The 56,404-nt window shown below is 55.9% G+C and carries 54 protein-coding genes and 2 pseudogenes; 44 read left to right on the forward strand and 12 right to left on the reverse strand.

Annotated elements, in window-relative coordinates; translation table 11 throughout:
- Positions 1-396 precede the first annotated feature (396 nt).
- From JNB88_RS14310 to JNB88_RS14325, 4 genes are all read left to right on the forward strand, one after another.
- Positions 397-576, forward strand: a complete 180-nt coding sequence (locus JNB88_RS14310) for a hypothetical protein (protein ID WP_220356022.1) — start codon at positions 397-399, stop codon at positions 574-576.
- A gap of 130 nt (positions 577-706) precedes the next feature.
- Positions 707-1,246: a DUF1269 domain-containing protein gene (locus JNB88_RS14315; protein ID WP_220356023.1), complete on the forward strand. Its 540-nt coding sequence runs from the start codon at positions 707-709 to the stop codon at positions 1,244-1,246.
- A 279-nt stretch (positions 1,247-1,525) separates the two neighbouring features.
- On the forward strand, positions 1,526-1,915 hold the full coding sequence (locus JNB88_RS14320) for a DoxX family protein (protein ID WP_220356024.1): 390 nt from the start codon (positions 1,526-1,528) through the stop codon (positions 1,913-1,915).
- 858 nt (positions 1,916-2,773) lie between these two features.
- Entirely contained in the window at positions 2,774-3,079 is a 306-nt protein-coding gene (locus JNB88_RS14325; RefSeq protein ID WP_220356025.1) for a helix-turn-helix domain-containing protein, read from the forward strand.
- A gap of 28 nt (positions 3,080-3,107) precedes the next feature.
- On the opposite strand, the gene JNB88_RS14330 is transcribed toward JNB88_RS14325, so the two are convergent.
- Positions 3,108-5,744: an autotransporter family protein gene (locus JNB88_RS14330; protein ID WP_220356026.1), complete on the reverse strand. Its 2,637-nt coding sequence runs from the start codon at positions 5,742-5,744 to the stop codon at positions 3,108-3,110.
- Between the two features lie 433 nt (positions 5,745-6,177).
- Here JNB88_RS14330 and JNB88_RS14335 point away from each other — a divergent pair, with 433 nt between their 5' ends.
- The 8 genes from JNB88_RS14335 (at position 6,178) to JNB88_RS14370 (ending at position 15,988) form a co-directional block, all read left to right on the forward strand.
- The gene (locus JNB88_RS14335) at positions 6,178-9,612 is read left to right on the forward strand and encodes a response regulator (protein WP_220356027.1); all 3,435 of its coding nucleotides are present in this window, start codon (positions 6,178-6,180) and stop codon (positions 9,610-9,612) included.
- 8 nt (positions 9,613-9,620) lie between these two features.
- Positions 9,621-10,448, forward strand: a complete 828-nt coding sequence (locus JNB88_RS14340; RefSeq protein WP_220356029.1) for a CheR family methyltransferase — start codon at positions 9,621-9,623, stop codon at positions 10,446-10,448.
- Positions 10,445-11,011, forward strand: a complete 567-nt coding sequence (locus JNB88_RS14345; RefSeq protein ID WP_220356030.1) for a chemotaxis protein CheB — start codon at positions 10,445-10,447, stop codon at positions 11,009-11,011. Before JNB88_RS14340 ends, JNB88_RS14345 begins: the two co-directional genes overlap by 4 nt.
- A gap of 5 nt (positions 11,012-11,016) precedes the next feature.
- Positions 11,017-12,579: a response regulator gene (locus JNB88_RS14350; protein ID WP_220356031.1), complete on the forward strand. Its 1,563-nt coding sequence runs from the start codon at positions 11,017-11,019 to the stop codon at positions 12,577-12,579.
- Between the two features lie 239 nt (positions 12,580-12,818).
- Complete coding sequence (locus JNB88_RS14355; RefSeq protein ID WP_220356032.1) at positions 12,819-13,208, forward strand: hypothetical protein; 390 nt, start codon at positions 12,819-12,821, stop codon at positions 13,206-13,208.
- Between the two features lie 66 nt (positions 13,209-13,274).
- Positions 13,275-13,778, forward strand: coding sequence for a DUF3833 family protein (locus tag JNB88_RS14360; RefSeq protein WP_220356033.1), 504 nt, complete (start codon positions 13,275-13,277; stop codon positions 13,776-13,778).
- 3 nt (positions 13,779-13,781) lie between these two features.
- A complete protein-coding gene (locus tag JNB88_RS14365; RefSeq protein ID WP_220356034.1) occupies positions 13,782-15,110 on the forward strand; it encodes an MFS transporter in 1,329 nt (442 codons plus the stop codon).
- A gap of 71 nt (positions 15,111-15,181) precedes the next feature.
- Positions 15,182-15,988 (forward strand): SDR family NAD(P)-dependent oxidoreductase, encoded by an 807-nt coding sequence (locus JNB88_RS14370; protein WP_220356035.1) that lies wholly within the window; start codon positions 15,182-15,184, stop codon positions 15,986-15,988.
- A 6-nt stretch (positions 15,989-15,994) separates the two neighbouring features.
- On the opposite strand, the gene JNB88_RS14375 is transcribed toward JNB88_RS14370, so the two are convergent.
- Genes JNB88_RS14375 through JNB88_RS14385 form a run of 3 tightly spaced genes read right to left on the reverse strand, consistent with a single transcriptional unit; the run spans position 15,995 to position 19,360 of the window.
- A complete protein-coding gene (locus JNB88_RS14375) occupies positions 15,995-17,209 on the reverse strand; it encodes an SAM-dependent methyltransferase (RefSeq protein WP_220356036.1) in 1,215 nt (404 codons plus the stop codon).
- Entirely contained in the window at positions 17,196-18,065 is an 870-nt protein-coding gene (locus JNB88_RS14380) for a DUF1365 domain-containing protein (RefSeq protein WP_338110995.1), read from the reverse strand. Before JNB88_RS14380 ends, JNB88_RS14375 begins: the two co-directional genes overlap by 14 nt.
- On the reverse strand, positions 18,002-19,360 hold the full coding sequence (locus JNB88_RS14385) for an NAD(P)/FAD-dependent oxidoreductase (protein WP_220356038.1): 1,359 nt from the start codon (positions 19,358-19,360) through the stop codon (positions 18,002-18,004). Before JNB88_RS14385 ends, JNB88_RS14380 begins: the two co-directional genes overlap by 64 nt.
- Positions 19,361-19,593: 233 nt before the next feature.
- Between JNB88_RS14385 and JNB88_RS14390 the strand changes: the two genes are divergently transcribed.
- From JNB88_RS14390 to JNB88_RS14400, 3 genes are read left to right on the forward strand one after another with little or no spacing between them, the layout of a single operon-like run.
- On the forward strand, positions 19,594-20,163 hold the full coding sequence (locus JNB88_RS14390) for a sigma-70 family RNA polymerase sigma factor (RefSeq protein WP_220356039.1): 570 nt from the start codon (positions 19,594-19,596) through the stop codon (positions 20,161-20,163).
- Positions 20,160-20,831 (forward strand): ChrR family anti-sigma-E factor, encoded by a 672-nt coding sequence (locus tag JNB88_RS14395; protein WP_220356040.1) that lies wholly within the window; start codon positions 20,160-20,162, stop codon positions 20,829-20,831. The genes JNB88_RS14390 and JNB88_RS14395 overlap by 4 nt, the downstream gene beginning before the upstream one ends.
- Before the next feature lie 13 nt (positions 20,832-20,844).
- Positions 20,845-21,249 (forward strand): DUF2177 family protein, encoded by a 405-nt coding sequence (locus tag JNB88_RS14400; RefSeq protein ID WP_220356041.1) that lies wholly within the window; start codon positions 20,845-20,847, stop codon positions 21,247-21,249.
- A gap of 246 nt (positions 21,250-21,495) precedes the next feature.
- Here the strand turns inward: JNB88_RS14400 and JNB88_RS14405 are convergent, their stop codons facing one another.
- Positions 21,496-21,792, reverse strand: coding sequence for a hypothetical protein (locus JNB88_RS14405; protein ID WP_220356042.1), 297 nt, complete (start codon positions 21,790-21,792; stop codon positions 21,496-21,498).
- Between the two features lie 349 nt (positions 21,793-22,141).
- Here JNB88_RS14405 and JNB88_RS14410 point away from each other — a divergent pair, with 349 nt between their 5' ends.
- From JNB88_RS14410 to JNB88_RS14420, 3 genes are all read left to right on the forward strand, one after another.
- Positions 22,142-22,330 carry a hypothetical protein gene (locus JNB88_RS14410; protein WP_220356043.1) on the forward strand — a complete coding sequence of 63 codons (189 nt, stop codon included), beginning with the start codon at positions 22,142-22,144 and terminating at the stop codon, positions 22,328-22,330.
- Positions 22,331-22,490: 160 nt separating this feature from the next.
- On the forward strand, positions 22,491-22,733 hold the full coding sequence (locus JNB88_RS14415; RefSeq protein WP_220356044.1) for a DUF982 domain-containing protein: 243 nt from the start codon (positions 22,491-22,493) through the stop codon (positions 22,731-22,733).
- Between the two features lie 185 nt (positions 22,734-22,918).
- Positions 22,919-23,131 carry a hypothetical protein gene (locus JNB88_RS14420; protein WP_220356095.1) on the forward strand — a complete coding sequence of 71 codons (213 nt, stop codon included), beginning with the start codon at positions 22,919-22,921 and terminating at the stop codon, positions 23,129-23,131.
- A 59-nt stretch (positions 23,132-23,190) separates the two neighbouring features.
- Here JNB88_RS14420 and JNB88_RS14425 read toward each other — a convergent pair whose 3' ends face one another.
- Together JNB88_RS14425 and JNB88_RS14430 are read right to left on the reverse strand one after the other, a co-directional pair.
- Positions 23,191-23,511 carry a hypothetical protein gene (locus JNB88_RS14425; RefSeq protein ID WP_220356045.1) on the reverse strand — a complete coding sequence of 107 codons (321 nt, stop codon included), beginning with the start codon at positions 23,509-23,511 and terminating at the stop codon, positions 23,191-23,193.
- Entirely contained in the window at positions 23,508-23,753 is a 246-nt protein-coding gene (locus tag JNB88_RS14430; protein WP_220356093.1) for a PilZ domain-containing protein, read from the reverse strand. Before JNB88_RS14430 ends, JNB88_RS14425 begins: the two co-directional genes overlap by 4 nt.
- A gap of 902 nt (positions 23,754-24,655) precedes the next feature.
- Between JNB88_RS14430 and groES the strand changes: the two genes are divergently transcribed.
- From groES to JNB88_RS14470, 8 genes are all read left to right on the forward strand, one after another.
- Positions 24,656-24,970, forward strand: coding sequence for a co-chaperone GroES (gene groES / locus JNB88_RS14435; RefSeq protein WP_220356046.1), 315 nt, complete (start codon positions 24,656-24,658; stop codon positions 24,968-24,970).
- A gap of 46 nt (positions 24,971-25,016) precedes the next feature.
- The gene (groL, locus tag JNB88_RS14440; protein ID WP_220356047.1) at positions 25,017-26,645 is read left to right on the forward strand and encodes a chaperonin GroEL; all 1,629 of its coding nucleotides are present in this window, start codon (positions 25,017-25,019) and stop codon (positions 26,643-26,645) included.
- Between the two features lie 28 nt (positions 26,646-26,673).
- Entirely contained in the window at positions 26,674-26,868 is a 195-nt protein-coding gene (locus JNB88_RS14445) for a hypothetical protein (RefSeq protein WP_220356048.1), read from the forward strand.
- Between the two features lie 80 nt (positions 26,869-26,948).
- Positions 26,949-27,179: a hypothetical protein gene (locus tag JNB88_RS14450; protein ID WP_220356049.1), complete on the forward strand. Its 231-nt coding sequence runs from the start codon at positions 26,949-26,951 to the stop codon at positions 27,177-27,179.
- Between the two features lie 834 nt (positions 27,180-28,013).
- Positions 28,014-28,241: a hypothetical protein gene (locus JNB88_RS14455; RefSeq protein WP_220356050.1), complete on the forward strand. Its 228-nt coding sequence runs from the start codon at positions 28,014-28,016 to the stop codon at positions 28,239-28,241.
- 456 nt (positions 28,242-28,697) lie between these two features.
- The gene (locus JNB88_RS14460; protein ID WP_220356051.1) at positions 28,698-29,138 is read left to right on the forward strand and encodes a PRC-barrel domain-containing protein; all 441 of its coding nucleotides are present in this window, start codon (positions 28,698-28,700) and stop codon (positions 29,136-29,138) included.
- Between the two features lie 90 nt (positions 29,139-29,228).
- Positions 29,229-29,387 (forward strand): hypothetical protein, encoded by a 159-nt coding sequence (locus tag JNB88_RS14465; protein WP_220356053.1) that lies wholly within the window; start codon positions 29,229-29,231, stop codon positions 29,385-29,387.
- 591 nt (positions 29,388-29,978) lie between these two features.
- Entirely contained in the window at positions 29,979-30,434 is a 456-nt protein-coding gene (locus JNB88_RS14470; RefSeq protein WP_220356055.1) for a hypothetical protein, read from the forward strand.
- Between the two features lie 329 nt (positions 30,435-30,763).
- Here JNB88_RS14470 and JNB88_RS14480 read toward each other — a convergent pair whose 3' ends face one another.
- The gene (locus JNB88_RS14480; RefSeq protein WP_220356057.1) at positions 30,764-31,006 is read right to left on the reverse strand and encodes a DUF982 domain-containing protein; all 243 of its coding nucleotides are present in this window, start codon (positions 31,004-31,006) and stop codon (positions 30,764-30,766) included.
- 362 nt (positions 31,007-31,368) lie between these two features.
- On the opposite strand from JNB88_RS14480, the gene JNB88_RS14485 reads away from it, so the two are divergent.
- The 4 genes and pseudogenes from JNB88_RS14485 to JNB88_RS14500 all read left to right on the forward strand — a co-directional run.
- Positions 31,369-31,686 (forward strand): PepSY domain-containing protein, encoded by a 318-nt coding sequence (locus tag JNB88_RS14485; RefSeq protein ID WP_220356058.1) that lies wholly within the window; start codon positions 31,369-31,371, stop codon positions 31,684-31,686.
- A gap of 15 nt (positions 31,687-31,701) precedes the next feature.
- Positions 31,702-32,301: a general stress protein gene (locus JNB88_RS14490; RefSeq protein WP_220356059.1), complete on the forward strand. Its 600-nt coding sequence runs from the start codon at positions 31,702-31,704 to the stop codon at positions 32,299-32,301.
- A gap of 198 nt (positions 32,302-32,499) precedes the next feature.
- Positions 32,500-33,483, forward strand: coding sequence for an HWE histidine kinase domain-containing protein (locus JNB88_RS14495; RefSeq protein ID WP_220356060.1), 984 nt, complete (start codon positions 32,500-32,502; stop codon positions 33,481-33,483).
- 266 nt (positions 33,484-33,749) lie between these two features.
- Positions 33,750-33,967 (forward strand): annotated as a pseudogene (locus tag JNB88_RS14500) (ATP-binding protein); the annotation flags it as partial.
- 1,253 nt (positions 33,968-35,220) lie between these two features.
- Here the strand turns inward: JNB88_RS14500 and JNB88_RS14505 are convergent.
- On the reverse strand, positions 35,221-37,197 hold the full coding sequence (locus tag JNB88_RS14505) for an ABC transporter ATP-binding protein/permease (RefSeq protein ID WP_220356061.1): 1,977 nt from the start codon (positions 37,195-37,197) through the stop codon (positions 35,221-35,223).
- Between the two features lie 240 nt (positions 37,198-37,437).
- Between JNB88_RS14505 and JNB88_RS14510 the strand changes: the two genes are divergently transcribed.
- The 4 genes from JNB88_RS14510 to JNB88_RS34610 are packed head-to-tail and all read left to right on the forward strand — an operon-like array spanning position 37,438 to position 42,810.
- Positions 37,438-40,035: a bifunctional diguanylate cyclase/phosphodiesterase gene (locus JNB88_RS14510; RefSeq protein WP_220356062.1), complete on the forward strand. Its 2,598-nt coding sequence runs from the start codon at positions 37,438-37,440 to the stop codon at positions 40,033-40,035.
- Positions 40,036-40,089: 54 nt separating this feature from the next.
- Positions 40,090-41,328: a type III PLP-dependent enzyme domain-containing protein gene (locus JNB88_RS14515; RefSeq protein ID WP_220356063.1), complete on the forward strand. Its 1,239-nt coding sequence runs from the start codon at positions 40,090-40,092 to the stop codon at positions 41,326-41,328.
- A 13-nt stretch (positions 41,329-41,341) separates the two neighbouring features.
- Positions 41,342-42,502, forward strand: a complete 1,161-nt coding sequence (locus JNB88_RS14520) for a DMT family transporter (protein WP_220356064.1) — start codon at positions 41,342-41,344, stop codon at positions 42,500-42,502.
- A complete protein-coding gene (locus tag JNB88_RS34610; RefSeq protein WP_220356094.1) occupies positions 42,424-42,810 on the forward strand; it encodes an autotransporter outer membrane beta-barrel domain-containing protein in 387 nt (128 codons plus the stop codon). Before JNB88_RS14520 ends, JNB88_RS34610 begins: the two co-directional genes overlap by 79 nt.
- 431 nt (positions 42,811-43,241) lie before the next feature.
- On the opposite strand, the gene JNB88_RS14530 is transcribed toward JNB88_RS34610, so the two are convergent.
- Complete coding sequence (locus JNB88_RS14530) at positions 43,242-44,150, reverse strand: LysR family transcriptional regulator (RefSeq protein WP_220356065.1); 909 nt, start codon at positions 44,148-44,150, stop codon at positions 43,242-43,244.
- Between the two features lie 105 nt (positions 44,151-44,255).
- On the opposite strand from JNB88_RS14530, the gene JNB88_RS14535 reads away from it, so the two are divergent.
- Complete coding sequence (locus tag JNB88_RS14535) at positions 44,256-44,519, forward strand: helix-turn-helix domain-containing protein (protein ID WP_220356066.1); 264 nt, start codon at positions 44,256-44,258, stop codon at positions 44,517-44,519.
- Between the two features lie 440 nt (positions 44,520-44,959).
- Here the strand turns inward: JNB88_RS14535 and JNB88_RS33610 are convergent, their stop codons facing one another.
- The gene (locus tag JNB88_RS33610) at positions 44,960-45,172 is read right to left on the reverse strand and encodes a hypothetical protein (protein WP_223217200.1); all 213 of its coding nucleotides are present in this window, start codon (positions 45,170-45,172) and stop codon (positions 44,960-44,962) included.
- 103 nt (positions 45,173-45,275) lie between these two features.
- On the opposite strand from JNB88_RS33610, the gene JNB88_RS33615 reads away from it, so the two are divergent.
- Positions 45,276-45,710: a hypothetical protein gene (locus tag JNB88_RS33615; RefSeq protein ID WP_223217201.1), complete on the forward strand. Its 435-nt coding sequence runs from the start codon at positions 45,276-45,278 to the stop codon at positions 45,708-45,710.
- Positions 45,711-45,924: 214 nt separating this feature from the next.
- Entirely contained in the window at positions 45,925-46,212 is a 288-nt protein-coding gene (locus JNB88_RS33620) for a hypothetical protein (RefSeq protein ID WP_223217202.1), read from the forward strand.
- A 128-nt stretch (positions 46,213-46,340) separates the two neighbouring features.
- Here the strand turns inward: JNB88_RS33620 and JNB88_RS14545 are convergent, their stop codons facing one another.
- Complete coding sequence (locus JNB88_RS14545; RefSeq protein WP_220356067.1) at positions 46,341-47,306, reverse strand: class I SAM-dependent methyltransferase; 966 nt, start codon at positions 47,304-47,306, stop codon at positions 46,341-46,343.
- A 451-nt stretch (positions 47,307-47,757) separates the two neighbouring features.
- Between JNB88_RS14545 and gmd the strand changes: the two genes are divergently transcribed.
- The 7 genes and pseudogenes from gmd to JNB88_RS14580 all read left to right on the forward strand — a co-directional run.
- On the forward strand, positions 47,758-48,729 hold the full coding sequence (gene gmd, locus JNB88_RS14550; protein WP_220356068.1) for a GDP-mannose 4,6-dehydratase: 972 nt from the start codon (positions 47,758-47,760) through the stop codon (positions 48,727-48,729).
- A 27-nt stretch (positions 48,730-48,756) separates the two neighbouring features.
- Positions 48,757-49,725 carry an NAD-dependent epimerase/dehydratase family protein gene (locus JNB88_RS14555; RefSeq protein ID WP_220356069.1) on the forward strand — a complete coding sequence of 323 codons (969 nt, stop codon included), beginning with the start codon at positions 48,757-48,759 and terminating at the stop codon, positions 49,723-49,725.
- Positions 49,726-49,933: 208 nt separating this feature from the next.
- Positions 49,934-51,103 carry an FkbM family methyltransferase gene (locus tag JNB88_RS14560; RefSeq protein ID WP_220356070.1) on the forward strand — a complete coding sequence of 390 codons (1,170 nt, stop codon included), beginning with the start codon at positions 49,934-49,936 and terminating at the stop codon, positions 51,101-51,103.
- A 125-nt stretch (positions 51,104-51,228) separates the two neighbouring features.
- A complete protein-coding gene (locus JNB88_RS14565) occupies positions 51,229-54,021 on the forward strand; it encodes a glycosyltransferase family 4 protein (RefSeq protein ID WP_220356071.1) in 2,793 nt (930 codons plus the stop codon).
- A gap of 29 nt (positions 54,022-54,050) precedes the next feature.
- Complete coding sequence (locus tag JNB88_RS14570) at positions 54,051-55,178, forward strand: glycosyltransferase family 4 protein (protein WP_220356072.1); 1,128 nt, start codon at positions 54,051-54,053, stop codon at positions 55,176-55,178.
- A gap of 124 nt (positions 55,179-55,302) precedes the next feature.
- On the forward strand, positions 55,303-56,271 hold the full coding sequence (locus JNB88_RS14575; protein WP_220356073.1) for a class I SAM-dependent methyltransferase: 969 nt from the start codon (positions 55,303-55,305) through the stop codon (positions 56,269-56,271).
- 6 nt (positions 56,272-56,277) lie between these two features.
- Positions 56,278-56,404: pseudogene (locus JNB88_RS14580) on the forward strand (IS5/IS1182 family transposase); the annotation flags it as partial.

The following is a 56,404-nucleotide window of genomic DNA, read 5'->3' on the forward strand; positions in this document are numbered from 1 at the left end:
AATCCGATGGCTCACTATGAACCCAAATACACTTGGCGCCGCACGCGGCCTGATGAGGATCATTCGGCCGCCGACCTCGATTGGATTGGGTTGGATGGCACCGAGTACCTCGGTAGAATCAAGAAAGAGACGAAGGGACCGACGAAGGACAAATGGCATTGGGCCTGCTCCTGGCCCCGAGCCTGCAAAGGCAATCCACCCTCCCCAAGCACTGGCTATGCCGAAACGGCAAGGCAAGCGACGCAGAAAGTGGAAGAATATTGGGAGCGCTGCCACCTGGTGATGGCGCAGCGATGAGTTCGCGGGCCGCTTCTGATGGGACCCTAAATCTGAGACTGTAGGGCGGTGCACGCCGAGCAGCGTTACGAAAGAACTCAAAATGGAATGCCGCATCTAGTGCTGGACAAAGCGCCAAGGGTCGCTCGTCTGACGGTGATGGCGGCGTTGCCGCTCTATCTGATTTTCCCGTTCACCGTGACCGAATGGAACGGGGCGATCGGGCTGCCTATGCCCTGGACTGATATCTTCATTCGTGACGATAACGATAACCAGAGGCACCTGGCGCCATCGACGTAGCCGAAATCGACGCCGATGCCCAGGAATTCTCATGGCAGGTTTAAAAAAAGTGCAACGAAAGGTAGTCCACACCTCTGGACGTGGTCGAGACTGGCTCTATTTCGATATGGAGTAGATCAAGGAGGGAACTATGTCTGAGCTCATAGTGCTTGGTTTCGATGAACCTGACGAAGCAGACGCGATACTTAACCGCTTGTTGACGCTCGAAAAGGAGTACCTGATAGACCTCGAGGACGCCGTCGTTGTTATTCGAGACAGCGGCGGAAAAGTTCGCTTGAAGCAAAGCGTCAACCTTGCAGGGATGGGAGCGACAAGAGGTGGGTTGTCCGGAGCGTTGTGGGGAACTCTCGTAGGTCTCTTGTTTTTGAATCCTCTGGCGGGAATGGTTGTTGGCGGAGCGTTCGGAGCTGGTTCTGGTGCTATCGCCGGATCGCTCACAGACTACGGCATCGACGACGACCTTATCAAGAGCCTGGCTGAGACTATCCCGGCCGGCAGTTCAGCTCTTTTCTTGCTTGTACGCAAAGTGCAGCCAGAGAAGGTCCTCGAAGAATTCAAAAACAAGCGTGCACGTATTCTGAGAACTTCACTCTCTCCTGATCAGGAAGCGAGACTCCGCTCAGCGCTCTCACCTGTGGCAACGGAAGCCGGATCGGCAGCTCCCTCCTGATTGTCGGATAAACGCGTGCTGTCGCATGTATAGGAGATCGCTCCTCTAACGACCCGGCTAGGTCCTCACGATCTTGCTGGCCTAAGCGTTGCTGCAGGCGCGGTGACTGGCAATGTCGCGGGCCAACCGGGACAGTATTGTTGCGATCGGTATGGTCGACGCTTCGTTGCGGCATGCCTCGATAACTGCGATATTCGCCTCGCGTTGTAGTTGTCATATGCGGCCTAACCCCGCTATCTTTGTCTGGGAATTTCGGATCAAGTGCTCAGGAAATTGCCTATGGCGCAGAAACTCACATCGTTTCGACCTTATGCACTTGCGGCTCTTCGCATAGCACTGGGACTTGTTGTCTTTTCGTTTGGAGTCGCAAAAGTACTGCATTTCCATCCTGGCCCGTTCACACCGCCAACCGGCTCGCTGATTTGGTCAGCGGGATTGATTGAGCTTGTTGCTGGATTTCTTTTTCTCATCGGCTATCAGACGAGAATCGCGGCTTTCATTCTGAGCGGCGAAATGGCCGCGGCCTACTTCATTGCCCACCTCCCTCAAAGCTTCTTCCCCACAGAAAACGGTGGGTACGCAGCTGCCGTATATTGCTTTGTATTTCTATACTTTGTCACGGCTGGTGCTGGCCCACTGAGCGTGGATGCAACCCTGGGAAAAGATTAGGAATTGGATATATGCATCATGGTAAGGCGCTCAAAATTGAGGGAATGGAGCTGGGCGAGCCATGAACCTGCCCGGATCGAGCAGTGTCTCAGAGGGGTTCGCGAAACTCCTGCTTTTCACATTTCGGTAGGTCAACTCCCGGAGCTTCTCATACGATTTTCGCGACGATCACCGAAATTTAGAGCCTATTCCCTACGACACGGTCGACGCGAGATTCCATCCCGAGCCTCGCCATCGCTTTTTGCACCCGGATTCTCAATGATGATTGATATCTTTGAGACGAAGCGAGACCGGATCAGATCCGTCTGATGCAATCGAACCTCGTAACGAGTAATTGCTAGTACGTCAGGAAGGATTTAAGCAATGACAATCGGGACGTAGAAGGAGCAAAATTCGGCGATGACCTGTCATACACCGTCGATGGTGCGGATGGCGCGCCCTGAGGTGAGCCTTGAGCTTTACGGGTCCATCTCGATCGGATGGAGATCGGTGCTGTAGGCGGCAAGAAGAGCACCCATGTACCGCGAGCCTTGATGGCGGCGTCGGCCTTCCTGAATATTCAACCGTCGCCTCACATAATTTGCTCCCTAGCGAGGGGATGGACAAGGGCAAGCTATGGGACAGCAGGAACTTCACACTGTTTTCGGCCCTGCTCATGCCAGCAACAGCGTCTTTCACACTACATTCGACTTCTGCTATAGATGTAGAATTCGCCAGCCGGTTGTAGCACCAGGTGGGCTATAGGATCCAGTTCTGTTTAAAATGCGCCGTTCTGGTTTCACTAGACTGGTCTTGAGTTCGATCGCGATCGCTCGAGCGTAACGATCAAGTTTGGAGCAATAGTGTGGAGTCGGGAGCATGAACAAGGGACGAGCGCACACGAAACAATTCGGAATCGACAATGAAATTGGAAAGCGTATCCGCGACATCAGGTTGTCGCGAGGCATTTCGCAAAACCAGCTAGGCGAGGCTCTTGGGGTAACGTTCCAACAGATACAAAAGTACGAATGGGGCGCAAACCGCATCTCGATCGGCGCTTTCGTGCAGATTTGCAACGCGCTGGAAGTCAGTCCTCTGGAGATCATTGGAAAATACGTCAAGGTCCATCAGGGCGGCCCGGACGAACCCCGACCTGCTCTTTTTGATGCGGTGACCACACCTTAGACGAAGCAGAGTAGCGCGATGGCGACCGCTACCAGGTGATGCGCAGCCCAACGCGTCCCGAAACTGCGTTGAAGTCTTCGCCTCCAAGATTGAGATAGTATGAGGCGTTGGCATAGACTCGAACATTTTCTGTGAGATCGGCGGTTACCCCTCCACCTAATTCAAGCATAGTGGCCTTGCGCGTGGCATCGACTGGAAATGTGTTGAAGGTCACGACATCAGTCGTCTCAAACTCGTGCCAGACATTGGTTAGCAAGAAGGGCGAAACAGGCTTGCCTTCATAGTCGTAATTGCTCTGAAGGCGCACACCTACTCGACCCGTGAAAGCGTCATTGTTGTCGTAGTTGATCGAGCCGCCGGGATCGTGTGCTTCATCAAAGTTCTGGTACTGCCAGATGATCTGACCTTGCGGCTCGATACTCCAGTGTTCCGTGGCTTTGAATGTCGTTCCCGCTTCCAGCGAGGCCGTGACGGCGTTGCCGTTGAAGCTACTATTGTACGCGCCAATCGAGTTTGTGTCGGCGTCGAGCCATGAATACATCAGGACGCCATCAATATAGCTCCCGTTGTCCCATGTGCGGGTCCAATAAGCGGCAAGGCTATAGGCATCGATCGAAAGATCGCCAACGTGGATGCTGTTGCGGTTGAGTGCGTCTGCCGTGACGTCGCCCCAGGCGCGCGAATAGCCGGCAAACACACCGAACGTATCCAGCACGCCCTCGCCTTCATGTTCGTAGAATGGTGCCCCGATTTCGAAGCCGAAGGCCTGTCCATCGTATTTTTCGTCGAGCAACCGCGTCAGATCCTGATCGTAGCTCTCGCCAAATATGCGCGTCCAAACGGCGCTGCCTGCGTCCTCACCTGCCATCCAATCCTGTTCGCCGTGGCGTTCGTGAAAGGTGCCGAGCGTTGTTCTAAGCAGTCCGCGTGTCACCGCCGGAACGACCGTCATGATCGGAACTTCGGGACGGATCGTCGGGCCTGGATCAAAGCTTCCTGGATCACCACCGTCTCCGTCGAAGTCGTCACCGTCGTCGCCACCGCCTCCGTCACCCCCGTCACCACCATCGCCGCTGTCGCCACCATCTCCGCCGCCAGGCTGGTCCTGCTCGTTTCGCAGGTACCAGTTGTTGGCCGTGCCTGGTACAGAGGAACCCTTGTACAGCAGGTATTCGTACACACCTGCACTGACGCGACGACTGAGAAAGAAGGATCCGTTGGCCGTCGTGGCGCCATTGATCGCCTCGACCACCAAGATTCCCCGGTCGGTCTCGTCACCCGCTCCGCCGACATTCGTTTCCACAATCCCCGTCGATCCGGAGGTGGTGCCTGAATCGATCACCAGCTTGTCGGCTTGTGAACTGTCATTGCCGAGCACGCTCTGAAGCCACAACTGGCCAGAGTTGCCGACATAGTTGCCGACGATTGTCAACGAATCCGAGGCCGAGTTTGATCCGGTCGAAAGGTCGATGACACCGGCGTTGGTTACCGTCACCAGGCCTCCGGCCGCTGGCGAAATCCTGGACTGGAAGCCGCTGCCATCCAGCACGCTCGTTGCATCTATACTGAGTGTGCCGGTCCCCGTCGCGCTATCGCCAAGGACAAGGTTGTTGTTCATCTTCAGGCTCGAGCCCTGCTCGAGCGAGAACAGTTCCCAGTTGATAATGCGGTTCGGGTTGCTGCCGTCGATATTTTGCCAGGTCAATGTATCGTTGCCCTGGCCACCATTGATCTGGATCGTCTTCAACTGGGTGTCGGTCAGCCCTTGGAACACGGCCACGTCGTTGGCGTCGCCCATGTCGATGCCGCCGATCAGACCGCCCGTCCACAGCATCGAATCGTTGTCGGCCCCGGCACTAAGATTGCCCGTCACTTCGCCGCCCGACAATTCGAAGCGGTCTGTGCCCGCGGACTGATTGACGGTTGCGCTTACCCGACCGCCGAGCATTTGAAAGAGATCGTTGCCGGCGCCCTGGTCGACGGTGCCGTTGATATTCCCGGGATCATAATTAACGATGGTGTCGTTGCCGGTACCAAGCAGCGTATTGCTCTGAATAACGCCGTGGTTGTCGATGCGCGTCTGGCTTGCGCCGTTGATGAAGACGCCGTTGTTGATGAATGCCCCGACATTGTTCAAAATCGTCGTCGAGCCGTCGCCGTTGACCGTGATGCCGGGGTTCAGGGTGCCGCTGTTAATGATCGTGTTGGTGCTGTTACCGGTGAATGAAAAGACGCTGTTGATGGCAGTGTTGTTGGTGACCGAATACGTGCCAGCACCCGAAATCGCCACGCCGTTATTGATGTTGCCCGAGTTCACAAAGTTGATGATGCCGTTGTTGTCGAGCGTGACGCTCTGCAAGTTCCCCGCGCTGGTCAGTCCGAGACTGCCGATATTGGAAAGAGTAAGGGGACCGTTGAAGTTGGTGCCAGTGACCACGTCGACGGTAAGAGTGCCGAGACTGGCGGTACTGCTGTATCCGGCCGGATTACCGTTGCATATGACCGTTTGACCGGAGGCGGGGACTGCCGGATCGCAGTCGGCGAATGCCGACGCAGCGACGAAGAGGCTAAGAGTTCCAACCATGAAAGGCAGAGGTCGCTTGTGAGGAGAAAATGAGATGTTGCGGGGCGAACGGTACTCTTTACCGCCATTCCATCGCTTCATACTGCACTCCTCAGCTTATGTAGCGGGTTCTCAGTAGATGCTTCATCATCAACTAGAGCATAGCGATTGTGAAGTTCATAAGTTACCCGTTAAAACATGTAGCGCGTCCGCAGGGCCGCAATTGTGTCGCCGATGACACACATCATCGTCTCGTTTGCAGTCATCGCCCTATTGCAAAACCACACAGCAAGTCTGCTCAAAAGAGGAGACGATCAGAGGCGATCCCGTGATGAGGCTGTCGATTCCTTCATCCCGACCGAAAATTGCACTGCTAAGCAACAGCCTTGCGGTTATAGATTTCGAATGTGCTAAATCTAGCATTGACGTTTCTTTCAAGGGCATTATGTCGCGGCGACATCCCTTCTCATTCGATAGCGGATCGGCCTCAAGGCCATAGTGTTGTCGGTTCACTTTATCTTTCGCGAGACCATTCATGCCGCATGCAGCAGCGTCTACCACCAGGCTCAAAACCGGCTTTGAGCCAGTCGTGGCATTGCTCCTGGCAAGCACAATCGTCTTCTTTATCGTCACAGGAGCGATTGCCTACTTCAATCTCCATTCGCTGCGCTCGAACAACGAGCGGATCGTGCATACACACGAGGTGATCGTCGGGCTGGGCCGGCTGCTGTCGAGTATTCAGGACGCGGAAACAGGGCAGCGAGGCTATATTCTCACGGGAAACGAGCAATACCTCGACCCATATCGGGAGGCACTGGCCGAGGTCCCGAAGCAGATTGCAGAAATTGCTGATCTCACGAAGGACAACCAAAATCAGCAGCGACGGCTGCCTATGCTAATGCAGCATGTGGATGCCAAGCTTGCGGAATTGAAGACGACAATCGACACTAGACGCAACCAAGGCCTCGAACCTGCCCTTGCTTTTGTCAACTCTGACCGCGGCAAGATGGAAATGGACGCGCTGCGATCCGAGCTCGCGGCAATGACCCAGGAGGAGTCCAATCTTCGCGCAGAGAGGCTAACAGAGATGGACAACGCCTATGATACGGCGTTGATCAGCAGTGTTCTCGCAACAGCCCTTGGCGTTCTTCTGACCATAGCAATTGGTGTCCTCGTCCGCAGAGCCACCATTGCACGACGTTATGACGAATGGCTCAGAACGGGCCATCTCGGCTTGGCGACTGCAATGATGGGCGACCAGCGGACCGATCAACTCGGCAACAGCATCCTTGACTACATGGCCACTTACGCGGGCGCGGTGGCCGGGGCAATTTTCGTGGGCGACAAGGAATGGTATCGGCGGGTATCGACCTATGGCGTGCCCTCGGGAGCAACGATTCCTGCGCGATTCAGCGGGAGGGAGGGCCTTCTTGGTCAGGCAGCCGCCGAACGCCGGGCGATCTCGGTCAACGACGTTCCGGATGGCTATCTCGCCTTCGGATCGGCATTGGGTCGCGATAAGCCGCGGCACTTGCTGATTTCCCCAAGCGTCGTCGACGATGAGGTCAATAGCGTCATCGAGCTCGGCTTCCTTCGTGCAGCCCCCGAGCATGTACTGAAATTCCTGGAACAAGCGTCGTCCTCTATTGCAACTGCCATTCGTTCCGCGAACTATCGCAGCGAACTTCAGAACCTGCTCGAAGAGACACAGCGCCAGTCGGAAGAATTGCAGGTCCAAAGCGAGGAATTGCGCGTCTCTAACGAGGAACTTGAGGAACAGGGCCGTGCCCTAAAGGAATCTCAAGCCCGACTTGAGCAACAGCAGGTAGAACTGGAACAAACGAACTCCCAACTCGAAGAGCAGGCCCAGCAACTAGAGATTCAAAAAGACGATCTCGAGCGTGTGAACGCATCTGTAGAACTCAAAGCGCGTGAACTCGAACAGGCAAGCCGTTATAAGTCGGACTTCCTCGCCAACATGTCGCACGAGCTGAGGACGCCGCTGAACTCGTCCCTTATTCTGGCAAAGTTGCTTGCTGATAACGTTGATGAAAATCTCACCGAGGAACAGGTCAAGTATGCCCAAACCATCCAGTCTTCCGGAAACGACCTTCTCAACCTCATCAACGATATTCTGGACCTTTCGAAGATCGAGGCGGGACATGTCGAGATAAGACCGGAGCCCGTGTCGGTTGAGCGGCTGACAAGCAACCTTTTCCAACTGTTCAATCCAGTGGCGGAAAACAAGGGATTGGCGCTCAATATCGAAATTGCGCCGGCCTCACCTCTTGTCATCGAGACCGATCTGCAGAAGCTCGAACAGGTGCTGAAGAATCTGCTCTCGAATGCCTTCAAGTTTACCGAAAACGGCAGTGTGAGCCTAGCCTTGGCGCCCGCGGCTGCCGGCCAAGTCGCCTTTTCTGTTCGCGACACAGGCATCGGCATCGCCGAGACCCAGCAGCAGAGTATCTTCGAGGCCTTCCACCAGGCCGACGGCACGATCAGCCGCAAATATGGCGGGACCGGTCTCGGCCTGTCCATCTCTCGTGAACTGGTTCGCCTGCTTGGTGGTACCATTCACCTCGCCAGCCTTGAGGGACAGGGCAGTACATTTACGATCGTCATCCCGCAATCATACGATGCGGCCAAGGTCGCTCCACGAGACGCGGCCAACGTTGTCGCGCAGGTTATTCCTGCCGAAACGTCGCCAGACGAGCGCCCGTTCCCGCAACTGTCCCAGCACCGCATCGTCGAGGACGATCGCGCAGCTCCCGCAGACGACCGGCACCTGCTTTTGGTGATCGAGGACGACGAAAGCTTCGCGACTATCTTGCGTGATCTTGCTCGTGAGATGGGTTTCCGCGCCCTCGTCGGAGGCTCTGCGCAGGAGGCCCTTTCGTTGGCAAAGCAGTTCATGCCAAGCGCAATTGTGCTTGATGTCGGCCTGCCGGATCAGTCGGGCCTTTCAGTACTCGACCGGCTGAAACGAGACATCAGAACCAGGCATATCCCGATCCATATTGTCTCGGCCAACGACTATGCTGAGACCGCGTTTTCTCTCGGTGCAGTCGGGTACATGCTTAAGCCTGTTAAACGGGAGCAACTTGTCGACGTGCTTCAGAAGCTGGAATCGAAGCTATCACAACGAATGCACCGCGTCCTGATCGTCGAAGACAACGAGATCCAACGGGAGGCGGTTTCCAAGCTTTTGACCTCCCACGATGTCGAGACAGTGAGCGCCGGCACAGCTGCTGAGTGCCTCAAACTTTTGCGGGAGCAAACGTTCGACTGCATCGTACTCGATCTCACACTACCGGACGCATCAGGTTACTCGCTTCTCGAGACAATCAGCAAGGATGGCGACCACTCATTCCCGCCAGTCATCGTTTACACAGGAAAGGTGTTGTCGGCCGACGACGAGCAGAAGCTCCGGCGTTATTCGAAATCGATCATTATCAAAGGCGCTAAATCTCCCGAGCGGCTCCTCGACGAGGTGACCCTCTTCCTGCACCAGGTCGTGTCGGATCTGCCTGACGAGCAGCAGAAAATGATCAGAAAGGCCCGAAATCGCGACGCGCTTCTGGAGGGACGACGAATTCTTGTCGTCGAGGATGACGTGAGAAATGTCTACGCGCTGACCAACATTCTTGAACCGAGAGGCGCTATAATCCAGATTGCGAGGAACGGCCAGGAAGCGATCGATGCGCTGTCAAAATCTGCCAGCAATCCGGAGAATGAAATAGATCTCGTCCTCATGGATGTTATGATGCCCGTCATGGACGGCCTGACCGCGACCCGCGAGATTCGGAAGAACCCTGCCTGGAAAAAGCTTCCGATCATAACACTGACTGCAAAGGCTATGCCGGACGATCAGCAGCGCTGTATCGAGGCCGGCGCCAATGATTATATGGCCAAGCCACTCGACGTGGAGAAGCTCCTATCCCTCGTACGCGTATGGATGCCACGGTGAGCGAAGGCATGGCTAGTCTCAAAATCGAGGACATCGAGATTCGGCTGCTGTTGGAAGCGCTGTTCATGCGCTATCACTACGACTTTCGCAATTACTCGATGAGCTCAATCAAGCGACGCTTGAAGCAGGCGCGTGAACAGCTTGGATTTTCAACATATTCTGCGCTTCAGGAGCATGTCCTTCATGATCCTTCGATTCTCCCGCGTCTCCTGGGATACTTGACCGTCCAGGTCAGCGAGATGTTCAGGGACCCGAGCTATTTCATGGCCATTCGGGAAAGCGTCATCCCACACCTTCGAACCTATCCCTCCTTGAAGGTCTGGATCGCCGGGTGCAGTAGCGGCGAGGAACTTTATTCGATGGCCATCCTCTTCCGCGAGGAGGGCCTCGAAGACCGCACGATCTTTTACGCTACCGATATCAACCAGGATGCCCTGAACATAGCCGAGGCGGGGATTTACGATCTGAACCGCATCCAGCTTTTTACGGAAAATCACCGGAAATCGGGCGGAAAACAATCGCTGTCCGACTACTACACTGCCGCATATTCTCACGCGACTTTCGACAGAACTCTTCGCCGGAATGTCGTCTTCTCCGACCACAGCCTGGTCACTGATGCCGTGTTCGGAGAGATGAACCTCGTCTCGTGCCGCAACGTGATGATCTACTTCGACCGTCAATTGCAAGACCGCGCAATTGGCTTGTTCAAAGACTCGCTGCCCAGAAACGGTTTTTTAGGCCTTGGATCAAAGGAAAGCATCCGTTTCTCCTCGCATTCAAGATCTTTCAAGGAGTTTGTTCGCGAGGAGAAGATCTACCAGAGGACGGACCAATGAGCGGCCGGCGCCACGAAGCCATCGTAATCGGTGCGTCAGCTGGTGCCCTGGAGGCACTATCGCTGATTTTGCCCGCCCTTCCGGCCGACTTTCCCCTGCCGATATTCGTTGTAGTGCACGTGCCACCCGACAAGAGGAGCATTCTTTCGGAGCTTTTTCGCGCTAAGTGCGCGATAGACGTTCAGGAAGCCGAAGACAAGGAACCTATCAAGGCTGGGACGGCATTCTTTGCCCCTCCCGGTTATCACCTGCTCGTCGAAGATACGAACTCCCTGTCGCTGTCGACCGAGGAACCGATCATGTTTTCGCGCCCGTCGATCGATATCTTGTTTGAAACGGCCGCCGACGTTTACGGCTCCAAGCTGATAGCGATTGTGTTGACCGGAGCAAACTACGATGGAGCGGCGGGATTGCGCGCCGTTGTCGAGGCCGGTGGTACCGGGCTCGTCCAAAACCCACGTGAGGCCTTTGCCTCAGCCATGCCCGAAGCGGCAATCGCAGCCTGCCCGGACGTCAAAGTCATGTCGCTGGCTGAAATCGCAGAATACTTGAAGAAGGTGTAGTGCCCATGGACCCCGTGTCCTTTCTACTGGTTGACGACCTCGAAGAGAACCTCATATCGCTTGAAGCGCTCCTGCGCCGCGATGGACTGAGGCTTTTGAAAGCCCGGTCGGGGGATGAGGCCCTCGAACTCCTTCTGAAGCATGACGTCGCTCTTGCCCTCATTGACGTGCAGATGCCTGGCATGAACGGCTTTGAGCTTGCGGAACTGATGCGAGGCAACGAACGCTCGCGTCGTGTTCCGATCATTTTCGTGACAGCTGGAAGTCCGGATCGCAGCTGGCGCTTTCAGGGATATGAAGCAGGTGCTGTCGATTTTATCCACAAGCCGATCGAAGCAGACATCCTACGTAGCAAGGCGGATGTGTTCTTTGATCTCTACAGGCAACGCCAGCAACTCGCAATGCAACGGGATGAACTGGAGGCGCAGGCAAAGGCGCTGAAAGAATCCGATCAAAGGAAGGATATTTTTCTTGCAACGCTTGCGCACGAACTGCGCAACCCCCTCACCCCGCTCCGCCACGGCCTCGACATTCTGAAGCGAAATCCCGACACGGCCGAGGCAGAAAAGATCCGTGCGACGATGGATCGCCAGCTTTCGCATCTCGTGCGGTTGATCGACGATCTGCTCGATGTTTCCCGAGTAAGCCAGGGTAAGATCGAGCTCAGAAAGGAACGCCTCAAGGTGCAGGACGTTGTCACCGCCGCGATCGAAGGCAGCCGGCCGGCAATCGATGCGGCGAAGCATACGCTCAGTATCGATCTTCCAAGCGAACTTCTCTTGGTCGAGGGCGATCCAGCGCGGCTTTCACAAGTCGTTGGCAACCTCTTGAACAATGCCACGAAGTATACGCCCGACGGAGGGCGTATCGAAGTATCAGCCCACGCTGAGGGAGGGGATGTTGTCATTGCGGTATCAGATAATGGGATCGGCATTCCCGAAGGCATGCGATCAAAGGTGTTCCAACTCTTCACGCAGGTGGATGATCACCTCAACCGGTCCCAAGGTGGCCTGGGCATTGGCCTGGCCCTCGTCAGCCAACTCGTAGCCCTGCATGGCGGGCGCATCGAGACCTCAACACCTTCAACGGGCGCCGGCACTTCATTTGTCATCCGGCTTCCGATGCTCGTCGCTACGGAAGCTGCGAACAATATCTCAAGGGCATCGAACGAACCTCAGCCGGGAACAGCCCTCAAGGTTCTGGTTGTCGACGATAACGTCGACGTCGCCCAAGTTGTCGGTTGGATGCTCGAAGAGGTCGGACACGAGTATCACCTCGTTCACGACGGAAGAGAAGCGTTGGCGGAAGCCCGGTTGTTCCGTCCAGATGTCGTGCTTCTCGACATCGGCCTGCCGTTCGTGGATGGATACGAGGTGTGCCGAGCGTTTCGCGCGGACGAGGAATTTCAGGACGTACCAATCATTGCGCAGACGGGGTGGGGACAGAGCAAGGATAAGGAGCTCGCCGCTGCCGCGGGGTTTAACGAGCATCTCACCAAGCCCGTCGACCTTGACGACCTCAGCAGGGTTATTTCCGACGTCGTTCAGCAAAGGGCCAATGAAAGCTAAACAACACCGTCGTGACGGAGTACCGCGGGCAAATAATCTGATCGAGCGGCTGCAATCCTGCTTTGCTTCGCACCTAGCTCTTCATCTTGCGCCGTACCGTACCCCTGGCAACCACTCCCGCGACGTTGCATCAGTTGCAACGTAGATAACTCTATGAGTCCTACAAAGGCCGTCCGGAATGATCCAACCGCGCGAGCTTCTCGTAATCTACGCAGATAATGAGAGCGAGCGAACGAGCCATGTTCCGGACCGCAATAGCGATCGCAGTTGTGTGCACGGTTACAGCTTCAGAGGCTGCCGCGGAGCGATACAGAGCAAACGAGATCAAAGAGGAGGTCGTCGGCAGGCGCATCTTCCTTGCAGCTCCGCTCGGCGGGGAATTCCCACTTAATTATCGAACGACTGGCAGCGTCGACGGGGACGGCGAAGCCCTAGGTCTCGGGCGTTTTGTCAAACCAAAAGACACCGGCACTTGGTGGATACAGTCTGACCGCCTCTGCCAGCGGTTTCGCACTTGGTACGACGGTCGCTCGATGTGTTTCGAACTCTATCGGGTCGACCAAAAGAGATTGAAGTGGATCCGGGACGACGGAAAGACGGGTATCGCGCGAATAGGTCCCGAGCTTTGATGTGGAAGCCAAAGGAGGCCGCGAATTGGAGCTTATGCCGCGCAATCGATTTGACGGAGGAAATGCATGCGCATCTTCAGCGTTTTTCTTACGGTCCTCGCCATGACCCTTGCACTACTTGCACCAGCGGTCGCCAGGTCCTTTTCGCTTGAAAATTTCTTTACAGGCAGGTCGAGTGCCGAGGGAAGCTTTCGAAGCATCACCGGGGTTAAAAGGACATTCGAAGTCCAGTTGGTCGGAAAATGGGACGGCCGCACCCTGACGCTCAGGGAAGATTTCAGGTTCGATGACGGCAGTCGAGATCGCAAGACGTGGCGGTTCATAAAGGATGGACCCGGCAGATACAGGGGTACGCGCGAGGACGTGATTGGAGAGACGCAGGTGCGGATTAAAGATAATGTCGCGCGCTTCAGCTATCTGGTCTTCCTCGACTCAAAAAACCGCAAGAACAAAGTTCGCTTTCACGACACCATGACATTGAACAACGACGGTCGTGTCCTCAATACCGCCTATGTGACGAAATTCGGATGGCCGGTTGCCTGGACGCGTGTCGAATTCAGGAGACAGTGACTGATGGGGAAAGTGTCTGGCAGACGAACATCCAGGTCACACTCTTCGACGCTCATCCTCTATGCGCTTCCAGCTTTCCCGTTGGCGGCCCTTGCGCTGCCGCTTTTCGTCATCGTTCCGACGTTTTACTCCGAAGTGATGGGACTACCGGTCGCGGCCGTCGGCGGCGCATTTTTTGCCATTCGCCTTCTTGATGCAGCGAGCGATCCGATATTCGGCTGGCTTGCCGACCGGTGGAATGGTTCGGGCGGTCGTCGGCGTGGCTTTTTTATTGCGTCAATCCCCCTAACCGCGGGCGCCGCGTTCATGATGTTCTGGCCGCCTCAAACGATCGGGCTTGGTTATCTGCTTGTATGGGGTGGGCTTTTGTCACTTGGCTTTACCTGGTCCTCTCTGCCCTACACCGCCTGGGGAGCAGAACTCTCAAACGACTATGCCGAGCGGACACGCATTGCAGCTTTCCGTGAAGGCGCGACGCTTATCGGAACTTTATTGGCCATCAGCCTCCCCTTCGCTGTAGGGACGGCTGGGGCAAATAGCGCCGATGGGCTAAAGGCGGTAGCCGTTCTTGTCGCGGTCTTGCTTCCGTTCACAGGGCTCATGGCCTTCGTTTTCGTCCCCGAACCCGTCAATCGGTCGACGCGGGAGTTTGGCCTGATGCAAAGCCTGGTTTTCATGTCGAAGAACAGGCCGTTCCTGCGTCTAATCGCCGCTTTTCTTTTAAATGGATTTGCGAACGCAATCCCAGCTACTTTGTTTCTTTACTTTGTGTCGGAGCGTCTGGGAGCTCCGGATTGGCGCGGCCCGTTTCTCCTACTCTATTTCGCATGCGCAGTTCTTGGCGTACCGCTCGCAGTAACGGCCGCCAGGCGCTGGAGCAAGCACAAGGCCTGGAGCGGCGCTATGCTGGTGACGTGCTCAATCTTTGCGGTATCAGGATTTCTCGGCGACGGAGACCTGGTCGCCTTTGGTGCGATATGCGTGTGCACCGGTTTTCTGCTCGGCTTCGACCTTGTCCTGCCCCCATCCATGCAGGCAGACGTAATCGACAACGACACAGCAGTCTCAGGCTCTCAGCGTTCCGGCATGTATTTCGCGGCGTGGGCACTTGCCACGAAGCTCTCTCTGGCGACAGCCGTCGGGGTGACGTTTCCCATGCTCAGCCTGCTCGGCTTCGACCCGGCTCAAGATCGTTCGTCGCCCGACGCTCTCAAGGGTCTTTCGATGCTTTACGCTTGGGCGCCGATCGTCCCGAAGCTCGCAGCAATCGGGCTCATGTGGGGCTTTCCGATCGATCGTGTGGCCCAACGAGAGCTTATTGGCCGGACTTGACGGTATTGCGCTCGTGTGCGGCTGCCAGGTTGGTTACCCGTCTTCACCATCGCCCACTGAGGTAGGTTTCCATGACTATCGGTCGCGTTTCGATCAACAATCACGCCGTCCACGAGACGGATTGCCGAAAGGTAGCGTGGATCACCGGCGCAAGCTCCGGCATCGGGAAATCGCTTGCAATCCGTTTGGCACTTGACGGCTGGACCGTCGCCGTAAGCGCGCGCAACTCGCTGGAGCTCGATACTCTCGCACAATCGCTGGAGTACAACATCCATTCTTTTCCCCTCGATGTGACCAACCGCGAAGCGACAGAAATCACCGTACGCGACATAGAAATGCGCCTGGGTCCGATTTCCCTTGCGGTCTTCGGCGCAGGAACTTACCGACGCGATAGCCTGTCGACCTTCGACGCCGCGGCGATCGGAGAGATGGTCGGGCTCAACATCATGGGAACCGTGAACTGTTTGCAGGCGATCATGCCAGCAATGACCGCGCGCCGGTCGGGTCGGATTGCAGTCATGGCATCTGTGGCAGGCTACACCGGTCTTCCCGGTGCCGCGGGCTACGGCGCGACGAAAGCCGCCTTGATCAACATGTGCGAAGCCCTTTATCCCGAACTTGAACGGCAAGGCGTTCAGATGACAATCATCAATCCAGGATTTGTCGACACGCCTTTGACGCGTCAGAATGACTTTCCAATGCCGTTCCTGATCTCTTCGGAAAGTGCGGCGGAATACATCATGCGCGGGCTTCAGCGGGGGAAGTTCGAGATCGCTTTCCCGTGGAGGATGAAAATGGCCTTGAAGCTATTGAAGGCGCTTCCTCCAAGCCTGCGGTTCGCCTTGACGCGCCGCATGTTGCGTGAGGACCACACCTGACCTCCGTCAGGCTGGTTCGAGCCGGAACTGGTAGACATCGATGGTACCGTTGCGAAAGCCGGCGGCGCAGTAGTGAAGGTAGTAGCGCCACAAGCGCTTGAACCGTTCGTCGAATGCAGCGGATTCGATCTTATGCCAACTTTTGAGGAAAGCACCTTCCCACAAGAGCAGGGTTTTCTCGTAGTCACGGCCGAAGGAAAATGCATCCCGCACCAGTAAACCGGAAGTCACAGCCTCCTGCCTGAAGACTGCCGCAGAAGGCAGCATGCCACCGGGAAACACATAGGTTTGAATGAAATCGGCGTTTTGCCGATACCGCTCATACCGCCTCTCATCGATCGTGATGACCTGTATCAGCGCTTGTCCGCCAGGAGCGAGGTTCGTCCGCAACTTCTCAAAGTAAACCGGCCAATTCTCCTCTCCGACGGCTTCGAACATCTCTATTGAGACGACCTTGGTGAAACGTCCTTCACAATCCCTGTAGTCCTGCAGCCGCACCTCGGCCAACGGAGACAATCCGTTGTTTGCCAGCCGAGCTCTCGCAAAGTTGGCCTGCTCCTTCGACAATGTCAGCCCGGTAATGCGACACCCCGTGCGTGAGGCAGCGTACTCCATAAACCCGCCCCAGCCGCAACCGATCTCAAGAACATGATCTTGCGGACCGATCCGAAGCTCACTTAGGATCCTGTCATACTTAGCCCGTTGGGCCTCGGCGAGTGATTGCCCTTGCCGCTCAAAGATGGCGGCAGAGTACGTCATCGTCTCATCGAGCCATGCGCGGTAGAAACCGTTGCCGAGGTCGTAATGGAACGCGATATTTCGGCGGCTCCCGGCACGGGAGTTTCGTCTGCACAAATGCCGCAGGTAATAAAGGCGGCCTAACCAAGGACGAGAGGCGAGCGCAGGCTTGAGGGTCTCTTCGTTGGCAAGCGCCAAATCCATAAGCGTTCCCAGGTCTGGCGTCTCCCAATCGCCATCAAGATAGGATCGGGCAAACCCGAGGCTGCCGCTTGTGAGCATACGCCAGACCGGTCTTGCATTCGCAAAGACGATCGCTGCAGTGGGACCGGGGACGTTGCCCTTGACCAAATGCACTGCCCCGCATGGGAACTCTGCGCGCAACTGCCCGCGATTGATACGGGCAAGCCAACCGCAAACTATTTTCTGCCACAGCGGGGGGCCCAATATTGGCAACGCCGCACCCCGGTCAAGCTCGCTCATGCATCAGGTCCTTCTCTTCTGGACGGGAAACAATTGTCGTGGCGACCCGCAGGTCCGCCGGCCGATGGCGATGCACGGGCATGCCCTTTAGCCATAATTTGAGCGCCTCCCAATGGATCGCACCCATTACTTTCACAGTCATGAGGGGGTGTTTCAGGAAGGTCAGAAGCAGCCTCGTGTCCGAGATCTCCTCCCTTTTTCCTGAAAATGCCGCCTTGAGAAGTCGTCCCTCACGATCGTATTCAGTTATGTCTACGAGGACACTTTCCCCCGGCGGCGTGAGGTTGAACTCGTAGCGGCAATCCATGGGTACAAACGGAGAAACGTAAAGTTTCTTTGCGCACGACTGCTGGATGGCTCCGACGTGGCCGTCGCTCACCGGTATGACATAGGTATGACGTTCGCGAAATGTGTTGCAGACCTCATAGAGAACGGCCCGGACTTGGCCGCCGGCTGCTTCGCAGTAGTAAACGGACAAGGGGTTGAAGACGTAGCCGAGTATGCGGGGGTAACATAGCACACGGATACGCAGCTGCTTCGCGTCCACCCCGGCCTCGCAAAGCTGCCGCACGACCCAACTGCGAAGCGCGCCTACTTCGCCATTGCCATGGTCGCTGTCGCGAAAGCTGAAAAGAGCCCAGCGATTATGGCCGAAAAGGCGCATCTTACCGTCTAAGGACTCCAACTCATCTAGATCGAGGAGCAGCGAAAAGACCCTGTAGGAAAGCCTATGCCGGCGAGGCCGAAACCGAACGTGCCACACTTGCCCGTTGTAAAGAGCCGACCTGGACATCATTGAGCCGCCGAGTAGCCGATCTCTGAGGGGATCCGGCCAGACTCGTCCTGAAGCAACCATGGACGCCGCTCGCCAGAGATGGCCTCGGCAACCGCCAGCCCGGACTGCAGTCCGTCCTCGTGAAATCCGCTGCCGAAGTACGCCCCGCAAAACCAGACACCGCCGCGTCCCTGGAGACGCCAAAGCTCCTTTTGAGAGACTAACGCTTGCTGATCAAAAACAGGATGCTCGTAATCGAATGTCGCGATTATCCGCTCACTGCCTATCTTTTGATGCGGGTTAAGCGTCACAAAAAGCGGCGTCGCCGGATCGATGCCTTGCAACCGGTTCATCCAATACGTGACACACAGTTGGCGCTCACCGCACTCATCCGACGCGCCCATGTAGTTCCAGCTCGACCAAACCTTTCGCCGCGTTGGCATCAATGACATATCAGTGTGCAGAACCGCCTTATTGCTCGTGTAACCGATTGTCGATAACAGCTCCCGCTCAGGTGCGTCCGGCGCTGAGAGAATCGCCAACGCTTGGTCCGCGTGTGTCGCGATAACAACGTCCGTGAATGTGTCACGGTTGCCCTCTCGATCGGTTATGACGACGGCCCCCACCTCACGGCGGATCTCCTGCACTGCCCTTCGTGTGCGCAGCTCGCCGGAGTAGTCTGACATTAGCCTGCTGACATATTCCCTGCTTCCTCCAGTTACGGTTCGCCAGCGAGGTCTATTGGTCAATGCAAGCAAACCATGACTGTCGCAGAATCGGATGAAGGCATGCAGGGGATAATCTCGCATGCGTGTGGTTGTTGTCGACCAGATTGCCGCGCCCATCGGAAGGAGATGGTCGGTAATGAAATCATTGCTGTAGCCATTATCGTCAAGATACTGACCCAATGTCTTGCTCGCGAGATTTCGCCGATTGAGGGCTTTTGGAGCTTGCCGATAAAAGCGGAGAATGTCCGCCAATATTCTCCAGAGGCGCGGACGGAACGCGTTCAAGGGCTGAGCAAACATTCCTGCCAATCCGGAGCCCGAGTATTCGAATGCCCCGCCGTCCAAGGAAGCGGAGAACGACATATTGGAAGCTTGTGTCGGGACGTTGAGATAGTCGAACAGTGCTACAAGGTTGGGATAGTTGCGATCGTTGTAAACAATGAACCCTGTGTCGACGGGAACCGGCCCTAAAGGCGTCGGCGCGACAACGGTATTGGCATGACCTCCGGGCTTGTCGCCGGCCTCGTATAGCACCACCTCTAAGGTTTTACCGAGTAACCAAGCCGCGGACATTCCCGAGATACCGGCGCCAATCACAGCGACACGCCGTTGTCCGAATTCACCCCTCATACCCCGATCAAACCGCATGTCGTCCCCTCATTTTGACCAGCAATTATGAACGCACTACGAAAAAATCTGCTGATCGGATTGAACCCGTTGCAATATTTTGATCGACCATGATCCAAGAAGCGGGAGGCATCGTAACTGGTGCCATGGAAACAATTCTTGCGATTTCGCCCACCGCTGTTCCAGATATCCCATTTGTTCGACCTGGGCGTGAGCCGCGGGTCGAGCTTGGGACGTACAAGAAGAGTGGACGCATGTTAGAGCCGGCCGGGGAACTGACGAAAGATGAAGCCTGCTCTCTGCTCGAGGCGGTTGGCAGCAGGCGTGATATCGAGTCTTTCGAAGTTTTATTCCGCTGTTACGGTCCGCGCGTAAAGGCCTATATGGCGCGCCTCACGCGTGATCCACACGTCGCCGAGGAACTGATGCAGGAAGTGATGATCACAGTTTGGAACAAGGCGGGCCAGTTCGAAGCGACACGCGGCAACGCAGGTACGTGGATCTTCACGATCGCGCGCAACCTTCGTATTGATGCCTACCGCAAAAACAGGAGGCCAGACTTTGACGTCAATGACCCTGCATTTGTGCCGGACGATACTAAAAGCGCGGAGAGCGAGCTTGCGGAACGCCAGAATGCGAGCCGGTTGAGGGACGCTATGAAGGACTTGCCTCAGGAACAGATCCAATTGCTGACGCTTTCATTTTTCGACGATTGTTCTCACAATACGATTGCCACCACGCTGAACCTGCCGCTTGGAACGGTGAAGTCGAGAATTCGGCTTGCCTTTGCCAGGCTTCGAGCTGCGTTGGAGGACGGAAAATGAATATCCGTCATCATGTGAGCGACGAATTGCTGGTGGGATATGCATCCGGCACGCTTGAAGAGGGTTGGCAGCTGGCGGTTGCAACGCATCTTGCCTTGTGCCCGGACTGCCGGACGAGACTGACGCTGATGGAAAACACGGCCGGAGAGCTGCTTGAGAGCCTATCGCCAGTGCCAATCGAGGTCTCGTCCTTCGATCGGTTGATGGAGCGCATACGAAGCGGGGAGAAGAAACCTAGCGTATCGCCGAGGCAGCCAACTGAAGTAGTTAAAGTCGTTCCGCCACCAGTCATCCCGGAACCGTTGCGGTCCTATCTTGGAGGAGATCTGACGGAGCTGAAATGGAAGTCCCTGGGACGTGGGGCGTATCACATTCCGATCAAACTGGCCGATCGGTCGACAACGGCGCGCCTGCTTCGCATACCTGCCGGAAAACCGGTACCGGAACACAGTCACGGAGGGCGCGAGTTAACACTGGTGCTAAGCGGAAGCTTCAATGACGGAGAACTCTTGTTTGCCCGCGGAGATATTGAGGAGGCAGACACGAGTGTTCAACACCAGCCGCTGGCAACGCCTGAACAAGATTGTATCTGTCTGGCGGTAACCGACGCGCCGCTTCGGTTCCGGAGCTGGCTTATGCGTTTGCTGCAACCCGTGCTTCAGATTTGACCGGAGGGGACCGATGACCTACGCGATATCCTACGCGGCGACAGCGATCGTCTTTCTCGGCTTGGACTTCTTGTGGCTGACTGGGTCGTCGACGTTCTATCGCAGCCGAATTGGAGAGCTTCTGCTCGATCGCCCAAATTTCATTGCCGCCGCTGCATTTTACCTCATCTATGTCACCGGCGTCTGCTTTTTTGCCGTCATGCCTGCGATCAGCTCCGGACGTTGGACGATAGCATTGGTATCGGGCGCTCTCCTCGGCCTTATCGCTTTCGGCACCTACGACATGACAAATATGGCAACGATCAAGGGGTGGTCGTTGGAGGTAAGCTTGGTGGACATGGTGTGGGGTGTCTTCATCACCACGGCGTCAGCTCTCGCCGGGTATTTTTCTGTGGTGTCGCTACAGAAGTTTTCTTGACCTTCGAATTTGCGTCAGCCACGACATCTATCGGGCCATCAAAGCGCCGAAGAATGGTGATCCGTTGTGCCGCTTGGAACAGAGTGTGGTGCTCTGCTCTAGCAGAAGTTTGCATCTGTCACTGCCGTTCCGGTTAGAACCTGCAACGCCGGACGCGGAATTCCGCAACTAGTCTGAGCGCGGTCACTGGGGAACGCCGCGCCCTATGAATGCGCCGTTGGCTACCGTCCAACCCGCGACCGGCGATCAATGCCTCGTAGGCGAAACGCCTATGCCAGCGAGGACCTCAAGGAGCTTCTCGAACTCTGTGAGAACATCGAGGAGCTCGGGCGTTTCCATCGATGCGATCTCGTTTACGCTCGCTGCTACTGACGATACAAGTGTGTCCATGCCGGTACGCTCTTCCGGAGGTACGCCTCGCATAACGGACCTACGACTTTCTTCGAGCTCTTTCAGTATCCGCTCGATTAAACGGCGTCGGCTTTGGAAGTCGAGAAGTGGTAGAGCGAGGCATGCATCCTGGATGTCAGTGGCTAGCGACATTCGTCTCTCCCCAGTAGCTGTATGATCGCTATCACAGTCACGACGGTTGCCAATGGACTTTGGTCTTAGGAGGAGCGGTCGGTATTCTTCCGTACCAAACCAGCGACGCTCGATCGACATCCAAACAGGACGATGATATAGGTCGATAACATCTTCGTTGAGCATGCGGCTGCATCCGGCGGACGCCTCGGTACCGACCGTCCAGGGTTCGAATGTCCCATGCCTCACTTGCTTTAAGACAGCGGCACGGGACGGCCGACCCTAAGCGGAGCTGGCGGGTGCGCAAAAACGGGGAAGTTTCCGGGCGCATGTCGTCATCTGCGCTATCCGCGATCCAGGCGGCCAGCTTTTGGGTTTTGCCAAGATTACCCACGACCTGACGGAGAGGATGCGGGCCGAGGAAAAGCGGCTTCAGGCGGCCGAAGGTCTTCGCCGGAGCGAGGAGCAGTTTCGAAATCTTGTTCAGGGCGTGGAGGCGGTCGAGAACCGCGAACGATTCCTGACGCCATCACTGTTGGTGCCAAGCAAACCGACCTGAGCCAACTGATCTAAGACTGTTTCAGGACACGACAAAGTCTCTCAATCGAACTTGCCAACGCGCTGGAACCTGATCGCGTGCACGAATAGCCTCACGGCCTCGCGGAACCTACCTCGCTCATTGAGGTTCCTCGGATTATTTCATCTGAGGATGGCAGGCTGTGTCGACAGGTGGTTGGTTAGTTGTTCATGTCAGAAGACAGGACGTCGTACACACGGTCACGTCGGCCGCAGAAGCGGTCGATCTGCTGTTTTCTGACTGGCCTGTGCATGGTGGCAGTCGCTTTATCGAGGCAATCGAGGCGTGCGAGGGGGTCGGGAAGGGCAACGTAACGAACGAGGTGGCCGAATTTGCCTTCCTTGCAGCCGCAATGGAAGCGGGGGTGGATTTCGAATTTCCATGATCGGTTTGGACTTTGGTCCCATTATCGCGGCGGGCCAAAGGGCATAAAATGGGGCGGTCTCGGTTGTACTGGAGTAAGGGACAACGTGAAGCTTTCGCCGCCAGAAGAGTCCGACGAAAGCATCCGCTATTACCTAGTAGCGTCGGTCATGCGAACGCGCTGCATAGGTTTCGGAAGACAGTGCATTGACAGAGGAAAACACCGCTCCCCGCTATTATCCGGCAAAAAGCGGCGCGTTTAGTGGGTTATGGTCCGTAATCGATACCTTTACGGGCTGGCCTGTAGTCGTTCGTGACGTCCCGCTTGATGCTCTATCGCGCGAAGAGGCAATCGATCTCGCCGATCTTATGAATGATCGTGACCTTCAGGCTCGGGAGATCCTCAAGCGCTTCGAGTGACCTCGGCGGCTACGTTCAATCAGCCCTGGCCAAAACCGTCATTCAGCTTAGTGGGCAGGTCATTCATTGATAGAAACCCAAGCACTAATGGTAGCTAGCGGAATATCGCCTTCCGCATGGTTGTAGAAAACCAGATAATGATGGACGTCCTCTTCCAGCGCCAGACGGAGCTCCGCGTACTTCGCCGCGGCCTCCTCATCTCCAGCCTTCGACATCAAGTCATGGAGCATATTCACTTCACTGTAGATCTCGCACAATTCTTGAACCTGCCCCTGCTGGCCCTCCCAGGAGCGAAGTCTCGGGCACCGAAGTTTGAGCAATGCCCATCCGTGCCGGAAGAGATCGATGGGATCCGTTCCCTTGGCACTACGTTCACTCATTTGGGATCAAGACTCACTCCGATGGCCTCCAACCGACGCCAAACAACGCGGCAATGAAAAGATCGGCTGTCTGATAACTTCAAATCGAACTCCTCAGGCACAGCAACTGCTCCGTTGACGCTCAGGCGCGCACCGCCATCAGACAAATCCTTGACGACGCAATCCAGAACGGAGGCGCCGCCATTGAGCACGATCTTCGCGCCAATAAACGTCCGTTTTCGATGATCTCTTCTGCCTTCCATAAGCGGGAACACTGCGATCGAAAGGTAAATGCTGTGTATACAGGAAGACTTTGCGTACGCTACCGGACAAATGCCGGCGGGGATAAACAACCCCTACTTGCCGGGCGCGTCCAGGCCTATTGTTCTTTCGTTACCAAAGTCCAATGGTGACTGGGGCCCTGTTTTACAGAGCCCGAGGGGCAGGTTTTGATCAACCTGGTTTGCACGTCCCTAGGCTTCAGGACCTGCCCCATTTATTGACACGGTTCCGCAGCCAAGGACTGGCAGCCCATCCGGGCTGTTTACGCCGTTGCCTGCGGGCCTCCCATCAAGCTATCGGGGGTTAGGTGAACGAGGCAACCGTCCGGGACTGTCACGCGTCATGAAAAACTGGGCCGGGGGAAGTGCGGACGAATTCTTGGACCGCAAGTTCATCGACTACGACCAGGCGGCACTGCCGCTGCTCGACAGGGCCGGAGGCCGCCCTTGACGAAGGGAGCGTTCAACTATCGGATAACGAGGGGCGATCGCCATTTTGTCGGGTAAAGCTTTGTGTCTGGGGTCGTGAGCTCTCGGTAACCTTGGAAAGGTTTCACCACCCATTGTTTGATGGAGAGTTTTTAGGACGCAGGCCGCGGATAACTCCGCGGCCTTATGCTTTTTGTCGCTTCGGTCCCCCACTCACCCAGACGCCCGCAACGTAAGAATTGGATCGGATCGACGGAAATGCGCTGTCCATGATGGCGCGCTGGCACTCCATCGCGAAGACTGCCAAAAATTTTTTCGACCATCTTGAAACCCGGAAACTCCCAAAATAAATTTTTTGCCGAGGCGCTCGAGGAGGCCTCTCGCCCAAGTATGGACTGTCCATCCGGTTCGGCTTGGGGATTCAAATCATCATCGTTTGTCCATGGAGGAAACTAATGTCGTTCCGCCCTTTGCATGACCGTATCCTGGTCCGCCGGGTCGAGTCCGAGGAGAAGACCAAAGGGGGCATCATCATCCCCGACACCGCAAAGGAAAAGCCGCAGGAAGGAGAAGTCGTCGCCGTAGGCTCGGGCGCACGTAACGAGGCTGGCCAGATCCATGCTCTCGACGTGAAAGCTGGCGACCGGATCCTGTTCGGCAAATGGTCCGGCACCGAGATCAAGATCAACGGCGAAGACCTTCTGATTATGAAGGAAAGCGACGTGCTTGGCATCATTGAGGGTCGGAGCGAGCAAAAGCAGGCGGCCTAATCGCTGCTCAGTCACCGTAATAGCTGCCTGTCGAAGGAGTTAAAAAATGGCTGCAAAGGAAGTAAAATTCAGCACGGACGCGCGCGAGCGGATGCTGCGCGGCGTCGACATTCTGGCGGACGCAGTGAAGGTCACCCTCGGCCCCAAGGGGCGAAACGTCGTGATCTCCAAGTCCTTTGGCGCACCCCGCATCACCAAGGATGGCGTATCTGTCGCCAAGGAAATCGAGTTGGAGGACAAGTTCGAGAACATGGGAGCGCAGATGCTGCGTGAGGTAGCATCAAAGTCCAGCGAGCTCGCAGGAGACGGAACGACTACGGCAACGGTCCTCGCACAGGCTATCGTTCGCGAAGGCGCCAAGGCTGTCGCCTCTGGCATGAACCCGATGGATCTGAAACGAGGCATCGACCTCGCCGTCGACGCCGTCGTCAAGGAATTGAAGACTAACGCCCGGAAGATTTCCAACAATTCCGAGATCGCTCAAGTCGGCACGATCTCGGCCAACGGCGACCGGGACGTCGGCCAATTCCTTGCGGAGGCGATGGAAAAGGTCGGAAACGAAGGCGTTATTACCGTCGAGGAAGCCAAGACCGCCGAGACCGAACTTGAAGTCGTCGAAGGCATGCAGTTCGACCGCGGCTATCTCAGCCCCTACTTCGTCACCAATCCGGAAAAGATGCGGGTGGAGTTCGAGGATCCCTACATCCTCATCCACGAGAAAAAACTCTCGAACCTGCAGTCCCTCCTTCCGGTTCTCGAAGCCGTCGTTCAGTCTGGCAAGCCGCTGCTCGTCATTGCCGAGGACGTCGAAGGCGAAGCTCTTGCCACGCTCGTCGTCAACAAGCTCCGGGGCGGTCTAAAGATCGCTGCCGTCAAGGCCCCTGGTTTCGGCGACCGCCGCAAGGCCATGCTCGAAGACATCGCGATCCTCACGGGCGGCACTGTCGTGTCGGAAGACGTCGGCATCAAGCTGGAGAATGTTACCCTGAACATGCTCGGCCGCGCGAAGAAGGTTGCCATCGAGAAGGAGACCACCACAATCATCGACGGCGTCGGCTCCAAGGCCGAGATCGACGGGCGCGTTGCGCAGATCAAGGCTCAGATCGAGGAGACGACCTCCGACTACGACCGCGAGAAGCTGCAGGAGCGACTGGCCAAGCTTGCCGGAGGCGTTGCCGTCATCCGCGTCGGCGGCTCGACCGAGGTTGAGGTCAAGGAAAAGAAGGATCGCGTCGACGACGCTCTGCATGCCACACGCGCAGCGGTAGAGGAAGGCATTCTTCCGGGCGGCGGCGTGGCTCTGCTACGGGCCGTGAAAGCGCTCGACGCGATCCAGAGTGCCAACAATGACCAACGTGTCGGCGTGGACATCATCCGTCGCGCCATCGAAGCTCCTGTGCGGCAGATTGCAGAAAATGCTGGCGCCGAAGGATCTATCATTGTCGGCAAACTTGGCGAGGAGACCGCCTTTTCCTATGGCTGGAACGCTCAGACAGGCGAGTACGGCGATCTGTATGGCCAAGGCGTCATCGACCCGGTCAAGGTAGTGCGCGCAGCGCTTCAGGGGGCAGCATCTGTCGCAGGCCTGCTGATCACGACCGAAGCCATGATTGCCGAAAAGCCGAAGCAGGAGGCCGCTCCGGCAATGCCTGCGGGTGCCGGAATGGACTTCTGAGCTGCCCTTCCCGGCCATGGTGGATAAATTGACGAGCAGGCATCTGACGAGGGAGGAACTCCGAGTTTGCGTCGATGTCGTCAAGGCGATCTCTCGCGAGCGCGGGTGCGAAAGGGATGGAGCAGCGGTGGGTAAGATCATGCACGCCGTCGCCCACCTCTTTAGCCGGGGAATGCGCACGCATGAGGAATTGGTGGCGGCCATGAGGGGTGAAGCCACCTGAGTGGGAAGCGCCCCGCGAATGACCTGCCGGGCGCTTCCTTCTATAGATTTCGAAGCCGCTCAAGATTTTGGGAGGTTGACTTGGAAAAGCACAGGAGCAATCAACCGAAAGCCAATGTCCTCACCGATGCCTTGATGGCGTCGTGCATGCTAAGTGACTGCCGCGCGCTGTTTGATGCCGCGACGAAGCCGGAACCCCATAGGATTTTAAACCTTTTCTCCGGCAAGTCCGACCCCTCGATCGCCGCGTCTACTCGCGGTCTGGAGAACGACCGCGCCGGTGCTGTACGCCTGCTCGCAAGGCGGTCATGATTCAAAGGAAGAACAAGCTCGTGTGGCAAGGTGTTGATACTCTCACTGAACGCACGACGCTTGCCTCCCGCTCGACTATGGAACAAACCGAGGGGACTGGGGTTCCTGAAAATAAATGTGGAGGTATGCCATGCGCTTCACTAGCTGTTCAGTGTTTCTCATTGCGGGGGCCTTCGCTACGTCAGTGTTTGCGCAGTCGTTGCCTGACGAAGCCGGCCCATCTCTCGGTCACCAGAGCTCTACGCCTCAGCACGAGAGCATCACGAACCCGAGCGGTTTTTTCGGGAAATCGCCGGGTGCAAGAACAATAGACCCCGGACACACCGGTTCTACCGGTGATGTCGATTGTAGGGAGCAGAAAGACATCAGAACCGAAAGAAGTGCTGAAGTCACCAAGAGTATGGATTGCATCCGCTAGCTTCGATATTTCGCGGGCGTAAAGTGATAGCAGAGTGGCAAGCAGAGCGCAGACTTGCATCCCTGTTTTGGACGAAATCTTTGCGATTGATGTGAGCTGGTCTGAAGACACCCAACTCCCCGTGACAAAAAAGCGTGTGCGCTGAAGCGGAAGCCGAGATGATGATTGGTTTGCTCAACGTCTGGGATTCCATAGACCTCGCCGGATTGTCATAAGAGTGTATGGCAGTCCTTTTTGCGCTGGAGCCAGACAAGTTCGCTCGCTTTTCGCAGCGAAGAGGCTTCGGCTGCTAAACTTCTTACCTGAACCTTCAGAGACTGCCCATTGCGTCCAGCGCTCGACGGTGTTCCATCAAAAACCGGAACAATCCCGCCTGGTGTCGGTTTCTTCATAATCAGGCAGGCGTGGAGGCTTTGATGTGGGCAATCCTTATCGGTGCCGCTCTTCTAACGGCCGGAATTGTACTGCTCTTTCGCCCGGCGCTCGACAGACGGGCGAGTGATCCCCATCGAACGTCACAAGGCGGCCCGACGTTGGAGCCACGCCGGCAAGGACTTGATTTCCTCGGGCTGACGCGAAACTGGCTGGCATTGGTCGTTATCGGCGCTGGCGCTTTGTTATTGGCTTTGGGGCGATACCTATAGTCCTGAGTTATCGGCGCCTCGGCACGGTACGAGCAATAATCCTTCGCCCCCTCTCCCTCCTCGTCCGGCATCACTACCAGTCGGTGGGACCTATCACAGAGATATAGGTTTGCTGGATGTCACACCTTTTCATCAGGTGTGACATGTATCTCCTCCACATTGGCTCCCTGCCGCGGTTTTTTGCTTGAGGCTCACTCTCCTTCCCGGAGGATTTTTTACCGTGCTCCTCGCGATTTTCGATCGCGTTGCCCCGCGCTTGGGTGGCCCTTCCCTGCCATTTCCGTCACCCGTGCCCTGGGTCCTATCGGGTTTGCTTTCAACAGGACGTCTCACCGTATTTTGACTGAGGGATGCAATCCGGGCCATTCGCTGCGGAACCAACCGCTGGAACTTTTCGAGCCATGAGGAATTTCACTGTGCCGCGCCCGGCGTGGGCGAAATCTCAAGGAGCTTTGAATGAAGACAATTATCCTCGCAGCATTGGCATCGATTTCCATCGGCAGCACGGCTTTGGCCCAAGAGGCAGCGGCGACCGGCGCAGATGCTATGCTGGCAGGACCCGGCATAACTATGGGCAATGCAGCTACGGTGCCATTGAAGTATGTCGAGATCAAAGATGCCGATCTGGTCACCTCCAAGTTGATTGGCGTTAATATCTACAACAAGTCCAACGAGGACGTCGGGGAGATCGCAGACATTGTGATCGGAGACGGGAAGTCAGTTATTGGTATCGTCGCGAGCGTCGGCGGCTTTTTGGGCTTGGGCGAAAGCTATGTCGTCATCGACCCGGCATCGCTCGCGCTCGCCGATGACAACGGCACCTGGAAGGCGTACGTTGACACGAACAAGGACGACCTTTCGAAGGCACCGAAGTTCGACTACTCCAGACTCAAGTGAGATTAATGGGGCGGTCAAACTGACCGCCCCAAAGCCCTCTGGCCTGGAAGCATGGGGTGCTCCAGTCGTCGATTTCCATTGGAGATGAAGATGGCACGCTACACGGTTACGCAAGAAAAACCCCTTCCGGAGTCCGTGCCGCCGTCGCGGCTCCTGCTCGACCGTCGCGTGAGAGGAATTCTCTGGACAATGTTTGCAGGCGCCATCGGCATGACACTGCTCGGCATGGTCTTTTCCGACGTGATCTGAATGCCTTTGGACAGTTGATCGCCAGAGGGGGTATCCGACAATCGGCCCTGTGATAGCATTTGTCCCATACAGCTGAGTGTTCCGGCTGTACGTTCTCACGCACCGATCTTTGCCGTTAGGAACAAATCGTCTTTTCTATGATTGTTAGAAATCGCTTTTCGCCGACAGGTGGGAGGGTTTTCATGAATGGCGAGAGGATCGGGTGAAGACACCATATTCCATTCGCGACGAGCCGCTGAGTTCCACTGACCTTTCGGTTTGCTACAGAGTCCTAAGCGGCATTCGCGCGGAGTATCAAATCGATCACGCTTCAGGTCAGTACGAACTGCTGGCTGCAATGGTTATCGAGTACTACCGTCGAGGGGTGCGAGACGAGCAGAGCCTGAGAGATATAGTCCGCCGATCGTGGGATGCAAAGAATGCCATAGGGGGGCAGCGGTAAGCATTAGTGATGTGCCAGGCATCCAAACATTCAACGCATTATCCTCTCTCCAAAAATGCCCACACGAGAGATGCTTCATCGATTGCCCCCGGCTGTGGGAACCTCTGGCTTTGTCGGCGGTTTCTTCCTGCAAAGAAGAGGAACATTCCATGCCCGACGCAAAAGAGTCCCCAGCAGTCAAATCGATGAAGAAAGAGCAGGCCAGCCAGAGAAGGCGGTCGGCAAAGGGCGAGCTCGATCAAGGTCTTGAAGACACGTTCCCGGCGTCCGACCCCGTGTCAGTCACGCACTCCGCAGTGTCTGCCGGTCGGACAGACGCCACCGAAGCCGAACGCGTACGCGACACTGATGACGGCTACCCAGTGGCTGATGAAGCGCCTGCCCCGGTCAGTGACGCGGATGTCGGGAATGGACGTGTTTCAGCTAAAAGATCCCCTGCCAACGGGTCGGAGACTATCTCCGAGACATCGATCGAGGCCGCAAATGTCGCGACGTCGCAAGTTCGCTCAGCATGGCGAGATGTCGAAGACACCATTCGCAACAATCCACTGACCGCGATGGGAATAGTCGCCGCCATCGCATTCGTCTGTGGAGTTACGCGCTGAAGGCTATTTCAATCTGGCTTGTTCCTGCTATCGTCCATTCCGAACCGGGGAGTGGAATAATGTCAGTAGCGCGTTTAGAACCAAACGGTTTTTATTGGGGTCGATCAACCAAACGCAGAGACGAGCCGCTGACTATCGTTCAGGTCTCGACGGTTTTTGGCAGGGACCCCGAATATTGGACGTTGACAGTGCCGGGATCGGATCAGCATCACATGGTTGGCGACTTCGAGATTATCGCTGGTGTGGAAGCGCCCGCGCAATACTATCTGCGCGACGCAGCCGAATAACCATCTGAGGGAGAAGCAACGCCCTTCTCCCGTTAATTTTCGTTAGTGAACCTGCATTTTGGCGGCAGATATCGCAGCGAGAAACTTTTCGCGCGCGACTTCGGCATCGACACTGCCCGCAAGAGCGCCTCGGCAAGCATTCCGTGCCTCGAGAAAGGTCACCGTGCTTCGCTCCTCGCAGCTATCCATAAGAAAGATGATAGCGTCGAAGGCACTTGATACGTACTCGGCGCCACGCGTTCCGGTCGATACGCGAACCGGCTCCTGCCATTTTGTAATCGGCATTTTCTCCTCCCGGTTTAGATTGTTGCGCGAACGCGCGAGCGGCAAAAGAGTTCCGATAAAAAAAACTAATCGTGCTAGCCGCCCGGCTCTCTCGTTCGGAAAGCACAACTTCAGGATTTGGAGATGGGATATATTCTTGGAGAGCTACGGTTTGAGTGCCTGAAGCTCCTTCTGTCGATGATCGGCCCGTTGAGCGCCTTCACCCCACGCCCACAGCATCGCTCGCTGCTTAAATGGGCATATCAAATTTTAAGCCGAAGACTCAGATAGTTAACGCAATAAAGTTGTCGGAACAAAGTGCCGCAATGGGGGTTTCTGTCACACGGATCGGAAAGTGCGATCCAAATAAGGAGGAAATACCAATGCGGAAGTTGATCTTCGTCGCGGCAATTCTTACCGCGTCTGCCTCTGGGGTTTTCGCCCAGACGGCACCGGCTGCGAACCCCGACGGAAATACACCTGCAGTTGCAACGCCAGACACGAAAAATCCGACTGCACCGGTCGAAGGTGCCAACAGCTTTACAGAGAGCCAGGCGAAGGATCGGATCACCGAGGCTGGATACACCGACGTGAAGGATCTCAAGCTTGATGACAAGGGGATCTGGATGGCATCGGGGATGAAAGATGGAAAGGCCGTCTCAATCGCCCTCGACTATCAAGGCAACGTCGTCGCCAAGTAATCCAAGGAGAAAGACATGAGAACCGTAACAGGACTATTCGACGACTATTCGGACGCTCGCGCGGCAGTTAGCAGATTGGAAGCAGCCGGCATTCCTTCAAGCGAAATCAGCATCGTCTCCAACAACACCGGGCGCGTCGACGACGATTCCGACGCTGGTGAGGGCGCTGCGACCGGTGCCGGCATCGGCGCTGCGGTCGGAGGTGCTGGAGGACTGCTCACCGGGTTGGGCTTGATGGCTATTCCCGGCGTCGGGCCGGTCGTGGCAGCTGGCTGGCTTGCCGCAACAGCCGCCGGCGCAGCAGCCGGCGCAGTCGCTGGTGGTGCTACCGGCGGCCTTATCGGAGCATTGACCGGCTCTGGTGTTTCAGAGGATGACGCAAATCTCTATGCGGAAGGCGTCCGTCGCGGAGGTACCTTGGTAACGGCTAGGGTTGATGACGCCCGGGCTGCCGAAGCAGAGGCAGCTCTCCAGGAATCCAACTGGGTCGACCCCGTTGCGCGGCGCCGGGACTACAGCGAACAGGGATGGACCCGCTTCGACGAGTCGCTTGACCCGTACGCATCCGATGAGATCGACAGAGAGCGGGAGCGTTATCGGCGAACGATGATCTAGCCGATCGCACAACATTCAAACCTCCCCGCATTCGCGGGGAGGTTTTGGCTGGCCAGACAAAGGGTTTGCCGCCGTTCAGCGGGCTTGTTGTTCAAGCCGCCCTGTCTTCTGCATCGGATTCCCGCGTTTTTTGACGGTCCTATCTGTGAAATCGCCGATATACTGTTAAGGTTGGTGACAATCAACCGAGTTTAGCCATTGCCCTCACCGACATTCGAACCCGACCGCCGTTTCATCGAAGCTGCACTTGCCGAGTCAGACGATTGCATCAAGATCATTGGCCTCGATGGCACGCTCCAATATATGAGCGAGGGAGGCCAGCGAGTGATGGAGGTCGACGATTTCGAAGCCGTCCGCGGATGCCCGTGGCCCGATTTCTGGCAAGGCCAAGGTAACCTGGACGCCGTCGCAGCGATCGAAGCGGCGCGCTCCGGGCGCCGAGCTCATTTCACTGGATATGCAGATACGGCCAAAGGCAACCCGCGCGTTTGGGACGTAAAGGTTTCTCCGATCTTCCGCGCCGATGGAACGGTCGAAAGCATTCTCTCCGTTTCCAGGGACGTTACAGACCTGAAGGCCTTCGAAAAGGAGCAATCACTTCTCCGGCACGAACTCTCACATCGGATCAAGAATATCCTGGCAATTGTTCAGTCGGTCGCAAACCAGACACTCAAGAACGACGACGATATGAGGGTTGCAAAGCCCGCTTTGCTTGCTCGCCTGGCAGCACTGGGGCGTGCTCATGATATTCTGATGCAGTCGGCGCACGATACGACCACCATGCAGGCAGTCGTTGAAACGGCGTCGCGGGAGCAACCGACGGGAAGAATCATTGCTGAAGGCCCTGCGATCCAACTGTCGGCAAAGTCCGGACTGGCGCTGGCACTTGCGCTCCACGAGTTGTCCACGAACGCCTTGAAATACGGCGCTCTCTCCAACGACAGCGGGAAGGTTTCCATCTCCTGGCAAGTCGTCCATGACGACGAGGATGAGCAACTCGAATTCATCTGGGTCGAGAGCCACGGGCCTCCAGTTGCGCGACCCGACAGGAAGGGCTTTGGGTCACAAATGATAGAACGCGCGCTTAGCGCTTATGTGAGAGGCAGGGCCGAGTTGGACTATCGGCCCGATGGTCTAATCTTCAGACTGACAGCCCCGGTCATAGCGTTCAAGCAAGGTTGAGGTCTGTTCGAGACACTGTTGATCAATAGCTCATTCCGGACGAGCCGGTCTGTCCTCAAGTGACCAAAAGGTCGCAAGAGAGCAAGCGTCACTACGGCGGTATTATCCGTGATAGCCGTATCGATGAAGCAGCCTATGCACAGAAACGGAACTCATCCAAGTCGAGTGAAGTGCTTCATAAACCATTTGGAGCGGGGCCGGATGGTCTGTGCATTCGTCAGGGAACCAGGGGCGGTTGGAGGATAGGCTCGCGGTTCTGCTCGAAGCCCAAGATGCTGATCATCGACGAACTTGGCTATCTGCCCTTCGACCCGAACGCCGCGCACCTCTTCTTCCAGTTGATACCTCGCCGCAATGAGCGCGGCGCCACGCTGATCACGTCGAACCGCAGTGTGGGCGAATGGGGAACGTTGTCACCGCGATCCTCGATCGCCTGCTCCACCATAGCCACGTCATCATCCGGGGTGACAGCTATCGGCTACGCTTGATACCGCCCAGGTTAAATATGAAAGGGGCCCAGTTTTCCGTGTCGCCCCGGCCCACTGCCCGATGTCGTTTGACATCCGTAACGGCGAATTCAAAAGCCGTGGCATTCGGTCTATCGTTGCGACAAAGAATCGTCGAAAATCTGGAGACGCGTACGGCGCATGCGGTGTTCCCTTTGCAAGTCCAATCTGCCGACTGCGGCGCCCGTCTATCGCTTTCTTGCCGGAAGGCTGTCCGAATGGCGCGCTGACTTCGGTCCTGGCCCGGCGATGATATGCGAGACCTGTAAGCCGACCTTCGAAGGCTCTTCCACGAAACGAGCCTGGCACTCCAGTCTTTGTCCTGAATGCGGACGGACGGTCTACAATTCATATCAACCCAAGCGAATATTTCTTTGCAGTGCGGAGTGCCGCCAGCGCCGCGCCATACGAAACGAACGGGAGAAGCGGAAGATGGACCGGGGGACGAAACAATGCCTACGCTGCGAAACCGTCTTTCGGCCGGCAAGGAAGGTCAGTCTGTACTGCTCTTCACCCTGCCGCCAAGCTGCCTATCGTGAGCGGCTCCGGTTTTCTGCGGGGTCATCAAACTAATTCTCCGCACGGCGCGCTTCGGTGATCTCGAAGACCGTCGTGAGTGCCTTAAGGACGGCTCGGAACGCTTTCGCCTTCGTGGATCGGGTCCAGTGAGGGATCGGGCGAGAAAAAAGCGCCGGAGCTCCATTTGCTGTCGCGGTTGGGCTTAAGCCGAACCGACACGCTACCTATCGTCCTCATCATCGATGTCCCTCAGGATAGATCCCCTTCGCGATGCCGCCAGAAACATTCATCCAACTACAAAATCCAGGACGCTTGAACGTCTTGCTGTTGAAAGCATCGGCCGGTCCTAAAGCCGGATCGCTGGCAGCGACCTTTTGTCCGACGTGGCGCTCCAACGTTTCAAGTTCGCGGCGGGGTTTCGCAGGCTGACGAGAGAAACTGTATTTATCCAACCCGCCAAGAAAGCTCCCGATAACTGGGAACCATTCCTCGCCATCGACGTTTTATTACCGATGTCTCCGACCCGACATCATCCCTCAATAGAGAGGCTCTGCGTCCCCCCACTCGCAGAGCCTCTTTCCTTTTGGACACATGAACGAACTCTTGGAAAAGGGCTCAATTGGTGAGGCACGTCGTCTTACGACCCGGTGCAGCACCTCAAATTTGCCGTCAAAACCACCGAAACAACTCAATTTCTGCTTCTGGGCGGCACCTAGGCAGGTCCGACGGGGCCTTGGGAAGCAGATCGACGGTCTTTCAAAAGGCGCAGGATCTGGTTTTTCTTTTTCTTGCGTTTGATGAGATCGATGTCGCTCACAAGCTTTGCGCCGCCTTCCCGTCGCTCCAGGGTAATCTTGCGGGAATGGAAGGCCTCGAGTTCTGCTCGGTGGGCTACGCTCACGATGGTCGCCTTCGGCAATTCCTCGATCAGCATCTCCATCATCTTGTCCTGGCTTTTGGCATCGAGAGCCGAGGTTGCCTCGTCCAGTACAATGATATCAGGACTGTGCAGCAGTAGACGGGCAAAGGCGAGGCGCTGTTTTTCGCCGCCGGACAATGTCTGGTCCCAGGGCGCATCTTCCTCGATCCTGTCATTCAGGTATTCGAGCCCCGATCGTTCAAGCGCGCCTTTGATTTCATCCAGATCCCAGTCATCGGCAGCACGTGGGTAAGCGACGGCACGACGCAACGTCCCCGAAGGTATGTACGGCCGTTGCGGCAACATGAACAGTTGTCGGTCGGCGTGGAAGTTGACGCTGCCGTCACCCCACGGCCAAAGGCCTGCAATGGCACGGACCAGCGTACTCTTGCCCGAACCAGATTCTCCAGCCACAAGCACCCGCTCGCCTTGCTCGATGATAACCTGTGTCTCCTTGACCACGGCCGTGCCGTCATCAAGCGATACAGAGAGATCGTTCAGACTGAGAACCGCCTCGCCTTCAGTCTCGCCGCGCCTTATGCGACCCAAGGCTTCGCTCTGCTCGGCTCGCTCAAGCCCGTCCAGCGACATCATGAGGGAGGCCACGCGCCGTGCGCAGGCGTTCCAATCGGCAAGACGAGGGTAGTTGTCGACCAGCCACCCGAAAGCGCTCTGAACGATCGCAAAGGCGGACGCGGCCTGCATGACCTGTCCAAGACTCATGTCGCCTTCGAGAAACTTTGGAGCGCAAAGCAGGACCGGCACGACAGGCGCAAACAGGCTTGATCCCTGTGACACCAGCGTGGTGCGCATGTGTTGACGCGCAAGCTTGGCCCATTGAGCCAAGACCTTGGTGAAGGTCCGGTCGAGATCGTTTCGCTCTTCCTCCTCACCCCCAAGCAGCGCAATGCTCTCGCCGTTTTCCCTCACATGCGTGAGCGTGTAGCGAAATTCAGCTTCAGCCTGATTTTTCGCCTCCGATACCCGTACAAAATTGCGACCAATGACCGCCATCGAGGTCGATGTAATGGTGGCGTAGATGACCGCAGTTATGACGAGGAACCCCGGAACTGTAATGGTCGAGCCCCCAATTTTCAGGGTAAGCGCGCCGCCGATTGTCCATAGCACCACAATGAAGGTCGAGGCCGACAGGAATGCGGCAATGACCCCCGCGATGAAATCGACAGGGGCTTCGGTTGCGATCCTCAGGTCCTCGGCTATGCGCGCTTCGGGGTTCTTGTGGTCGCCGCCAATCAGGTTCAATTGATAGTAGCGGCCGCTGGCAAGCCAACGTCCAATGACCGCAGTCGTAAGCCAGGAGCGCCATCGACGCTGGATCATCATGCGGATGGCAACCTGGATTGTAACAATCGCTACAGTTCCGACTACCAGCGGCAAGAATACAGCACTCAGGAAATAGACGGTGCGTGCGTTGTGGGCCTCTATCGCATCGAAGAGTGAACGGTTCCAAACGTTGATGCCGTACTGGAAACCGACATTCGTACAGATCAGGATCAACAGGCCAATCGAGCAGGGCCAGGCAAGCTTGTCGCCTCCCCGGCCCCAGTACCGGCGCGCGCTGATCCAGAAGCGTTTGAGAAGATATTTCTTCCGCGCCTCCTCGACCTCTTCGGGTGTGAGAGCAGGATCCGGTTCAGGCATATCTGGAAGCGGCACAGCCTCTTCGTTCGATGTCTTGTTGTGAAGGTTTTCGGCACCGAGGGGATCGGTTCCGTCGACCGATTTGGAATTGGAATTAGCGTCGGCCATAGCGCGATAACGGCTTAGCACTGAAATGGTTTCATCTCGGAAGTGTCGTTGCCACGGATCCGGATCCCCGGGAAATCTCGTCGATGTAACAGAAGTGCTCTCCGCGACCAAAGAGCCGTAGTACAACTTCTAGCAACAGGCAGAGAGTTGAAATTAACCGTAATCATCGGTTGCAATTTTAATTAACCGATCCTTCGTTTCTCAACCTTTAGCTTTTTGCCAAATCCAGCGAGGGGCGAGATGCGCGGTTTTAGTTCAGAATATGGATATTTCTCCGGGAAAGACTTTACCCGTCGCATTGTTTTTCCGATGGCGGGCATTCTTGTCGTCGCGATTACAGTCGTTTTCGCCTTCGTTATTCTGTCCGCACGCCAACAAAATAGTCTTGAAGTTGAGGCGTCGACCAAGCTGGCAACCACCGCGCTCCAGGTCAAGGCCCGCGAAGTTGGCCGTAACCTGCGCGACTATGCGGTCTGGGAAGACGCGTACAAGAATCTGCATGAAAAAGTCGATGCGGAATGGGCGGGAACCGACGGAAACATTGGCGCGAACATATTCGAGGGTCTCGGCTACGAAATGGCCTTTGCCGTCAATCCTGCTGGCAAGACGGTCTATGCAGTCGTCGAAGGCGTTCCACAAAACGTCGACGCACTCACACTGATGCCCCGGGGACTTCGTGACCTTCTTCACGTGGCTTCCATTCAGACCGATCCGGTCACGAGCCTGATCAAATCAGGAAACAATGTCTTCATGGTCGCCGCCAGTGCACTCCTGCCGCCGTCGATCGACAGGGATAGTGTCAAATCGCGCGACCTGACAATGCTCGTGTTTGCGAAGCGGCTTGACCAGAAGTTCCTCGACAAGATGGGTCGTGACTACCTGCTCTCTGATCTGCACATCTCACTTCAGCCCGTTTCCGGAGCAGAGGCGTCTATCCCCCTCCTGACGCAGGACCGCGTGTTCCTGGGGACCATTACCTGGTCGCCGGCCAAGCCAGGCTATCAGCTTCTGCGGTTTATCTTGCCACCCCTTGGCATCGCGCTCGCCGTTCTCGCCGTATTTTCGGTTATGGTTGTGAGGAATGCCAGAAGATCAACGAAGGCACTGGAAGAGTCGGCCAAGACAGTTGAAGCCTACGCCGAGACACTGAAGGAAAGCGAAGCCCGGTTCAGGGACGTGGCAGAGGCCTCGTCCGACTGGATCTGGGAAAGTGACCAGGCGTCGAGACTGGTCTTCTTCTCAGCGCGCTTCACACAGGTGACCGGCCTTTCTGCGGCAAGCGTCCTTGGCAAGACATTCGAGCAGTTCTTCTCCAGCGACAGCGACGCCGAGGGCTGGCGCCGTCTCATTGAAGGGACGCATGGCTACACGCCCTTCAGGGACCTTCGCTGCTGTTATCGCGACGCAAACGGTCATACGCGCGTCTGCCGGCTGGCGGGGCGGCCAATCCTGTCGAGTTCCGGCGAGTTCCTCGGCTTCAGAGGTACTGCGACCGACATTACCGAAGAAGTCGAAGCCCAGGAACGCGCCAGCCATCTCGCCCATCACGACGCCCTGACGGGGCTGCCAAACCGGGTCCTGTTCCGTGAGCGTCTCAATGTTGCCCTCGCCTCCAATGCCCAGCAATCCGCGCGCATTTCGGTCATCTGCCTCGACCTCGATCACTTCAAGGAGGTGAATGACACGCTCGGTCACGGTGCTGGCGACGTGCTTCTTCAGCAGCTCGCCAGTCGCTTGATGGGATGCGTCAACAAGGCGGATACCGTGGCAAGGCTCGGCGGCGATGAATTTGCAATCATCCAGGTCGGCATTAATCAGCCGCTCGAGGCCGAGGAGCTGAGCCGCAAACTCATTGAAGTGGTCCGCGCTCCTTTCGAAATCGAGGGCCAGGATCTCCATGTCGGTGTGAGCATTGGCATAGCGATTGCCGATGAAAATGATGCCGATCCGGAGCGGTTGCTGAAGAGCGCCGATATCGCCCTCTACCGCGCCAAGCAGGGTGGGCGCGCAACCTACCGCATTTTTGAAGCGCAGATGGACGCCGAATTGCAGGAGCGCAAGGCGCTGGAGTACGACCTCAGACAGGCAATCCTGAAGGACGAGCTTGAGGTCCACTATCAGCCCCTGATCGATCTGGACCGCCAGGGCGTTGTCGCGGTCGAGGCGCTCGTCAGATGGCGGCATCGGACCCGAGGGCTGGTTTCTCCCGCAGATTTCATTCCGCTTGCCGAAGAGACAGGTCTGATCATTTCAATCGGCGAGTGGGTGCTCGAGACGGCTTGCCGCCAAGCGCTCGAATGGGACAACCTTCGTGTTGCCGTCAATCTGTCGCCGGTGCAGTTCCGAAACAGGGAGCTGGTGGAGACGGTACGCCAGGTGCTGGTACGAACGGGTCTGGAGCCTTCCCGGCTTGAGCTCGAAATAACGGAAAACGTTCTCATTAACGACTCGGCGGCAGCACTGGATATCCTGAACGCACTCAAGGCCCTTGGCGTTAAGATCGCAATGGATGACTTCGGGACGGGATTCTCGTCACTTGGATACCTGAACTCGTTCCCCTTCGACAAAATCAAGATCGACAAATCCTTCATTGGCGGGATGAACGACACGGCCAAGTCAGGCGCGATTGTGAAGTCGGTGATCAGTCTTGGCCAAAGCCTGAACATGATTACAACGGCGGAAGGTGTCGAGACGCCAGAACAGGCTGCATTCCTGAAACAGGAAGGCTGCGACCAGCTTCAGGGCTACTTCTTCAGCAAACCGGTGACGGCATCCGAATTCTCGAAATTCATCGAGAACTGGGACTACAAGAAGGCCATCGACGAGGTTGCTGCCTAGCTGGCACTGGTCAAAAAAATTCTTCAAAAACGATAGATCACAGGTCTTTTTGCGATGAATGCTTATTCTTCGTCGGCCGCACAGGCTGTGGATTACTCAGCAAGGCAACTCCAGGATCACCTCAGGCAAGCGCTTCCGGCTCTCGAGAACCGTCGCCAGGTAGCTCCCCTGAAACAGTTCGAGAGCATCGACGCGGTGGTCGCGGAGTTGAAGCCCTCCGAGCCGATCTTCTGTATCGCGCCCCAGAAAATCCGTGACGCTGCGGCCGGTTTTCTTTCTTTCCCCGGCAGAGCGCTCTACGCAGTTAAATGCAACCCGCACCCTGTCGTTCTCGAGACCCTTTATGGCGCCGGGGTCACCGACTTCGACGTTGCCTCCCTCGACGAGGTGAGACTGATCGACAGTCTCTTCGGAGCAGCCGGTGGGAAGTTCTTTAACAACCCCGCGAAGACGAGGCCCGCCATTCAGGCAGCGAGCCAGCAATACGGCATCCGCTTCTACACGGCTGACTGCGTCGAGGAGATCGACAAGATCGTCGAGGAGACCGGTGATACCAGCGATCTGATCATTGCTGTCCGTCTTGCCACCCGTGGCAACGAAGCACGATACGTTCTATCAACGAAATTCGGCGCTCAGCCTGACGAGGCCGTGCGTCTCCTTCAGCACTTGAATGGACGCGGCATAAAGGCTGGCATCTCGTTTCATGTTGGCTCGCAATGCCTGCGTCCGCGCGCGTTTCACGATGCGGTGGAACTTGCCGGTAAGGTGGCTGCCAATGCCGACGTTGAACTCCGCGTTCTGAACGTCGGAGGCGGGTTTCCGGCGCCCTACCCGGGCGACGACGTCGCGGGCCACGAGCATTACTTCGGCCAGATCGCGCGCGCCGTACGAAGCATTGGTCTGCCGCGTTCTTGCATCGTCCTTTGCGAGCCAGGTCGGGCACTCGTCGCAACGTCGGGCACAACGGTGGTCCAGGTCGTCATGAGACGCGGTCAAAATCTCTTTTTGAATGATGGCGTCTTTGGAACCCTGCAAGAACTCGGACATCCCAAAGAGCGTCGACCGGTACGCCTCATTCGCAATGGTAACAGGGCCCCTGCGAACGGCATGGACTTCAAGATCTGGGGACCGACATGCGATTCCAACGACGTTCTTGGCGCGCCTTTTCAACTCCCCGGCGACGTGCGCGAAGGTGACTGGATCGAGATCGGCATGATGGGCGCCTACAGCCTGTCGATGCGAACGCACTTCAATGGCTTCTTTGCGGACCAAATCGTCCAGATCGGAGCTTGAGGCAACCGTGGCGATGAACAGACTAGCGGCGTCCCTAATAGGAGCAGCGGGGATTGTCCTTTGGGCAAGTGAAACAACCTTTGTCACGTACACGACAGGTATCCCGCCGCTACAAACAGTGGCAATCGCGTTCTTCTTTGCCGCCGCCCTGTCGCCGGCGGTGTGGTTTTTCACGAAGAGTCATCCGCTTGCTGCGTTCCGCCAACCGTTACGTGTCTGGGCTTTGACCGTTGTCTCGCTTGTCGGATATCACGCCTGCATCTACTACGCGACGCAGAAGGCACCGCCAGCTGCGGCGGCGTTGCTCCAGGGAACCACCCCGTTGATGATCGTGCTCGGCTCGGCGCTGCTTCCCGGTGAGCGACTGAGATGGTGGCACATCCTCGGCACGACGCTCGGTCTTCTGGGTGTCCTGATCCTGGTGGATACGGGAGGGCAAGCCACGACATATGAAGGAGCCGTATTCTACCTTTCGCTCATCGGGATTGCAGCTGCACTTTGGGGCCTTTACTCCGTCGTGACCCGGACGCAGGCGGAAGTCCCAACCTCTGCCCTCGGCTGGTTCTATGCGGCATCGGCGCTTGTTTCCTTTGTTGCACATTTGGGGCTTGAGGAATGGGCACAGCCCAACGTAACCGAATGGTCCGCGATGGCCGCACTCGGAATTCTTCCAATGGGCCTTGCCATCTACTTCTGGGATCACGGGTTGAAACGCGGTGACATTCAGGCGCTCGGGGCGTTTTCGTATGTCGAGCCCTTTATCGGCGCCGTCCTTGTTGCCCTCTTTACATCAGCGGCCTTCGATACGTCGCTTCTCTGGTCTGGCGCACTTGTCGTCGGCGGAGCGGTTATCGCCAGCGCCGGGTTATTTCGGCAGGATTCACCCTCCATTCCGGCTCTTGAAAACGCCTATGTATCGGCATCCGCAGGCTATGCCTTCAACAGCGTCGATACCTCTCGGACCGTCAATGGTGACAACCTGACGGCTGATTTCAATGCCCATACTCCTTTTGGGAGGGTGGAGGGCGGCTATTGCGGTGAAACACCCGTTGCAATCTCACGCCCTATGCGGCACTCCAAAGTGCAAGCTTTTTTATGCCCAGCTACTCTGAGAAGGCGTCGGGATCTGGCACCTTCTCCGCCGACTACGACTCCCACACAGAGACAGCGCTGAGGACCGAGCTTGGAGCACGATTCGAACGTAGTCTCCCGACGGAAAGTGGAAATGTTCGCCTGACGGGGCGCGTTGCTTGGGCATGGAACGCGGAAACCGCTCGCACTGTAACCGCCAGCTTCCAGAACCTGGCGACGTCGAGCTTCACCGTCGATGGCGCAAATCCGGGCCAAAACGCCTTGCCTGTGGATGCCGGCGCAGATTTCGCGGTTCGACCCAACCTGTCAGTCAACGTGTCGGCCAACGCTGCGTTTTCCAACGACGACCTGGCGTACGGCGCTTCAGCAAAGCTAATGTTTCGTTGGTGACGCGAACTTCGCGCAAAACTCCACTTACAGCCCCACTTGGCAGAGGGCTACACAAGCGCGATCGAATGGCGTAGGCCAGATCGAAACGGTAAAGAACAGGACACGAAGCAGCCCAATGAAAGCCGGAACGTCAATTGCAATCGCCTGTTTTTGTTCCATAGGATGCACATAGGACGCAACGGAGAGGCTTGGTGCGGTGTCTCGTCGCGGCCAGACTACGGCCCGCATTTTTTCACTAGCTAATATTAGAGATTGCTATAAGGTTTCGGTGTCTGCCTCTATGAAGCGGGCCGGGAGGTTCCAACGGTGGGCTGGACCCCTTCCCTTCGAACCTCCCAACGTTTCATAAGCCAAGCCGACGCTGCCAGCTAGCGCGCCGGAATCTGCGGTCGCGAAAGGCGAGCGCATAGGCAATGATGACGTGCCTCCATCTAGGCCACTTGACACCTGCTATGGCCCGGCCTGGCCAATGACCTCGCGATATCGACGATGTCGTCGCGTGAGGCAGTTGGATCCTCCTTGTTCCAGGCAACGCCAAGCCCGATCCTGAAGTCGATGCCCCTCACCTTCTTCAGCTCAAACGCACGGTTCGGAAGCTCAAGTGTCCATTCTGGCGCAAAACCAATGCCAAGCCCGGCCGAGACCAGTGATACCAGCGACCAGGTGTCATCGCAGGAATAGGCGATGTTCTTGGTCAGGTCGTACTCCTCGAACTTCTCATTGAAGTAGCGTTCCGTGAACGACAGGTTCTGCCGGTTGAAGGCAATGATCTTCTGATCCCTCAGATCATCAATCGAAATGTCATCGCGCCTTGCCAGCGGATTGGAATGGGCGACGGCCAGATAGTAGCGCTCATGGGCAATCGAGAAGAAGCGCAGCGAGCCGATGTTCTCGACCGGGCGGATGAAGCCGAGATTGATCTGGCCACTCTCCAGGTTGCGGATGATGTCGCCGGTATTGCCCGACGAGATATGGATGCGGACATCGGGGAACTTGCGGGCGATCTTCGACAGGAAGGTCGGCAGCATGCCGATGGTGGCGGGATAGACGGTGCCGATCCTGATCTGGCGGATGCGGCTGCCGCCGGCGGCCCTCGTCAGCTCGGTGCCGAGCTCAACCTCGCTGAGGATGCGGACACAGCGATCATAGAAGGTTTCCCCTGCCCTGGTCAGTTCGACCCGCCGGGTGGAGCGGATGAACAGCGCACAGCCAAGCTCCCGTTCCAGCGACATCACATGATTGCTGAGCGCCGGCTGGGCGATCCGCATCTTGGCTGCCGCCCTGCCGAAGTGCAGTTCCTCGGCCACCGCCTTGAAATAGGAAAGTTGGCGTAGTTCCATTCCTCGCCTGTCCATTTTTCCGAGAGTTCCGCAGAGCGGCACATTAATGTATTATGTAGGTTATATCCGATGGATTAATGCAAGGCAAGATGGTGGCCATGAGAAATGGACACTCGCGCTCGCATAGCCTGGAATCTTCGACAACTGCGCTCCTCAGCGGGTGTGACACAGGAGAATCTAGCTGTGGATGCGGGCGTCGATCGCACTGTGGTCAGCGACCTTGAAAGAGGTCGACACAATGCTTCGATTGATCTGCTTGATCGCCTTGCCGACGCCTTAAAGGTTGACATCACGGCATTGTTCCCAGTGCCAGATCCCGCGGATCCAAAGCCGGAGCCGCTTAAGCCCGGCCGAAAATCGAACAAGTGACGTCGTTAAATGTCGGTCACGGTGGAGTGATCTAGCGCATTGCCTCAAGCAAAATGTTACCGATAGGGTTGATGCTCCCAACGGGGTACTGCAGATTTGCTGTCCCGGCTCGGGGGGCGGATGGCACGGCGGATCAGCATGGCGACACGGACGGAACTTGTTGAGGCAATCATCGAACGATGTCGATCTAGCAGTCGTGCGGATAAGCAGAGGATTCTCGACGAATTTGTTGCGGTAACTGGCCATCATCGCAAGCATGCGATCCGAGTACTAGCTCGGCGCAAGCAGCCTTCACGAGGGCACAAGAATACGAGCCTCCGTTGTGGCAGCGATGTTCGAGACGCGCTCGTTTTATTATGGGAGTATCAGAACGCCTGTGTTCTAAGCGGCTGAAGCCGCTGATACCCGTCTTGTTGCCTCCGCTTGAACGCCATGGCCGACTAGAGCTTGACGCGGAGCTGCGCGACAAACTGAAGACGGTAAGTCCCGCAACGATGGATCGGCTTTTGGCGGAAGTCCGTGTCGTTGCGCGCGGTGGTCAGCGTCGTCGTGCTGGTATGAGTTCGGCGGTCCGCCGATCGGTTCCGGTGCGCACCTTCGGCGATTGGAACGATCCTCTGCCCGGCTTTGTCGAAGTCGACTTTGTAGCGCATTCCGGCACGTCTTCGTCGGGAAGCTTTGCGCAGACAATGGTGCTGACCGATATATCTACGGGCTGGACCGAATGTGTTCCGGTCCGCACACGTGACAGCGGCAATGATCGTGGCGATCAAGCAGGCCCGTTCACAGTTTCCCTTCCCGTTACTGAGCGTCGACTTCGATAACGACAGTGCCTTCATGAACGAATTCGTCGTCTCCTGGTGTCGTAGCGAGAATTTGGAAGTAACGCGCTCTCGCGCCTATCGTAAGAACGACCAAGCGCATGTTGAGCAAAAGAACGGCGCCATCGTGCGTCGTCTAGTGGGCTATGGTCGGTTCGTCGGTACCGAAGCAACGATCGCGCTCCGTCAACTCTATGCGGTAGTCCGCCTTCACGGCAACCTGTTTCAGCCGTCATTTAAGCTGCGGGAGAAGACGCGGATCGGGGCGCGTAATCAAACGCTATCACCCGCCCGTAGCGCGCGTCCTCGCGCATCCTGTTGTGACGGAGGCCGACAAGGATCGTTTACGTGCATTGCTAGTGACGGCTGACCCCGTTCTGTAGTTTGCAAGCCTGCGCGCTGCACAAGAAGAGCTTAGAAAACGAGTTGACCGTCGCGGCATTAGTCAGACGCTTGAGGAGCCCGTTGTCGTTGATTTCCGGCGCTTCGCCGCAAATCTAGAGGTGGCCTGGAAAAATGGCGAGACAAGACCAACGCATCGGCGACCGTATCGACGAACCAAACCCCGGCCCAAAAGACCAAGTATGTACGAGCCTTTCGAGGCGCAGATCAAAGGATGGCTAAAGAACGAGCCAGCTCTCTCGGCTGCTAGTGTGCTGCAACGCTTGATCGATATCGAACCGACTCGCTTCGAAACAAAGAATCTCCGAATGGTGCAGCTGCTGGTAAAGACCTGGCGAATGGAAATGGCTGGCTTGTTCATCGTCGATGGTGGCTGGTTCAGGAGCGTACCTGCATCACCGCCACCGCGGCGGCGGGTGATGCAGGTACGCTCGCCGCAGTCGGTAACACCAGCCCATGAGGCAATATGAGGGGGCAATTCCTCGCTTCGCTTGACACGAGGCGAACCGTCATTTCCGGGTGTCGCCTCGATTTGTGAACAACCTTGTCATCCTGAAGCGTGAGACAGGCTCTCTGTAGCCGGTATAGTGTACTGTTATTACTTCCTACCGCCCCTAATCCATTGCAGAAGGCGGTGACGCGTGGCAACCCTCAACGAGCTTGACGGGGCGGCAACCCCGAGATCGAATACGGCCCTTTCATTGGTTCGATGGGCGATCCCAACAGGGCCATTCTCCAGTCCTACATGTGGCACGAGCTCAAGCTTAAATCCCGCCCTGCTGAAGGCAGCAATAATAAACTCGGCAGACCAACCGCTCTCAAACCAACCGAACTTTCGAATGCAATAAATGGAGACAGCATCAAGTCGCAGCCCCCAATTCTTCCAGTAGGGGTAAACGGGTTCACCGGAGAATACTATTTTGCCGCCTTCTTTCAGATGCCTCCCCGCATTCTCAACCACAACCCAAGGGCGCAACGCATGGTGCAGGCACTCGTAAAAAAACGCCACGTCAAACTTTTTGTCAATTTCGAAATGGTCAAAGTTTCCCTGCCGTGCGTCGATTGGAAGGTTGAGCCGCTTAGCACGCTGTGATGCCAAGTCGACAAACAATGGGTTGATGTCAACGCTCGTCACCGTCGCTCCACAGAAAGCGATCACTTCAGAACTCAATCCCCATCCGCTTCCAATATCCAACACATCCGCGTTCGGTGGAAGTTTTGCAATCAGCATCGCAGTGGCCACTGACCGGACATGCTTAGTCATGAATGAGAGATCGGCTGTATTATAGGGGTTCGCCGACGCTGCGTGAGTGGGAACGTCTAATGGCATCAATTCGCCGGTTGATTGATCGATGTCTCGGCCGGCTATCTCGCGATACAGGGCCATTTGCTGTCTAAAGTACTCGTCACCGAACGGGTCGAGTGTCTCGTTTATAGCGCTCCGGTAGCTTAACGTGAAGTCGGCGACATACTTCGCTACCCTTGGGTCAGCGATGCCACCCAAAGCATCGCACTCGGTTACAAAATCTGAGAGATCATCAACAGAAATACGTCCAATTCCCATTTGCGCGTTCCATCCACTACCGAGACTACTACGTCATTTTGAACAACAAAAAGAATTGCCAATATTCGAACATCGAGCGCAATGTGAAAACTTGAGGCTCGCCAGAGATGGCACCATTCACAAACGCTTCCCACTGCGCAACCTATATATTGAGGTTCCTAGGGCGTTTATCCGCTGCCAAGGGTAGGCATCTAGGGTACGGCGATCCTGCAATAGGTTCAGCTATTGCGTCTATGCGGCCAGGGCGTACTACTAGCGCGATTGCCTTGGCCGAGACTTTTCCACTGTTGAGACCGACCAAACCTACTGAATTAGCTTCCAGTCGTTGTCATTAGATGTGAGACAAGCTAAATGGCGCAGGAAAATTACCATTCGACCAAGCGCGGCTTGATGGCATTGCGCTCGTCGAGATCAACTATGGGCTGCAGAGACCGAAGGAACGGAGACTGAAGTGGCGAAGAAAGCGTTAATTACGGGGATAACTGGTCAGGATGGCGCCTATCTCGCAGAGTTGTTGCTAAAGAATGGGTACGAAGTACATGGCCTCGCGCGCCGATCGAGTACCTCAGATGTCAATCTCAGCCGCCTTCAATGGTTGGGCATCGAACGGGACGTTCGGATCGTTGACGGAAATCTCTTGGACCTATCGGGCCTGATCCGGACTATGCGCGACGTAAGGCCCGATGAAATCTACAACCTCGCGGCGCAGTCGTTCGTAAAATCTTCTTGGCAGCAACCTTTTCTAACCGGCCAAGTTACCGCCCTCGGCGTGACCAACGTCTTGGAGGCTGTACGCCTCGAGAAGCCGGATGCGCGTTTCTACCAAGCGTCGTCGTCAGAAATGTACGGCCTCATCCAAGAGCCGATGCAGTCAGAAACCACGCCGTTCTATCCGCGCTCACCTTATGCTGTCGCTAAGCTCTATGGTCACTGGCTCACAGTCAACTACCGCGAAAGCTACGGTCTGCATGCATCAAGCGGCATCCTTTTCAATCACGAGTCCCCTCTTCGTGGCATTGAGTTTGTGACCCGAAAGGTTACCGACGCCGTCGCACGTATTAGACTCGGCTTGGCGAAGGAACTCCGGCTTGGCAACATCGATGCAAAACGCGACTGGGGCCATTCGAAGGACTATGTGCGTGCGATGTGGTTGATGCTCCAGCAAGACGTCGCGGATGACTATGTGATTGCAACGGGCCGCACCACCACTGTGCGCGACATGTGCGCAATTGCATTCCAACATGCAGGGTTGAATATAGACGATCACCTAGTGATCGATCCCGATCTCTTCCGTCCGGCAGAAGTGGATGTCCTGCTTGGTAACCCGCAGAAAGCGCGGGACAAGTTCGGCTGGGAGCCCAAAATCAGCCTTGAAGAGATGATTGTCGAGATGGTCGATGCCGATATAAAGCGGTTGAGCTGAACAGCTACACTCAAGTTGCGAGTACCTATGCCACGGGAAACACGTATCTTAGTTACTGGAGCCAATGGTTTCGTTGGAACATGGCTCCAGCGCGAGTTGGACCGACGGGATAGAGACGGTCAATGCAACGTTTCTGTCATCACAATTGGCCATGGGAGTGCATCTGATCGGACGACCGATATTACCGATCGACAACAAGTTTCTGACTTGATTCGAGATTGCGGCCCGTCCGCAATCATTCATCTCGCTGCGATCGCCGCCCCTGCAGAGGCCCGCAGGACGCCCGAGCGAGCGTGGGACGTAAATTTTCGCGGAACGATGAACCTCGCCTACGCAACGCTTGAACATTCTCCGGAATCACGCTTCATTTTCGTGGGCAGTTCCGAAGCATATGGCGCTTCATTTAACGACGCGGCTGGTACTCCGGTGAGCGAAGATCGGCCGCTTAAGCCAATGACAGTATATGGCGCAACGAAAGCCGCAGCCGAAATTTTGGTAGGGCAACTCGCGCACGAAGGATTGAAGGCAATTTGCTTTCGTCCCTTCAATCACACAGGCCCCGGTCAAACAGATACCTATGTGGTCGCGGCGTTTGCCAGACAGCTCGCCGAGATCTCCGAGGGAGCGAAACCACCTCGTATGGAGGTAGGAAATCTCTCCGGGTACCGCGATTTCCTCGATGTGCGGGACGTGGTACGCGCATACGCGGATTCCGCACTCATGGAGGTCCTACCGGAGGCGTTCGGCAAATCATATAACCTCTCGTCAGGTCGACCGACGCAAATTCGGTCAATACTCGACACCCTTATTGATCTCTCCGGGCTTAGCGTTGATGTGGAAATCGATCCCCAGCGCCTACGTGGACCCGAGGTCAAGGTGGCCTCAGGTGACAGTGCAGCAGCTTTTAAGACCTTTGGTTGGAGGCCAGCAATTGATTTGCCCCAGACATTAGAAGATGTACTCAAGGATTGGAAAGCCCGGATAAAGCATCGATGACCCTGGCGCATTGGTGGAAACGACGCCTATTAAGTATTATTTGGAGACACGGCTGGAAACTGCATGGTCAAATAAGATGCTCTCGGATGAGAGCTTATGCATGGGATCCGACACGGAGCAGAAATGTTTTTTCGAACAGGCGCGCCATTGAATAAGATCTCGTTCCCATACCGCACGCGGCGCTCAACATTTCAAGGCACTACTAACAATGCTTACCTCCTACGCGCAAAATTTTGAGGACGTCATTCTTTGGCGCGCCCTTCGGCATATTGAAAACGGGTTTTATGTCGATGTTGGCGCCCAGGATCCCGTTGTGGAGTCGGTGAGCCGGGCATTTTATGAGAACGGGTGGCGTGGGATTCACGCTGAAGCTACGACTTACTACGCTAGTAAGGTCCGCGAGAATCGACCTGACGAGATCGTGGTCCAGGCGGCAATTGGTGAAGGTGACGGCGAAATCCGTTTCTTTGAGATACCCGAAACTGGGCTCAGTACAAGCGACCACGCTATAGCGATGAAACATCAGGCAGTTGGGCATCGCGTGGTGGAGACCGGAGTCCCACTGATGCCCCTTTCGGCGTTGCTAAATCAGGCTGGCCCACGGGAAATTCATTGGCTCAAGATCGATGTCGAGGGTATGGAGGCATCGGTAATTGGTAGCTGGGCGCCGTCAGAGGCAAGACCTTGGGTGGTCGTTGTGGAGAGTACCGCGCCTAACTCACAGGAAATGACATTCGAGACATGGGAGCCCACTTTGGTGGGAAAAGGCTATCGATTTGTCTATTTTGATGGCCTCAGCCGATTTTACGTTAGCGACAAGCACCCAGAACTCGTTCCTTCTTTTGGTGCTGGTCCCAATATCTTTGATGCTTTCGTTCTCGCGGAACAAACCCCGTATACAGCGCTCGTGCGGTCGCTCTACGCAGGTCGCATTAGCGAAGAGGAGGCAGCAAGGAAGCACGAGGAGGCAGCACGAAAGCGTCTAGAAGCGAGTGAAGAAGCAATTCTAACTCAGTTGCATCAGCTAAATCTGCAACTGCGCCATATAGAAAAAAGCTGGTCGTGGCGCGTAACTCGGCCGCTTCGGGAACTCAAATTACGGGCCGTTCGGACTCGTGCTTTCCCACGAAAAATCGTCTTAAGCCTGACTGGTCGGCTAATTGAGTCGCTTTCGAAAAGCCAAAGGCTAAAGAATCTCGCGCTCCTCATCTTGAGCTATTTGCCAGGAGTGAGGGTAAGATTAGAGATTTTCGCCGCAACACGCGGGTATGGAGGTAACTCCAGCCTGGAGCAGGAAAATGACAAGGGGTGGCAAATCAATGCACCCAAAGGTGCGACCGCGCGTTGGGCCAAACTGCTTGATCAGCAGAATTCATAAGCGAAAGAAAAGAACACATGCGACTATGGGTAGACGGTCAATGTTTCCAAACCCCAAGTAAGTTTCGAGGGATTGGACGTTACGTCCAGGAACTACTCATTGGGATTGTGGAAACTTTCGCAGACGTGGAAGTCATAGTTTCCTTTAACGCAGCTATGCCGGATGACGCTCTGGCAGCGCGAGACTACATAACCAGATGGGTAAAGCCGACCAATATACATATGTGGAACGGGCTTGCGGAAGGTGGAGAGGCAATTCACGGCTATACGGATAGCCGACGCCTCAGCGAAATTGCCTTGGCCTACCACGTCGCGTGCCTACGGCCCGACATTGCACTCTCCGCTAGTCCCTTTGAAGGCGACACAAACAAGGCCGTCCCGCTCGCGCCCAACGATATCTCTGGCATTCCAGTGGCGTCTATTTTCTATGACGCAATCCCATACCGTTACCCCAAACAGTACCTGCGCTCAGCCAGGGCTCGCAAGTTTTACAATCGCAGACTACTCAATTATTCGAAGTTCGATCTGAATTTGTGCATTTCTGAATTCTCTCGATCTGAGTGCGTAGACTTGACCGGCAATCCCCGATCGGTAAACATCCTGGCTGGCGTGTCCCAAAGTTTTACCGAGGCACTCAACCACAACCGAGAGGAAATCAAAGTCGCCAGCAAAAGGTCGATTCTCTATGTAGGGGGATTGGACTGGCGAAAGAATGTTGCCGCCGCAATCGCCGCATTCGCGCAACTCCCCAACGAAATCCGCGAGCAGTTCTGTTTTGTTTTGGCGGGCCATAGCCCAAATTCAGCCCAAAGGGAGCTCAAAGCGAAATGGAAGCAGTTGGGCTTACCTGGTGAAGATTTAGTCACCGTTGGCCACGTGTCGGATAGTGACCTAGTCTCTCTTTATAAAGGCGCGGATTTGGTAATACAACCCTCCCTATCAGAGGGATTCGGTCTGACAGCCCTTGAAGCCATGACATGTGGTGTGCCAGTTATCGCCTCTAATGCTGGTGCATTGCCGGAGATCGTTGAGGACAAGGCCTTTCTTTTCGACCCTACGGACACAGCAGACATCACAAGAGCGATGAAGCACGCCCTTGGAAAGTCAGATGCGGCGAAAGACGCAACTACGCGCCAACGAATTAAAGCCGCCGAGTTTAGTTGGTCAAAGTCGGCAGCGGTTGCCGTCGATGCTCTCAGAAAAACGGTGAGCAGCACTTCTTTGAACAATAGCCCTAAAAATGCCGCCGACACCACAAAAGCAGTGTTGGAGAACGTGGAGAAACTGTCGCTTCCAAAACATCTTGTGGCAGACGCTCTAGCGAGAGCCGAACAAAGTACGAACACGGAACGACGGCTAATTGTCGACGCCACAGCCACATACAATGTCGATCACAAAACTGGAATCCAGCGGGTTGTTAAAAACATCTGTGCGAACATCGGGAGTAAGAGTAATTCTACTGAAGACAGTGCCGAATGCTTGATTGCCTCGTGCGACGCGAATATCGGTTGGTTTCCCGTTGATCGTTCGCTGGAGAAAAGAACATCGGAGGCTTTATCAAATATATCATTGGAGTTTACTTCGAACGATCGCATTTTGTTGCTCGATAGTTCGTGGGATATATATCAATCAGAATATAAAGCGTTAAGGACCGCTCGGTTGCGGGGAGCAGCCATTATTTCGTGCCTCTACGACACTGTCCCTCTAATGTATCCCGCAATGTGCCACGCGGGAATGCCTCCATTCTTTTCGTCGTGGTTCCAGAAGGCACTACAATATTCGACAGGATTTGTTTGTATCTCAAAAGCAGTCGCAGATGAATTGATTGCAATCTTACACGCAATTGAATTTCCAAGAGAGTTAAAAGTTGGATATTGGCATCTTGGTGCGGATTTTGGACCGCTACCAACTGGCAAAACAGCGGTTCCTCGCGCCACAAACCCTGCTCCGACCTTTCTCATGGTTGGCACGTTGGAGCCCCGGAAGGGATATCAGGTCGCTCTGGATGCATTTGACCGTTTGTGGGATGCCGGTCTAGACATCAGATTGACTATCGTCGGAAGACCCGGATGGGGCGTAGACAATCTTGTTGAGCGCATACAAAATCACAGCGAATACGGAAGCCGTCTGCTTTGGTTCAACGGCATTTCCGACGGGGAGCTTCAGGAAAATTATGCGCGAAGCGACGCATTGGTAGCAGCCTCCTATGCAGAAGGTTTTGGCCTTCCCATCGTCGAGGCTCGGCATTTTGGAAAGCCCGTAATTGCAAGTGATATTCCAGTTTTTCGCGAGGTCGCCGAACGTGGACAGAACTGCGACTTTTTCGCCGTCGGTTCGGCGGAATCCCTTGCCGACGCGATCCGTTCTTTCCTCACTGAAGGTGTGAAGCGAAAAAACAGTCTAGAAGGTAGTTGGATGAGTTGGAAGGAGAGCGCCGAAGAGCTTCAGAAATTGGTGTTGTCGGAAAACTGGTATCAAACATATCGCCCGAAATCTGCGCGAGCTTATGCCTCAATAACTGATATCGGCAAGACAAAAATGACGACGGCGCTATCTCCAGACGAGGCCAGACACAAGATCGATCTTATCGAGGGACCGATCGCCACGGACGGTGGCCGCATTTTGAAGTATGTCCTCAGGGTTACCAATCTCTCGAACAGGCTGTGGTCGAGCGGGGGCGAGCGTAATGGCGCCTTTTCGATCATGGCAGGTTACCGAGTTGTCACAGGCAACGGTCAAACCATCTCATCGGAAAACCCGCTCTTCCCGATGCCTTTTGTGCTTCCGCCAGGCAAGAGCATATATCTGTCCATCTCTATTCCGGCAGATGTCAAAAGGAGTAGTGGCAAGTATGCGGACCTAGGCCTCTTTCAGAAATCAGTGGGTTGGCTAAGCGGGGAGTTGCGAGTTCCGCTCTGAACCAACCCGCAGAGGGACGCTGGATAACCATGAGAATCGGTATAGACGCGCGCAATCTTACTACCAGCATGACTGGAATCGGGCGGTATGTTCTGGAGATGAGCCGTCACCTCGCCCAAATGGGGCATGAGTTGTACTTCTACCTCCCGCAAAGGCCAAACGCAGACCCAACGGAATTGCCCGCCGCAAAGGTACATGTTGCCCATGCGCAGGGCGCCATCAGGCGTATGATATGGGCGCAGACTGAGTTGCCGCGACTTGCAGCGAAGGACGGACTGCATGTCTTTTGGGGTCCAGCACACCGGCTGCCAAGGTTTATGGATCCTCAAATTGCTCGTGTAATAACGATACACGATATGGTGTGGCGAGACATGGCATCGACTATGCGATGGCAAACTTGGATGGCGGATCGCTGGCTAATGAAACCAGGTATAGAGGTCGCGGATCAGATAGTCGCCGACTCTCACGCAACAGCGATAGCACTGACCACCGAATTCCCTGGTATCGGCAAGAAACTTAGTGTCATTCATCCGGGCCTGACGACTATCAAAGGGACAACTACAGAGGGGGACCTTTCACGATTGGGCATCGCTGGTCCCTACATTCTCTTTGTAGGAACTCTTGAGCCCCGTAAAAACCTACTTCGGCTGTTGCAAGCTTACGCCTCACTCCCGGAATCGACCCGCCAGCAGTATCTTCTTGTGCTGGCCGGGGGGCAGGGTTGGCGGTTACGCGACCTGAGAGGATGTATAGAGGATTTGCAGATCGAGCCATTTGTGCGCCTCACCGGGTATGTCAGCGACTGTGACCTATCGCTATTATATAGTCATGCACGGTTCCTCGCCATGCCCTCTCTCTACGAAGGTTTTGGTTTTCCTATCATTGAGGCCAATGCGATGGGCGTTCCCGTACTGACATCGAGTTCCTCTTCAATGCCCGAGGTTGCAGGAAAAGCGGGCATTCTAGTCGATCCGAACAGCGTGCAATCCATCCGCGATGGTTTGGAAGACCTAGCAAGCAATGATGACCTCCACTCTCGACTTGTTGAGCAAGCGAGACCAAATGCGGCCCGCTTTAACTGGACAAAAAGTGCTCAGGAACTTGAAGTTCTCTTTGAGAAAGCGATTTATAAGCGCCGTCAGCGTAGGTCGGAGTAAGGCCATCCATCCGCACTACCACGCTCCTTCATTGCTGAAGCAATATGATGCCAAGTGACGTACATCGTTGCCAGACTCACCGAAATCGGAACGCAGATAGCAGCTAAGTGAAAGAGGAACACCCATGCTAAGAAGGCTTGCACTCCATATTCCACCGATAAGGCGGCTGTGGGAGCAAAGAAATTTTCTATTGAGCAGACTCAACGTTACTGGCGAGAAGGGAAGCCCATTTTTCAACTACGCAAGTTCATTCGACGCAATTGAAGTGATGCAACGCCATTCAGCAAAGTCACTTGTGCCGTCGCCGGAACACTTGACGAATTTTCTTGGAGTTAAGATCTCTCCAGATTTTTTCCCGGGGATTCTCGACGGGAGAGCGGGACAGATTGAAGAAATTCCCATTCCTGCCAATTTTCACGCTGACATTGCAGAATGGGCTGCAGCTTTGCGTGCTGTTGATTTATCGCGAGGGAAATTCAGGGTAATTGAGCTTGGCTGCGGCTGGGGATGCTGGCTTAACAATACTGGTGTTGCTGCTCGCAATTCTGGTCGTGATGTAGAGCTTATTGGAGTCGAAGGCGACGCTGGCCACGTTGAGTTTGCTCACCGTGCCATGGCCGACAATGGCTTTTCCGGTGAGGACTATCGCATAATTCATGGTGTCGCCGCACCGGCCGATGGGCGAGCCCTGTTTCCCGCGGTCGAACGCGCGGGCGCGACCTGGGGGTCAGAGCCAATCTTGAACGCGACAGAGGCACAACGCGCAGAGGCAGCAGCAACAGGCGACTATGTCGACTTGCCCGCATTCGCGCTTTCCAGTGTTGCCGACGGCCGACCGGTTGACCTGCTTCACATCGACATTCAGGGTGGCGAAGCGGATTTTATACAATCTACCCTGACCGATCTCAATTCTCTAGTGCGTTACGTTTTGATCGGTACCCACTCGCGCGAAATCGAAGGCAGGCTGATGGAGACACTGCGCAATGCGGGATGGCAGCTGGAAATGGACAGAGCTGCCGTAATCACTATATTGAACGGAGTGCCTCAAATCTCTGTCGACGGCGTGCAAGCTTGGCGCAATCCCCGCATTTGATTAAACGTGAGCGTCCGGCGAAGGCATTTTCGAGTGTCGAGAGCTATTGGCCCCGTTTCATCTCATCGGCCATGACGCGGTCGATCATGTCGGGATCGCATTGTGTGTCGACGAGGAACTCGCGGATACCGCC

It is taken from the genome of Rhizobium cauense (assembly GCF_019511525.1).
GTDB classification, from domain to species: domain Bacteria; phylum Pseudomonadota; class Alphaproteobacteria; order Rhizobiales; family Rhizobiaceae; genus Rhizobium; species Rhizobium cauense.

What these genes read in the sequence shown, in the direction of transcription:
- JNB88_RS14570 (WP_220356072.1), top strand. Translation starts at nt 54,051, where the DNA reads ATGAGAATCGGTATAGACGCGCGCAATCTTACTACCAGCATGACTGGA.
- JNB88_RS14520 (WP_220356064.1), top strand. Translation starts at nt 41,342, where the DNA reads ATGAACAGACTAGCGGCGTCCCTAATAGGAGCAGCGGGGATTGTCCTT.
- JNB88_RS14490 (WP_220356059.1), top strand. Translation starts at nt 31,702, where the DNA reads ATGAGAACCGTAACAGGACTATTCGACGACTATTCGGACGCTCGCGCG.
- JNB88_RS14340 (WP_220356029.1), top strand. Translation starts at nt 9,621, where the DNA reads ATGGCTAGTCTCAAAATCGAGGACATCGAGATTCGGCTGCTGTTGGAA.
- JNB88_RS14510 (WP_220356062.1), top strand. Translation starts at nt 37,438, where the DNA reads ATGCGCGGTTTTAGTTCAGAATATGGATATTTCTCCGGGAAAGACTTT.
- JNB88_RS14380 (WP_338110995.1), bottom strand. Translation starts at nt 18,065, where the DNA reads ATGGTTGCTTCAGGACGAGTCTGGCCGGATCCCCTCAGAGATCGGCTA.
- JNB88_RS14325 (WP_220356025.1), top strand. Translation starts at nt 2,774, where the DNA reads ATGAACAAGGGACGAGCGCACACGAAACAATTCGGAATCGACAATGAA.
- JNB88_RS14370 (WP_220356035.1), top strand. Translation starts at nt 15,182, where the DNA reads ATGACTATCGGTCGCGTTTCGATCAACAATCACGCCGTCCACGAGACG.
- JNB88_RS14365 (WP_220356034.1), top strand. Translation starts at nt 13,782, where the DNA reads ATGGGGAAAGTGTCTGGCAGACGAACATCCAGGTCACACTCTTCGACG.
- groL (WP_220356047.1), top strand. Translation starts at nt 25,017, where the DNA reads ATGGCTGCAAAGGAAGTAAAATTCAGCACGGACGCGCGCGAGCGGATG.
- JNB88_RS14350 (WP_220356031.1), top strand. Translation starts at nt 11,017, where the DNA reads ATGGACCCCGTGTCCTTTCTACTGGTTGACGACCTCGAAGAGAACCTC.
- JNB88_RS14535 (WP_220356066.1), top strand. Translation starts at nt 44,256, where the DNA reads ATGGACACTCGCGCTCGCATAGCCTGGAATCTTCGACAACTGCGCTCC.
- JNB88_RS14515 (WP_220356063.1), top strand. Translation starts at nt 40,090, where the DNA reads ATGAATGCTTATTCTTCGTCGGCCGCACAGGCTGTGGATTACTCAGCA.
- JNB88_RS14360 (WP_220356033.1), top strand. Translation starts at nt 13,275, where the DNA reads ATGCGCATCTTCAGCGTTTTTCTTACGGTCCTCGCCATGACCCTTGCA.
- JNB88_RS14465 (WP_220356053.1), top strand. Translation starts at nt 29,229, where the DNA reads ATGGCACGCTACACGGTTACGCAAGAAAAACCCCTTCCGGAGTCCGTG.
- JNB88_RS14320 (WP_220356024.1), top strand. Translation starts at nt 1,526, where the DNA reads ATGGCGCAGAAACTCACATCGTTTCGACCTTATGCACTTGCGGCTCTT.
- JNB88_RS14430 (WP_220356093.1), bottom strand. Translation starts at nt 23,753, where the DNA reads ATGGAAGGCAGAAGAGATCATCGAAAACGGACGTTTATTGGCGCGAAG.
- JNB88_RS14385 (WP_220356038.1), bottom strand. Translation starts at nt 19,360, where the DNA reads ATGCGGTTTGATCGGGGTATGAGGGGTGAATTCGGACAACGGCGTGTC.
- JNB88_RS33615 (WP_223217201.1), top strand. Translation starts at nt 45,276, where the DNA reads ATGATCGTGGCGATCAAGCAGGCCCGTTCACAGTTTCCCTTCCCGTTA.
- JNB88_RS14455 (WP_220356050.1), top strand. Translation starts at nt 28,014, where the DNA reads ATGTGGGCAATCCTTATCGGTGCCGCTCTTCTAACGGCCGGAATTGTA.
- JNB88_RS14530 (WP_220356065.1), bottom strand. Translation starts at nt 44,150, where the DNA reads ATGGAACTACGCCAACTTTCCTATTTCAAGGCGGTGGCCGAGGAACTG.
- JNB88_RS14555 (WP_220356069.1), top strand. Translation starts at nt 48,757, where the DNA reads ATGCCACGGGAAACACGTATCTTAGTTACTGGAGCCAATGGTTTCGTT.
- JNB88_RS14480 (WP_220356057.1), bottom strand. Translation starts at nt 31,006, where the DNA reads ATGCCGATTACAAAATGGCAGGAGCCGGTTCGCGTATCGACCGGAACG.
- JNB88_RS14390 (WP_220356039.1), top strand. Translation starts at nt 19,594, where the DNA reads ATGTTAGAGCCGGCCGGGGAACTGACGAAAGATGAAGCCTGCTCTCTG.
- JNB88_RS33610 (WP_223217200.1), bottom strand. Translation starts at nt 45,172, where the DNA reads ATGCGCTACAAAGTCGACTTCGACAAAGCCGGGCAGAGGATCGTTCCA.
- JNB88_RS14485 (WP_220356058.1), top strand. Translation starts at nt 31,369, where the DNA reads ATGCGGAAGTTGATCTTCGTCGCGGCAATTCTTACCGCGTCTGCCTCT.
- JNB88_RS14470 (WP_220356055.1), top strand. Translation starts at nt 29,979, where the DNA reads ATGCCCGACGCAAAAGAGTCCCCAGCAGTCAAATCGATGAAGAAAGAG.
- JNB88_RS14375 (WP_220356036.1), bottom strand. Translation starts at nt 17,209, where the DNA reads ATGAGCGAGCTTGACCGGGGTGCGGCGTTGCCAATATTGGGCCCCCCG.
- JNB88_RS14545 (WP_220356067.1), bottom strand. Translation starts at nt 47,306, where the DNA reads ATGGGAATTGGACGTATTTCTGTTGATGATCTCTCAGATTTTGTAACC.
- JNB88_RS14425 (WP_220356045.1), bottom strand. Translation starts at nt 23,511, where the DNA reads ATGAGTGAACGTAGTGCCAAGGGAACGGATCCCATCGATCTCTTCCGG.
- JNB88_RS14315 (WP_220356023.1), top strand. Translation starts at nt 707, where the DNA reads ATGTCTGAGCTCATAGTGCTTGGTTTCGATGAACCTGACGAAGCAGAC.
- JNB88_RS33620 (WP_223217202.1), top strand. Translation starts at nt 45,925, where the DNA reads ATGTACGAGCCTTTCGAGGCGCAGATCAAAGGATGGCTAAAGAACGAG.
- JNB88_RS14460 (WP_220356051.1), top strand. Translation starts at nt 28,698, where the DNA reads ATGAAGACAATTATCCTCGCAGCATTGGCATCGATTTCCATCGGCAGC.
- JNB88_RS14355 (WP_220356032.1), top strand. Translation starts at nt 12,819, where the DNA reads ATGTTCCGGACCGCAATAGCGATCGCAGTTGTGTGCACGGTTACAGCT.
- groES (WP_220356046.1), top strand. Translation starts at nt 24,656, where the DNA reads ATGTCGTTCCGCCCTTTGCATGACCGTATCCTGGTCCGCCGGGTCGAG.
- JNB88_RS14405 (WP_220356042.1), bottom strand. Translation starts at nt 21,792, where the DNA reads ATGTCGCTAGCCACTGACATCCAGGATGCATGCCTCGCTCTACCACTT.
- JNB88_RS14330 (WP_220356026.1), bottom strand. Translation starts at nt 5,744, where the DNA reads ATGAAGCGATGGAATGGCGGTAAAGAGTACCGTTCGCCCCGCAACATC.
- JNB88_RS14395 (WP_220356040.1), top strand. Translation starts at nt 20,160, where the DNA reads ATGAATATCCGTCATCATGTGAGCGACGAATTGCTGGTGGGATATGCA.
- JNB88_RS14560 (WP_220356070.1), top strand. Translation starts at nt 49,934, where the DNA reads ATGCTTACCTCCTACGCGCAAAATTTTGAGGACGTCATTCTTTGGCGC.
- JNB88_RS14400 (WP_220356041.1), top strand. Translation starts at nt 20,845, where the DNA reads ATGACCTACGCGATATCCTACGCGGCGACAGCGATCGTCTTTCTCGGC.
- JNB88_RS34610 (WP_220356094.1), top strand. Translation starts at nt 42,424, where the DNA reads ATGCCCAGCTACTCTGAGAAGGCGTCGGGATCTGGCACCTTCTCCGCC.
- JNB88_RS14575 (WP_220356073.1), top strand. Translation starts at nt 55,303, where the DNA reads ATGCTAAGAAGGCTTGCACTCCATATTCCACCGATAAGGCGGCTGTGG.
- JNB88_RS14345 (WP_220356030.1), top strand. Translation starts at nt 10,445, where the DNA reads ATGAGCGGCCGGCGCCACGAAGCCATCGTAATCGGTGCGTCAGCTGGT.
- JNB88_RS14505 (WP_220356061.1), bottom strand. Translation starts at nt 37,197, where the DNA reads ATGGCCGACGCTAATTCCAATTCCAAATCGGTCGACGGAACCGATCCC.
- JNB88_RS14335 (WP_220356027.1), top strand. Translation starts at nt 6,178, where the DNA reads ATGCCGCATGCAGCAGCGTCTACCACCAGGCTCAAAACCGGCTTTGAG.